At 44.7% G+C, this 57671-nt stretch carries 60 protein-coding genes (2 of these 60 running past the window's edge); 16 read left to right on the forward strand and 44 right to left on the reverse strand.

Going from position 1 to position 57671, the window contains the following annotated elements; all coding sequences use genetic code 11:
• Both ACZ5Q7_RS13615 and ACZ5Q7_RS13620 read left to right on the forward strand, forming a co-directional pair.
• Positions 1-991, forward strand: the 3' portion of a protein-coding gene (locus tag ACZ5Q7_RS13615; protein ID WP_343750470.1) for a glucose-6-phosphate isomerase. It extends 392 nt beyond the left edge of the window; only the last 991 of its 1383 coding nucleotides appear in the window; the start codon falls outside the window, past its left edge; its stop codon occupies positions 989-991.
• A 191-nt stretch (positions 992-1182) separates the two neighbouring features.
• Positions 1183-2355 carry a MalY/PatB family protein gene (locus tag ACZ5Q7_RS13620; protein WP_343750472.1) on the forward strand — a complete coding sequence of 391 codons (1173 nt, stop codon included), beginning with the start codon at positions 1183-1185 and terminating at the stop codon, positions 2353-2355.
• 104 nt (positions 2356-2459) lie between these two features.
• Here the strand turns inward: ACZ5Q7_RS13620 and ACZ5Q7_RS13625 are convergent, their stop codons facing one another.
• Complete coding sequence (locus tag ACZ5Q7_RS13625) at positions 2460-3029, reverse strand: superoxide dismutase family protein (protein WP_343750474.1); 570 nt, start codon at positions 3027-3029, stop codon at positions 2460-2462.
• 86 nt (positions 3030-3115) lie between these two features.
• Positions 3116-3301, reverse strand: a complete 186-nt coding sequence (locus tag ACZ5Q7_RS13630) for a hypothetical protein (protein WP_343750476.1) — start codon at positions 3299-3301, stop codon at positions 3116-3118.
• 121 nt (positions 3302-3422) lie between these two features.
• Here ACZ5Q7_RS13630 and kapB point away from each other — a divergent pair, with 121 nt between their 5' ends.
• On the forward strand, positions 3423-3815 hold the full coding sequence (gene kapB / locus ACZ5Q7_RS13635) for a kinase-associated lipoprotein KapB (RefSeq protein ID WP_343750477.1): 393 nt from the start codon (positions 3423-3425) through the stop codon (positions 3813-3815).
• 46 nt (positions 3816-3861) lie between these two features.
• Here kapB and ACZ5Q7_RS13640 read toward each other — a convergent pair whose 3' ends face one another.
• The gene (locus tag ACZ5Q7_RS13640; protein ID WP_343750478.1) at positions 3862-4125 is read right to left on the reverse strand and encodes a phosphocarrier protein HPr; all 264 of its coding nucleotides are present in this window, start codon (positions 4123-4125) and stop codon (positions 3862-3864) included.
• 193 nt (positions 4126-4318) lie between these two features.
• On the opposite strand from ACZ5Q7_RS13640, the gene deoD reads away from it, so the two are divergent.
• Positions 4319-5029: a purine-nucleoside phosphorylase gene (gene deoD, locus ACZ5Q7_RS13645; RefSeq protein ID WP_343750480.1), complete on the forward strand. Its 711-nt coding sequence runs from the start codon at positions 4319-4321 to the stop codon at positions 5027-5029.
• A 175-nt stretch (positions 5030-5204) separates the two neighbouring features.
• Positions 5205-5678 (forward strand): divergent PAP2 family protein, encoded by a 474-nt coding sequence (locus tag ACZ5Q7_RS13650; protein WP_343750481.1) that lies wholly within the window; start codon positions 5205-5207, stop codon positions 5676-5678.
• 487 nt (positions 5679-6165) lie between these two features.
• On the opposite strand, the gene ACZ5Q7_RS13655 is transcribed toward ACZ5Q7_RS13650, so the two are convergent.
• A complete protein-coding gene (locus ACZ5Q7_RS13655; protein WP_343750482.1) occupies positions 6166-6864 on the reverse strand; it encodes a 3D domain-containing protein in 699 nt (232 codons plus the stop codon).
• Positions 6865-6924: 60 nt separating this feature from the next.
• On the reverse strand, positions 6925-7236 hold the full coding sequence (locus ACZ5Q7_RS13660) for a YuiB family protein (RefSeq protein WP_343750483.1): 312 nt from the start codon (positions 7234-7236) through the stop codon (positions 6925-6927).
• A gap of 199 nt (positions 7237-7435) precedes the next feature.
• Between ACZ5Q7_RS13660 and ACZ5Q7_RS13665 the strand changes: the two genes are divergently transcribed.
• Complete coding sequence (locus tag ACZ5Q7_RS13665) at positions 7436-8419, forward strand: NAD(P)/FAD-dependent oxidoreductase (RefSeq protein WP_343750485.1); 984 nt, start codon at positions 7436-7438, stop codon at positions 8417-8419.
• A 324-nt stretch (positions 8420-8743) separates the two neighbouring features.
• Here the strand turns inward: ACZ5Q7_RS13665 and ACZ5Q7_RS13670 are convergent, their stop codons facing one another.
• From ACZ5Q7_RS13670 to ACZ5Q7_RS13680, 3 genes are all read right to left on the reverse strand, one after another.
• Entirely contained in the window at positions 8744-9100 is a 357-nt protein-coding gene (locus ACZ5Q7_RS13670; protein WP_343750486.1) for a HesB/IscA family protein, read from the reverse strand.
• Positions 9101-9174: 74 nt separating this feature from the next.
• Positions 9175-10014 (reverse strand): diaminopimelate epimerase, encoded by an 840-nt coding sequence (gene dapF / locus ACZ5Q7_RS13675; RefSeq protein ID WP_343750521.1) that lies wholly within the window; start codon positions 10012-10014, stop codon positions 9175-9177.
• Between the two features lie 36 nt (positions 10015-10050).
• Positions 10051-10377, reverse strand: a complete 327-nt coding sequence (locus ACZ5Q7_RS13680) for a YuzD family protein (RefSeq protein ID WP_343750488.1) — start codon at positions 10375-10377, stop codon at positions 10051-10053.
• A gap of 152 nt (positions 10378-10529) precedes the next feature.
• On the opposite strand from ACZ5Q7_RS13680, the gene ACZ5Q7_RS13685 reads away from it, so the two are divergent.
• Complete coding sequence (locus ACZ5Q7_RS13685) at positions 10530-10754, forward strand: NifU family protein (protein WP_343750489.1); 225 nt, start codon at positions 10530-10532, stop codon at positions 10752-10754.
• Positions 10755-10812: 58 nt separating this feature from the next.
• On the opposite strand, the gene ACZ5Q7_RS13690 is transcribed toward ACZ5Q7_RS13685, so the two are convergent.
• Together ACZ5Q7_RS13690 and ACZ5Q7_RS13695 are read right to left on the reverse strand one after the other, a co-directional pair.
• Entirely contained in the window at positions 10813-11775 is a 963-nt protein-coding gene (locus tag ACZ5Q7_RS13690) for a 2-hydroxyacid dehydrogenase (protein WP_343750491.1), read from the reverse strand.
• Positions 11776-11799: 24 nt separating this feature from the next.
• Entirely contained in the window at positions 11800-12777 is a 978-nt protein-coding gene (locus ACZ5Q7_RS13695; protein ID WP_343750492.1) for a protein kinase family protein, read from the reverse strand.
• An 83-nt stretch (positions 12778-12860) separates the two neighbouring features.
• On the opposite strand from ACZ5Q7_RS13695, the gene ACZ5Q7_RS13700 reads away from it, so the two are divergent.
• Positions 12861-13373: a phosphatidylglycerophosphatase A family protein gene (locus ACZ5Q7_RS13700; protein WP_343750494.1), complete on the forward strand. Its 513-nt coding sequence runs from the start codon at positions 12861-12863 to the stop codon at positions 13371-13373.
• 63 nt (positions 13374-13436) lie between these two features.
• Here the strand turns inward: ACZ5Q7_RS13700 and ACZ5Q7_RS13705 are convergent, their stop codons facing one another.
• The gene (locus ACZ5Q7_RS13705; protein ID WP_343750496.1) at positions 13437-14207 is read right to left on the reverse strand and encodes a TIGR01457 family HAD-type hydrolase; all 771 of its coding nucleotides are present in this window, start codon (positions 14205-14207) and stop codon (positions 13437-13439) included.
• Positions 14208-14260: 53 nt separating this feature from the next.
• Positions 14261-14704, reverse strand: coding sequence for a DUF86 domain-containing protein (locus ACZ5Q7_RS13710; protein WP_343750498.1), 444 nt, complete (start codon positions 14702-14704; stop codon positions 14261-14263).
• A gap of 155 nt (positions 14705-14859) precedes the next feature.
• Here ACZ5Q7_RS13710 and ACZ5Q7_RS13715 point away from each other — a divergent pair, with 155 nt between their 5' ends.
• Positions 14860-15111 (forward strand): hypothetical protein, encoded by a 252-nt coding sequence (locus tag ACZ5Q7_RS13715; RefSeq protein ID WP_343750500.1) that lies wholly within the window; start codon positions 14860-14862, stop codon positions 15109-15111.
• A gap of 47 nt (positions 15112-15158) precedes the next feature.
• Here the strand turns inward: ACZ5Q7_RS13715 and ACZ5Q7_RS13720 are convergent, their stop codons facing one another.
• The gene (locus ACZ5Q7_RS13720) at positions 15159-15434 is read right to left on the reverse strand and encodes a YutD family protein (RefSeq protein ID WP_343750503.1); all 276 of its coding nucleotides are present in this window, start codon (positions 15432-15434) and stop codon (positions 15159-15161) included.
• Between the two features lie 143 nt (positions 15435-15577).
• On the opposite strand from ACZ5Q7_RS13720, the gene ACZ5Q7_RS13725 reads away from it, so the two are divergent.
• Both ACZ5Q7_RS13725 and ACZ5Q7_RS13730 read left to right on the forward strand, forming a co-directional pair.
• The gene (locus ACZ5Q7_RS13725) at positions 15578-16132 is read left to right on the forward strand and encodes a YhcN/YlaJ family sporulation lipoprotein (RefSeq protein WP_343750504.1); all 555 of its coding nucleotides are present in this window, start codon (positions 15578-15580) and stop codon (positions 16130-16132) included.
• Between the two features lie 91 nt (positions 16133-16223).
• Positions 16224-17153 (forward strand): M23 family metallopeptidase, encoded by a 930-nt coding sequence (locus ACZ5Q7_RS13730; protein WP_425542322.1) that lies wholly within the window; start codon positions 16224-16226, stop codon positions 17151-17153.
• Positions 17154-17197: 44 nt separating this feature from the next.
• Here ACZ5Q7_RS13730 and ACZ5Q7_RS13735 read toward each other — a convergent pair whose 3' ends face one another.
• The 9 genes from ACZ5Q7_RS13735 to ACZ5Q7_RS13775 form a co-directional block, all read right to left on the reverse strand.
• Positions 17198-17302 carry a methionine/alanine import family NSS transporter small subunit gene (locus ACZ5Q7_RS13735; protein WP_343750505.1) on the reverse strand — a complete coding sequence of 35 codons (105 nt, stop codon included), beginning with the start codon at positions 17300-17302 and terminating at the stop codon, positions 17198-17200.
• Positions 17303-18832, reverse strand: a complete 1530-nt coding sequence (locus ACZ5Q7_RS13740) for a sodium-dependent transporter (RefSeq protein ID WP_343750506.1) — start codon at positions 18830-18832, stop codon at positions 17303-17305. It abuts the gene before it with no gap.
• Positions 18833-19001: 169 nt separating this feature from the next.
• Positions 19002-19811, reverse strand: coding sequence for a sporulation protein YunB (gene yunB, locus ACZ5Q7_RS13745; RefSeq protein WP_343750507.1), 810 nt, complete (start codon positions 19809-19811; stop codon positions 19002-19004).
• 93 nt (positions 19812-19904) lie between these two features.
• Positions 19905-20207: a YunC family protein gene (locus ACZ5Q7_RS13750; RefSeq protein WP_343750508.1), complete on the reverse strand. Its 303-nt coding sequence runs from the start codon at positions 20205-20207 to the stop codon at positions 19905-19907.
• Positions 20208-20268: 61 nt separating this feature from the next.
• Positions 20269-21669 carry a bifunctional metallophosphatase/5'-nucleotidase gene (locus tag ACZ5Q7_RS13755; protein ID WP_343750509.1) on the reverse strand — a complete coding sequence of 467 codons (1401 nt, stop codon included), beginning with the start codon at positions 21667-21669 and terminating at the stop codon, positions 20269-20271.
• 11 nt (positions 21670-21680) lie between these two features.
• Positions 21681-22454 (reverse strand): sulfite exporter TauE/SafE family protein, encoded by a 774-nt coding sequence (locus ACZ5Q7_RS13760; RefSeq protein ID WP_343750510.1) that lies wholly within the window; start codon positions 22452-22454, stop codon positions 21681-21683.
• A gap of 280 nt (positions 22455-22734) precedes the next feature.
• The gene (metA, locus tag ACZ5Q7_RS13765) at positions 22735-23643 is read right to left on the reverse strand and encodes a homoserine O-acetyltransferase MetA (protein ID WP_343750511.1); all 909 of its coding nucleotides are present in this window, start codon (positions 23641-23643) and stop codon (positions 22735-22737) included.
• A 366-nt stretch (positions 23644-24009) separates the two neighbouring features.
• The gene (gene lipA, locus ACZ5Q7_RS13770; protein WP_343750512.1) at positions 24010-24945 is read right to left on the reverse strand and encodes a lipoyl synthase; all 936 of its coding nucleotides are present in this window, start codon (positions 24943-24945) and stop codon (positions 24010-24012) included.
• Entirely contained in the window at positions 24938-25729 is a 792-nt protein-coding gene (locus ACZ5Q7_RS13775; protein ID WP_343750523.1) for a lipoate--protein ligase family protein, read from the reverse strand. Before ACZ5Q7_RS13775 ends, lipA begins: the two co-directional genes overlap by 8 nt.
• A gap of 346 nt (positions 25730-26075) precedes the next feature.
• Between ACZ5Q7_RS13775 and ACZ5Q7_RS13780 the strand changes: the two genes are divergently transcribed.
• Positions 26076-26309 (forward strand): SPOR domain-containing protein, encoded by a 234-nt coding sequence (locus ACZ5Q7_RS13780; RefSeq protein ID WP_343750513.1) that lies wholly within the window; start codon positions 26076-26078, stop codon positions 26307-26309.
• A gap of 210 nt (positions 26310-26519) precedes the next feature.
• Here ACZ5Q7_RS13780 and ACZ5Q7_RS13785 read toward each other — a convergent pair whose 3' ends face one another.
• From ACZ5Q7_RS13785 to ACZ5Q7_RS13795, 3 genes are all read right to left on the reverse strand, one after another.
• Positions 26520-26984, reverse strand: a complete 465-nt coding sequence (locus tag ACZ5Q7_RS13785; protein WP_343750514.1) for a CBO0543 family protein — start codon at positions 26982-26984, stop codon at positions 26520-26522.
• Positions 26985-27100: 116 nt separating this feature from the next.
• Positions 27101-27541: a hypothetical protein gene (locus ACZ5Q7_RS13790; RefSeq protein ID WP_343750515.1), complete on the reverse strand. Its 441-nt coding sequence runs from the start codon at positions 27539-27541 to the stop codon at positions 27101-27103.
• An 18-nt stretch (positions 27542-27559) separates the two neighbouring features.
• Positions 27560-28564 (reverse strand): DUF3231 family protein, encoded by a 1005-nt coding sequence (locus tag ACZ5Q7_RS13795; RefSeq protein WP_343750516.1) that lies wholly within the window; start codon positions 28562-28564, stop codon positions 27560-27562.
• Positions 28565-29027: 463 nt separating this feature from the next.
• Here ACZ5Q7_RS13795 and ltrA (ACZ5Q7_RS13800) point away from each other — a divergent pair, with 463 nt between their 5' ends.
• Positions 29028-30482, forward strand: coding sequence for a group II intron reverse transcriptase/maturase (ltrA, locus tag ACZ5Q7_RS13800; protein WP_464432912.1), 1455 nt, complete (start codon positions 29028-29030; stop codon positions 30480-30482).
• Between the two features lie 241 nt (positions 30483-30723).
• Positions 30724-31740 carry a DUF3231 family protein gene (locus ACZ5Q7_RS13805; RefSeq protein ID WP_343751474.1) on the forward strand — a complete coding sequence of 339 codons (1017 nt, stop codon included), beginning with the start codon at positions 30724-30726 and terminating at the stop codon, positions 31738-31740.
• Between the two features lie 156 nt (positions 31741-31896).
• On the opposite strand, the gene ltrA (ACZ5Q7_RS13810) is transcribed toward ACZ5Q7_RS13805, so the two are convergent.
• Together ltrA (ACZ5Q7_RS13810) and nagZ are read right to left on the reverse strand one after the other, a co-directional pair.
• Positions 31897-33351, reverse strand: a complete 1455-nt coding sequence (ltrA, locus tag ACZ5Q7_RS13810) for a group II intron reverse transcriptase/maturase (RefSeq protein WP_464432767.1) — start codon at positions 33349-33351, stop codon at positions 31897-31899.
• Positions 33352-33764: 413 nt separating this feature from the next.
• Positions 33765-35477, reverse strand: coding sequence for a beta-N-acetylhexosaminidase (gene nagZ, locus ACZ5Q7_RS13815; protein ID WP_343754312.1), 1713 nt, complete (start codon positions 35475-35477; stop codon positions 33765-33767).
• Between the two features lie 920 nt (positions 35478-36397).
• On the opposite strand from nagZ, the gene ACZ5Q7_RS13820 reads away from it, so the two are divergent.
• Positions 36398-37054, forward strand: coding sequence for a TVP38/TMEM64 family protein (locus ACZ5Q7_RS13820; protein WP_343754310.1), 657 nt, complete (start codon positions 36398-36400; stop codon positions 37052-37054).
• A 58-nt stretch (positions 37055-37112) separates the two neighbouring features.
• On the opposite strand, the gene sufB is transcribed toward ACZ5Q7_RS13820, so the two are convergent.
• The 14 genes from sufB to gcvH form a co-directional block, all read right to left on the reverse strand.
• Entirely contained in the window at positions 37113-38510 is a 1398-nt protein-coding gene (gene sufB, locus ACZ5Q7_RS13825) for a Fe-S cluster assembly protein SufB (protein WP_343754308.1), read from the reverse strand.
• A gap of 108 nt (positions 38511-38618) precedes the next feature.
• Entirely contained in the window at positions 38619-39053 is a 435-nt protein-coding gene (gene sufU, locus ACZ5Q7_RS13830) for a Fe-S cluster assembly sulfur transfer protein SufU (RefSeq protein WP_343754306.1), read from the reverse strand.
• Entirely contained in the window at positions 39043-40263 is a 1221-nt protein-coding gene (locus tag ACZ5Q7_RS13835) for a cysteine desulfurase (RefSeq protein WP_343754304.1), read from the reverse strand. The genes sufU and ACZ5Q7_RS13835 overlap by 11 nt, the downstream gene beginning before the upstream one ends.
• Entirely contained in the window at positions 40263-41573 is a 1311-nt protein-coding gene (gene sufD, locus ACZ5Q7_RS13840) for a Fe-S cluster assembly protein SufD (protein WP_343754302.1), read from the reverse strand. Before sufD ends, ACZ5Q7_RS13835 begins: the two co-directional genes overlap by 1 nt.
• An 18-nt stretch (positions 41574-41591) precedes the next feature.
• Positions 41592-42377: a Fe-S cluster assembly ATPase SufC gene (sufC, locus tag ACZ5Q7_RS13845; RefSeq protein WP_343754300.1), complete on the reverse strand. Its 786-nt coding sequence runs from the start codon at positions 42375-42377 to the stop codon at positions 41592-41594.
• A gap of 266 nt (positions 42378-42643) precedes the next feature.
• Positions 42644-44044, reverse strand: a complete 1401-nt coding sequence (gene argH / locus ACZ5Q7_RS13850) for an argininosuccinate lyase (RefSeq protein ID WP_343754318.1) — start codon at positions 44042-44044, stop codon at positions 42644-42646.
• Positions 44041-45303 carry an argininosuccinate synthase gene (locus tag ACZ5Q7_RS13855; protein WP_343754298.1) on the reverse strand — a complete coding sequence of 421 codons (1263 nt, stop codon included), beginning with the start codon at positions 45301-45303 and terminating at the stop codon, positions 44041-44043. The genes argH and ACZ5Q7_RS13855 overlap by 4 nt, the downstream gene beginning before the upstream one ends.
• Before the next feature lie 47 nt (positions 45304-45350).
• Positions 45351-46310, reverse strand: coding sequence for an ornithine carbamoyltransferase (gene argF, locus ACZ5Q7_RS13860; protein ID WP_343754296.1), 960 nt, complete (start codon positions 46308-46310; stop codon positions 45351-45353).
• Positions 46311-49553, reverse strand: a complete 3243-nt coding sequence (gene carB, locus ACZ5Q7_RS13865; RefSeq protein WP_343754294.1) for a carbamoyl-phosphate synthase (glutamine-hydrolyzing) large subunit — start codon at positions 49551-49553, stop codon at positions 46311-46313. It abuts the gene before it with no gap.
• 336 nt (positions 49554-49889) lie between these two features.
• A complete protein-coding gene (locus ACZ5Q7_RS13870; protein ID WP_343754292.1) occupies positions 49890-50822 on the reverse strand; it encodes a fumarylacetoacetate hydrolase family protein in 933 nt (310 codons plus the stop codon).
• 133 nt (positions 50823-50955) lie between these two features.
• Positions 50956-51096, reverse strand: coding sequence for a hypothetical protein (locus ACZ5Q7_RS13875; protein ID WP_464432916.1), 141 nt, complete (start codon positions 51094-51096; stop codon positions 50956-50958).
• Positions 51097-51441: 345 nt separating this feature from the next.
• Positions 51442-51750 (reverse strand): thioredoxin family protein, encoded by a 309-nt coding sequence (locus tag ACZ5Q7_RS13880; RefSeq protein ID WP_343754316.1) that lies wholly within the window; start codon positions 51748-51750, stop codon positions 51442-51444.
• Positions 51751-51769: 19 nt separating this feature from the next.
• Positions 51770-52126, reverse strand: coding sequence for a toprim domain-containing protein (locus ACZ5Q7_RS13885; RefSeq protein ID WP_343754288.1), 357 nt, complete (start codon positions 52124-52126; stop codon positions 51770-51772).
• Between the two features lie 141 nt (positions 52127-52267).
• Positions 52268-52651, reverse strand: a complete 384-nt coding sequence (gene gcvH / locus ACZ5Q7_RS13890; protein ID WP_343754286.1) for a glycine cleavage system protein GcvH — start codon at positions 52649-52651, stop codon at positions 52268-52270.
• 117 nt (positions 52652-52768) lie between these two features.
• Here gcvH and ACZ5Q7_RS13895 point away from each other — a divergent pair, with 117 nt between their 5' ends.
• Entirely contained in the window at positions 52769-53044 is a 276-nt protein-coding gene (locus ACZ5Q7_RS13895) for a hypothetical protein (protein ID WP_464432918.1), read from the forward strand.
• 1 nt (position 53045) lies between these two features.
• Here the strand turns inward: ACZ5Q7_RS13895 and ACZ5Q7_RS13900 are convergent, their stop codons facing one another.
• From ACZ5Q7_RS13900 to ACZ5Q7_RS13910, 3 genes are all read right to left on the reverse strand, one after another.
• The gene (locus ACZ5Q7_RS13900) at positions 53046-54830 is read right to left on the reverse strand and encodes an acyl-CoA dehydrogenase family protein (protein ID WP_343754282.1); all 1785 of its coding nucleotides are present in this window, start codon (positions 54828-54830) and stop codon (positions 53046-53048) included.
• 118 nt (positions 54831-54948) lie between these two features.
• Complete coding sequence (locus ACZ5Q7_RS13905; RefSeq protein WP_343754280.1) at positions 54949-56124, reverse strand: acetyl-CoA C-acetyltransferase; 1176 nt, start codon at positions 56122-56124, stop codon at positions 54949-54951.
• Positions 56125-56145: 21 nt separating this feature from the next.
• On the reverse strand, positions 56146-57671 hold the 3' portion of the coding sequence (locus tag ACZ5Q7_RS13910; protein ID WP_343754314.1) for a 3-hydroxyacyl-CoA dehydrogenase/enoyl-CoA hydratase family protein. Its footprint extends 874 nt past the window's final position; 1526 of the gene's 2400 nt are visible here — the last part of the coding sequence; its start codon lies off the right edge, out of view; its stop codon occupies positions 56146-56148.

Genomic DNA, 57671 nt, shown 5'->3' on the forward strand with positions numbered 1-57671 from the left:
TCTTGAAAACAAAGACGTTTCCATTAATGTTATTTCCAAAAGCGGAACGACACCGGAACCAGCCATTGCATTTCGTATTTTCCGGCGTTTGTTGGAGGATAAATATGGCAAAGACGAAGCCCGGAAGCGGATTTACGTCACAACCAATGCTGAAAATGGCGCCCTCAAAACCGTTGCAGAAACAGAAGGATACGACACATTCGTCATCCCTAATGATGTCGGTGGCCGATATTCGGTATTGACGGCTGTCGGACTTTTGCCGGTCGCTGTGAGCGGCATTGCCATTGATGACATCATCAACGGTGCCCAATCCGCCATGCATGACTTGAACGAACCGGACCCCAACAACAATCCAGCTTATCAGTATGCATCAGCACGAAACATTTTATACAACAAAGGCAAGACAACCGAATTACTGATTACCTATGAACCGCATCTGCACATGTTCAGTGAATGGTGGAAACAGCTTTTCGGCGAAAGCGAAGGAAAGAATCAAACAGGCATTTTCCCTGCCCCCGCCCACTTCACAACGGATCTGCATTCAATGGGACAATATATTCAGGACGGACGGCGTGACCTGTTCGAGACCATTTTACATGTCAATCGTCCGAAAAAAACCATGACACTAGGAAAAGACGCGGAAAACGCCGACGGACTTAATTACTTAGCGGGAAAAACGTTGCATGACATCAATGACAAAGCCTATCAAGGAACGGTGCTGGCCCATACAGACGGCGGTGTACCGAATCTGGTCATTGACGTGCCGGCACTTGATGCCTATACATTCGGATACCTGGTCTATTTTTTTGAAAAAGCGTGTGCCATGAGTGGTTACCTGCTCGGCGTTAACCCATTCGATCAACCAGGAGTGGAAGCCTATAAACGCAACATGTTGGCTCTGCTAGGAAAACCAGAGTTAGACGATGAACGGGAACACCTTGAAACCCGATTAAACGCAGTGAATCCACATAATAATGGTTTTTACGTTTAAAATTTTGTAATATGGGAATCCTTATATTGTAAGACTTTCTCGTATTCCCCCTTGTTAAGCAAAGCGTCAGCCGCGCTTTGCTATTTTTTTGTATCCACTGACAAGGCTAAGCAGTTTCATGTTTCCCTGTTTTTCAGTATAATTGGAACGATAAATCAATGAGCTATTTTTTGGAGCAGGAGGTTTGCACGATGAATCATTTTGAAAACGTACATGACCGCACCAATACGCGATCCGTCAAATGGGATATGCGACAGTCTGTATTTGGCGCAGACGATGTTGTACCAATGTGGGTCGCTGATATGGATTTCCAGGCGCCCCAGGCCGTTAATGACGCATTAATAAAACGCGCCGAACATGGCATTTACGGTTATACGGTGATTGACCAAGACGTGCGAGATGCCATTATCAACTGGATTTCCAAGCGATATAACTGGACGATCGACGGCGAATGGCTGTCGTTCAGCCCCGGGGTCGTTGCCAGCTTACATATGGCCATCCAGGCATTGACGGATCCAGGTGACAACATTCTTATTCAGACACCCGTATACACCCCTTTTTACAATGTCATTGAAGCTCATGACAGAACCATTGTAAAGAATCCGCTTAAACGGCAGAACAACCATTACGGCATTGATTTTGCCGACATGGAAGAAAAACTGAAATCAGGTGTGAAGGCATTCCTTCTTTGCTCCCCACACAACCCAGTTGGACGTGTATGGACCGAAGAGGAATTAAGAGAAATGGCCCGGCTCTGCCTGAAATATGACGTATTGATTCTTTCTGATGAAATACACGCAGACCTTATTTATCCAGGTGAAACCCATATACCGATGGCTACACTTTCCGATGACACAGCATCTCAGACAATCACTTTCATGTCGCCGTCCAAGACATTCAATCTGGCTGGGCTCCAGGCATCGTATATCATTACTTCCGATAAGGAAAAGCGGGATATGCTGGATCAGCAGCTGGAAAAAGATGGCCATCATATGATGAACACAATGGGAAATACAGCGTTGGAAGCCGCTTATCGGCACGGAGAACAATGGTTGGATGATCTCCGCAACGTGCTCGACAATCATAGAGCCTATGTCATTCGCCGACTTGAAGGGGAAACCGATAAACTGCACGTAACCCGATCAGAGGGAACGTATCTATTATGGATTGACTGCACGGCACTCGGGCTGGACCGCGATGAATTAAAAACATTCATGAACCAAACAGCCGGCGTGGGACTTAATCCCGGTGCAAATTACGGCGAAGAAGGCGACATGTTCATGCGCATGAACATTGCTTGCCCGCACGAAACCCTTCAGAAAGGCGTCGACCGTATTCTGAAAGCTGTTCACAATCTTGACTGACCTCATTATTGGAGGTGATCCACATAAACCGGATCACCTCGTGTGGTTCAGTATTGGCTGGAACAACCGTTTTCACGGGAATACGACAACAGTCCCGTAACACCTTATTTTTCCTGTTCTTTATTAAAATCGGTTGGATCTGTCGGTGTTTCAGACGTTTTCTTTTCCTTATCGGCTATCAATCCGCATATAGTGCGTTTACCGGAATCACCACTAGGCTGACTGATGCCATCATCCTTGCCTTCCGTAATCACAAGCGATGTGCCTTCCCCTTTCAGCAACGATTTTTTACCATCCAAAAGGGTTGCTTCTGGAAGCATTAATTCCGCATCAACAAGGCCGCCTTCATCGGCTTCCAGATTGGGAAGATCCCCCAAATGCGAACCGTCCGGATGCATCGGACCATGTTGCTTGCCGGTAGGGTTAAAGTGACTGCCTGCTGATTTAAAGTCGGGGGCTTTGCATTTCGGGTATTCATGAACATGAATACCGTGATATCCCGGCTCCAACCCTTCCAGTTTCAATTTAACATTCACGCCGGCATCGACCTCGTTCAATGTGGCCGTACCAACCATATCTCCCGAATCATTATACAATTCAACAGTCCGTGTTGTTTCAGTATTTGCTTGACAAGCCGTCAGAAACATCAGCATGATCATTACGAATACTCTCATCCGTAGTACTCCTTTACTATGGCGTTATTTTCAGTATCCGCAATCAGACAAAAATTAAACGGATTCCTAATTAAAAAGAAATCCGTTCATTCGTTGTCGTTTTTCGTTTTCAGTTGCTGTCGGTACTGTTCTTCGGTTCGTTTGGCTTCTTTTCGGGACACTTTGATGAAGAAATACAGCGCCAGTACAGCGCCGATCATAAAGATAATGAGTACGATAACGGCTGGGATATATTCTGACTTATCTTCCGGAAAATATAAAAATTCCATCATGATGTATCACGTCCTTTGCATCCATTATAGCACCAACGAATCCGTATTTAAATCCGGGGCTGTCGATTGCTGATTCTTCTCCCATCTGGCACAATGGGGTGATAAAGGAGGAATCAATGATATGACATTTCAACCTGGCGATATCGTACATGTGAAATATAATTCAGGCAAATACATAGGTGAAATTGTTGAGGATCGGGGTGAACGATATCTGGTGAAAGTGCATGCCGTCGACAAACATCCAATGCAAGGTGATCTGCATAACCCCGGAGAAACGGAAGGGGTTTTGTTTCAGGAACGTAAAGCCCTCGCCCATTATGAAAAAATTAACGTTGTCAAGTCAGCCGTTGAGCCCTTCGATGACGCTGTTCCAGATTATCGCACGTCGTTGGAAAATGCCATCGACGCCATGAAACAAAAGCTTTCCAAACACGATTCGAATTTCAATCAGGCGTCCCTTAAGCAACTGACATCTCTGGAAGAAAATGATTATACCAAACGCTATTACCAATAAGACAAGGGAGCCGGAAAGGGATCAACTACCGGCTCCCAGATTCTTGTTAGTCACCCAAATGTTCGTTCATGACTTCCGTGACACTATCCATGGCTTCTTCCTCATCATTCCCTGATGCCGTTATGCTGATGTTTGCCCCTTTTGGAATGCCCAGGGACATTACCCCCATAATGGACTTCAGATTGACACTTTTGCCATTATATGAAAGTTGGATATCCGATTGAAACTGCCCCGCTTTATTCACAAGTAACGTTGCCGGACGGGCATGTACGCCTGTATTTGCTGTAATGGTAAACGTTTTTTCCTGCATGATGTTCATCCTTCCGAAAAATAATTCCTCACCTGCATATCCACAATGAAAATGGAATACAAGCTTATTATATACAAAAATAACCGCTTTTGAAACAGAAACAAAACAAAACCTATGTCATTTTCATGAAATTTGTTTTTATGGATTCGTTATGATAATGTGACGTTGATAATACTATGGAGGGATGCCGTCTATGAGTGTACATATTGGTGCCAACAAAGGGGATATCGCAGACAAAATATTGCTTCCCGGTGACCCGCTGCGAGCAGAATTCATTGCAAACACATTTTTAAGTGATGTAACACAGTACAATAACGTACGTGGCATGTATGGCTATACCGGAACCTATAAAGGGGAACGTCTGTCTGTTCAAGGTACAGGCATGGGGGTCCCATCGATTTCCATATATGTTCATGAACTCATTCAGCAATACGACGTACAGACCTTAATCCGTGTTGGCACGTGCGGAGCTATCCAGCCGGATGTCAATGTTCGGGACGTTATCCTCGCCCAAGGAGCCTCAACCGATTCGCAAATGAACCGCATGACGTTCAACGGCATTGACTATGCACCACTGGCCGACTTCAACCTGCTCAGAAAAGCCTATGATGTCGGCAGTGGAAAAGGTTTAAATATGCGTGTCGGGAACGTGTTTACCAGTGATGCCTTTTATCGTGATGACGAAAAAGACGTGAACGATCTCCTCGCGTCCTATAACGTCCTTGCTGTCGAGATGGAAACAGCCGCATTGTATACACTGGCTGCTAAATTCAACCGCAACGCACTGACTGTATTGACGGTTTCCGATCACATTTTAACCGGCGAAGAAACCACGTCTGACGAGCGGCAAACATCGTTCCACGATATGATGGATTTAGCACTTGAAGCGGCCATTAATCAATGATAAGCTGACGCTCCCCAAAACGTAGAGGGCTGTTTTTTTTCGCCTTTTGCAAACAGCGTAAAGCCGAAAGCACGCGAATCAACCAATTCATATGGTAACAGATACATGATAGACATTGGACAACGATGACGATATCATTTTACACCACGTTGCCACGGAGAGGATGTCGCTTGTCATGAACCTTTTTGCCAATTTTCCATTATGCGCTGCATTAGCAGCCATTGTTGTTGCACAAGTAAGCAAAATCCCGCTGCATCTGATTGCAGCACGAGAACTGAAACCGGGACTGGCATTCTCGACGGGAGGCATGCCCAGCAGCCATTCCGCCGCTGTCGCTGCACTGACTACGGCAACCGGCATCCTGCAAGGTATTGATTCCGTTATGTTCGCCATCGCGACTGTTTTCAGCGTCATCATCATGTTTGATGCCTCCGGTGTGCGCCGACAAGCGGGTGAGCAGGCCATTGTGATTAACCAGCTGGTCAACGATTTTCAGTCCTTTGTTGAAGGTGCCAAAGATTGGAATCAAAAAGAGGCATTTCAAAAACGAAAACAATTAAAAGAATTGCTCGGTCACCAGCCGATTGAAGTATTTTTCGGCGGTCTGACCGGGGTATTGATTGCTATTTTACTATATCAATGGTATTAGCATTGACCGCACCCTGTTCATTCAACCATGATCACATACTAAAAAGCCAGGCTGGGACAAAAGACGTTTAGTCAAATAAAAATCCGAACTATAATTCACAAACAATCTGAATCAGTTCGGATTTTTCGTTTATTAAAGAGTTTTGCCTCAATGAGCGGAGGAAAAATACGTAGACTCCTGGGGGAGCAAAGGCCTTAGATGAGACCCCGGAGTGCGGTAGCACAAAGCAAAGCTTCCATGAGTAGACTTCGACCTGCGAGGAGCGTAGGCTTCGATGAATAAGCTTGCAACGCGACGAGCACGAGGAGGCTCATCAGCCGCCCCCGGCAAAGAAGACACTGTGAAAGCGACCAAAGGAAGCTTGAACAGATGTCGCGCTTGTGCCTGGCAAGGTGAAAGCGAAGTATTTTTCCGCAGCGATGGTTAAAACGTATCCCAATATTGTACTAGTATCTAACGTTTTAGTTTTGTCCCAGCCTCGTGTTGATCAATTTTCGTTTATTTGGTTCCGAAAAACTTGCAATGCTTCGTTGTCATTATTATTCAATTGGTTCAACGTTTCCCTGGTCAGTTTGCCATTCCCTCTTTTAATGACATACACATCCACTTCCTTCTTACCCCATTTGGAATAAACGTCTTCCACTGTTTCATAGTATAAATCAATCTTGTTGCCGTTAATGGCCCCGCCTTTATCGGCTACAACGCCATAGCCATAGTCCGGTATAAACATAATGGTCCCAATGGGATACACATCCAGATCTGCCGCGATTGTGGAATATAAATCCCGTTTGACCGGCACACCTGAATACGTGATCCCGTATTGAGGATGTTCCGGTGTTTTGCCCGTTGATTCAACCCCGGCGGTATAACCGGTCGCCGTCACCGTTGCGCTTGGATATTGTTCAAGATTGATATATTCTTTCAATGTTTTCGGACCTTCAATCTGCTCACTTGATATATATCGTTTTTGTTGTTTCTTCGTTTTTAACGATTTCTTTTCCAATCCGATGCGACTGTATCCCGATCCACTGTTTGTTGTCGTCTCAAACGATGCCTCATAATCCTTGGCCACCCAGGCCTGTACATCCGTTACCGTTAGATTCGATACAGACGACAAGGTCATAACAAGAGCTCCTAAGAATAATAGAAACATCGCTGATTTTTTTATCCATGTTTGTTTTTGCATGATAACACCTCTCTCGGTGTCATCATGTCCAGCCTGCCAATTTTTTATACATTTTCCAGCTTAAAACATTTGATAGCCGCTTTTACGCAAAAAGCGAATGACAAAACCGGAAACAATGGTACCAACAAATCCGGCTCCCAAAATCGTGATATCCGCAAAAGTGATCTCCGTAAATCGCGCGGCTGCCTTCGTGAATGCGTAACCTGGCTCTGTAAAATACCTTGCTGTCGATATATCATCCACAATCATAATAACAATAAATGGATAAATGATCGCCATCAGCCATGTTTGGCGCACCAACATGTTCAAAATAAACGCCAATCCAAAAAAGATAACAAAAAAGAGTAAAATCGACATAATAAACTGTATCAATACTTTGTCTCCCTTCGCCGATCCATACAGGGTTCATTTTATAACATATCAGTTAAAATGCAAAGCAACCTCCATTGGCCTTGGTAAATCGTATCTTCCCATGCCATCAGGCGGGGATATGCTCATCATACACATAGATGTCGAATGTATGTTAGGATAGTATGTGTTTCAATATGACGATGAATGGGGGGGGACATCCTTGTCGGAAGAAGTATATGATGTAACCATACTTGGCGCTGGTCCAGCCGGATTATTCACCGCGTTCTACGGTGGCATGCGCCAGGCCAGTGTCAAAATTATAGAGAGTTTGCCACATACTGGCGGGCAGTTGACAGCCCTGTATCCAGAGAAATATATATATGACGTTGCCGGTTTTCCCAATGTACGGGCACAGGATTTGGTCAACAACCTTGAAGAACAGGCCGGGATGTTCGATGCAACCATTGTGTTGAACCAAGCTGTTGAACAGGTTGAACGTCTTACGGATGATACATTTAAACTCACGTCCAATACAGACGTCCATTATACGAAATCCATCATCATCACAGCAGGCAATGGCGCCTTCCAGCCACGGCGTTTAAATTTGGAAGGCTGCGAACAATTTGAAGGGATTAACCTGCATTATCACGTACAGGACATGGATGCCTACAAAGATAAACACGTTATGCTGTTGGGCGGCGGTGACTCCGCCGTGGACTGGGCACTCATGCTCGAGCCGATCGCCAGCAAAGTAACACTCGTTCACCGCCGGGATAAATTCCGGGCCCATGAACGGAGTGTGGAACAGCTGATGAATTCCAATGTTGAGATTCTAACGCCTTATGTTCCCATTTCCGTCAATGGAGCGGACCGTATTGAAAACGTGACCCTCCAGGAACATAAAGGGGATGCAACGATGGATGTCGAGGTTGATGCCATGCTTTGTAATTATGGGTTTATCTCGTCCCTCGGCCCTATTAAAGATTGGGGGCTGGAAATTGAGAAAAACAGCATCGTCGTCAACACGAAAATGGAAACGAATATACCGGGGATTTATGCCGCCGGGGACATCACAACATACCCTGGCAAAGTCAATCTGATTGCCACCGGATTCGGCGAAGGTCCAACAGCCATTAACAACGCCAAACAATACATCGACCCAAACGCACGCATCCAGCCAAGACACTCAACCGATATGTTTTAAAAACAGCATTTGAAACAAGAAATGGCGGTTTCTCCACACGAAAAAAGCCTGGGACAGAAGATGTTTAGTCAAAGAAAAATCCGAACCATGATTCGAAAATGATCTGAATCAGTTCGGATTTTTTGTTTAGCGCAGGAAAAACACGGAGACTCCTGCGGGATGAAAAGCCTAGATGAGACCCCGCAGTGCGATAAGCACGAGGAGACTCAGCAGCGCCCGCGGAAAGCGTAGTGTTTTTCCGGAGCGGCGACTACGTCTTAAATATATCGTTCGTATTTAGAAGGGATTTGTTCAGTCTTGTCCTCCCAATCCCTTTTTTCGTTATCAGCATTTCTCCGGTGCGCCTTCGCGTTTTTTCGTTTTAAAGGAGGAACCACAGCCGCATGATACGATCGCATTCGGGTTATCGATACTGAACCCGCCGCCCATCATGTTTTGTTTAAAATCGATGGTCGTTCCTTCTATAATAGGGGCATCCTGGTTATGAATTACGACCGGAATACCGTTAACGTCTTCCACCATATCCAACTCTTCATTAATATCATACTCAAAGCCAAGTGAATACGACAAACCACTGCATCCGCCGCCTCTGATGCCAAAACGCAGCCGAACGCCTTCTGATTCATCCTGCATCATTTCCTTCACTTGATCACGTGCTTCGTCTGTAATGGAAATAACCATTGCCAATCCTCCTCTTTTGATAAATGACGTACGTGCTACTTTCCAGTATACAAAACGATACCTCTATTCATCAACTATGTGATATGAAAATGATAATCACCCGATGCGATCGTTTCCGCACCACCAGTCATTAACACGTCGCCATGGTCCTGCCATTGTATATATAAATCGCCACCATCCAAGTGTACCGTCACATCTTCTCCACGTTCAGCCCGCTCGTTCAGAACGGCAGCCACAACAGCGGCGCAGGCACCTGTCCCACACGCCTGCGTCATACCTGATCCGCGTTCCCATACCCGGAAATTCAGCTCGTTACGGGAAATCATTTCAATAAATTCCGCATTCACATCTTCTGGAAAAAGTTGATGCGTTTCAATCCGGGGACCCAACGTCTCAACCGGGGCCGAACGGATATCTTCAACAAAAAATACGGCGTGCGGATTGCCCATTGATACCGCGGTCAGTGACAGCGACTGGTCATCAATGACAACGGGCTCAGCCACAACACTCGAGCGATCGTCCCCGTCCATAGGAATGTCGGAGCGCCGAAGTATCGGCATCCCCATGTTGATCGTCACGTACGGCACCATACCCGCATCCGTATAAACGTCGGCATCCACTATATTTGTTTTCGTCTCTATCCGAAAAGACGTTTCGCTGACAATCCCGTTTTCATAGGCATATTTGGCCACACAGCGCAGCCCATTTCCGCAGTTTTTGCCCTCAGACCCATCTTTATTAAAAATACGCATCCCTACATCCGCATGCTTGCTCGGTTGAATCAAAATCAACCCATCGGACCCAATCCCGGTATGAACATCCGACACTGTTCTAGCCAAGTACGGCAGCCAATCGTCGTTGATGTTACATGCGAATCGATCGATATAAATGTAATTATTTCCAAGACCATGCATTTTTGTAAACGGTATTTTCACGTTTGATCAACTCCATCACGACTGCAGAACAGCCCCATTTTTGTCCAATTCCCGGTAAACAGGTTTCAGTTTCGGAATGCCTTCAGCAACCACTTGACCATTCACCAGCACAACCGGGTAAAACCATTCCTCCTCCACGATACGTCTGGAGAAATCTTTATGCGCTTCCACATTCGGGGGATGATCGATATCCACATATTCATAATCAATGTTGTCATCGACATATTTCCGGCCAATAGCCGCCTGCAGCCATTCGTACGTGTCCCGTGACCCGGGTGCGCCAACACAGCTGGCACACAATTGTTCGGCACCATAAACCGTTATTTGAATATGTTCAGCCAATGCCGAAGCCCCCCTTTATTATTAGTTACTTTCATTTTACAAAAAGCATTATGAAAGATAAAATAAAATAAACATCGAATAGCATTTAAAATAACATATAGATTTTTTCAGTTATTCATTTTATACTAAAAATAGAAAGGAGAAGATGGGTAATGCAAGAACAAGTTCAGGAAGTGTTAAACAAATTACGTCCATTTTTGCTTCGGGACGGTGGCGATGTGGAACTGATTGATGTTGATGATGACGGCATTGTACTTCTTCGTTTGATGGGAGCCTGCGGTAATTGCCCAAGCTCCACCATTACATTAAAAGCAGGTATCGAACGCGCGCTTATGGCGGAAGTCCCCGGAATAACCGAAATCGAACAAGTATTTTAAATATTGGTTAACTGTATAGTCATAAAAAGGCAGACATCAGCTGAGTCTGCCTTTTCTATTACCGTACAGGTGTCAGTGGCTGTTTTCCATTCAGGACTGCGGTCAGGTTATCCAAACAGAGACGAAGCATGTCGGAGCGCGTCTCCTCGCTTGCTGATCCAATATGCGGAAGACAAACCGTATTCTCCAGCCCCACAAGCGGGTGATCCGGTGCAATCGGTTCCTGTTCATAGACATCCAATCCAGCTGCCCGAATGTGTTTGTTCAGCAAAGCATCATACAACGCGTCTTCATCAACGGTGGCCCCGCGTGAAGCATTGACAAAAATCGCACTTTCCTTCATTTGCCGGAACACGTCTTCATTAAATAAGTGTTTTGTTTCATTCGTGAGCGGAACGAGTGACACGACAAAATCAGCTTCTTGCAGCATTTGATCGAACGCCGTGTACACCGCCCCGACATCCCGCTCCGCTGTTTGGTTTCGGGTGCGATTATGATACAGAACGGTCATATTAAACCCTTTTGCGCGTCTGGCCACAGCTTCACCAATTCGCCCCATACCAACGATTCCCATGGTCTTGTTGTTGATATCGGAGCCGGCAAGCAAGTATGGGGACCAGTGTTTCCACTGACCTTCGCGAATATAATCAGAGGCTTCCACCATTCGTCTCGCCGTCGCCATTAAAAGACCGAATGTTAAATCCGCCGTGGTTTCTGTTAGCACATCCGGCGTATTCGTCACGATAATCCCTTGATCGTGCGCCGCCTGCACATCAATATTGTCATAGCCGACCGCCATATTGGCGACTATTTTCAAATGACCAGCCGTTTGCAGACATTCGCGGTCGATTTTTTCCGTCAATAGACTCAGCACACCATCGGCCGCAGACGCTTCCTCCAGCAACACGTCGCGCGGCACTGGGGTTGTTTCGCTTTCCCACATACGAAAGTCAGCATCATCCTTGTATGGCTGCAGCAGCTCGTCCGGAATCTTTCTAGTAATATAAATGACTGGCTTCATATCTAATCACTCCATTAATCATGCTTATAACCAGTGTAACACAGGAATCGCCCATTCTTTACGCGAAACCCCTGCATGGTCAAAAAATGTCCGTAATCGCCGTTCATAAATAGGTTGGCGTCTGATCAAATCCTGTATAGCCGGATCGCTGTATTCACTGGTAGTATTGGTCAAGCCGCGTTCTATGACGTCAAAAAAATGAACGGGAAACAAAAGCCTGGCGTATAAAAGCCGCCAAGAAAATACGGACAACGGTCTTACCTGTTGATAATCATCCAAAAACGTACGTATATGGTGCATGGGATCTTCCGTTTGCAGCAATTGACGGCGAATGTATTCGGCTAAATCGCGGGCCGGATGATCGTAAACCAATTCTGTCATCCATACATAGTGCCTGTTAAATGACCCATACCATCTCCGAAATGCGATCGTTCCCTGATCGACGTCATGAAATCGGGTCTCATGTTCACTTTCTTCCATGTACTGTATCGCATTTTCACTGATACCGGACACATAGGGGATGATATCCATCACATCGCGATAGTAAGCACTCGGATGATCCCTGGCTTTTTCATTGATTTGTTCTTCAAAGGCCGTCAGCTTATGAATCCATAAATCTTTCCATTGACCATAACTGGAAATAAGCTGCGGCTCGTAGTCATACGTTGACCCCAACGCATGAAACATTGCAAGCCTTGTTCCGTCCGACTGATCACCACGTATGTTACCAGATGGTTTTTCAGCTCTGAGCACCATGTAACCATGATTATCCTGCGCTGTCATCCATCCTCCCTGGTTGTTCGGCACGGGAATCGTCATGTAATGCCAATCGTTTTCATATAAATAAGACGCCAGTGCAGACTGCTCCATATGTATCATTTCCCTCTGATTGCCGGAAATGATAAAATAAACGTAATTATCGTCCATCAAACCTTCCGATCCATCCACGACTATTTTTTCATATGCGTGAATATCATAATGCATAGCAAGAAAGTCCTTCACCGTGATTGCTCCTTTCCCCGTTTTAATTCAGTCTATGTGATCGTACTCGATTTTAATAATTATTCAAAGAAAAGGTGATAAATATGGATAGCAATACAAATCGAACCAAACTGGAAATAAAAGCTAGAGAATGGATGTCCGAACGTGGTGTAACAATCAGGGATATTGCAGAACTTGTTCATTATTTGCAATCCAAATACCATGACGATCTCAGTATGGATGTTTGTGAATTTAACGTGGATCAAGTTTTCTCCAAACGAGAGGTACAAAATGCGATCCTCACCGGCATTCAATTGGACCGGTTGGCTGAACGGAACGAACTCGACAAACCGCTTCAGAAAACCATTGAAGGCGATGAAAGCCTCTATGGGATTGATGAAGTTATTGCTTTTTCGATCGTTAACGTGTATGGGTCGATCGGATTTACCAATTACGGCTTTATCGACAAACAAAAGCCGGGAATTCTTGCCTATTTAAACGATAAATCAACCGGTGAATGCCACACGTTTCTTGACGATATTGTCGGTGCCATTGCAGCGGCTGCGTCAAGCCGGCTGGCTCATGCCACCGCTGACGACGAATTGCTTGATGAATGATCATCAAGCAATTCCGTCCCATTTATGCAGAAAATAAGGACCCTCTTTGATGGGATCCGTCGTCTATATATGTGGCAGCCATTCATTTAATTGATTCACATAATATGTCGGTTTTTCGGGCAAGGAGGGGTAGCGTTCATATGGGGTCACACCGGTGAACACCATCAGCGTATCCATCCCAGCATGTATACCGGCCAGAATGTCGGTATCATAATTGTCCCCCACCAGCAAGGTTGATGCTTTGTCCGTACCAAGCTGCTTTAACGCTTGATCCATAATAAGGGACTCCGGTTTGCCAATGAAAATGGGATCCTTCCCGGTACTGACGGATATAACCGATGTCAGTGCCCCGTTCCCTGGTTCAAGCCCGCGTTCAGTCGGAATGGTAACATCCCCGTTTGTCGAAAGAAACAGAGCTCCGTTTTGCACTTCCAAACACGCCCTGGACAACTTCTCATACGTGAGGTCACGGTCCATCCCAATGACGACAACATCACAATGATCACCGGCAATGCGGTGACCTTCCTTTTTCAATGCATCAAACAGCCCGTCCTCGCCAATGGCATAACAGCGAGCGCCGGGTTTCTGTTGGTTTATAAATATTGCTGCTGCTATGCTCGTTGTCAACACGTTCTCTGGACGGCATCGAATCCCCATATGCTCCAATTTAGCCGCAATCTGTTCCTGCGTTCTGGACGAATTGTTTGTTAAAAACAGATATGGAATATGTTTGGCTGCCAGTTTGTCAACGAATGCGCGGGCAAATGGAAGCGGCTCATCTCCCCGATACATCGTCCCATCAAGGTCAATGACGTATGCCTGATACGGTGTCATACCATCCCCCCACCTCTTTCATCATCAGGGTGCGTACCGTCAACAACGACTGCCTATGTCTCATCATTGGAAAACGCATTGGCCACACCTGTCTCATCCTTTAAATAGTTTCTAACATGGTCACTGAATTGTATCAGCATCGCCCAATGCTGATGCAACGTGTTCTCCAGCAAGGCATGATCGATCGCCAAATAATCTTTTACCACCATTTTCCTGAGTCGAATGATGGCTTTATAGCCGGTTTCATCAACATCCGGAAGCACCTTTTCATCGATAAGAATGTCAATAATATCCTCAAAACCACCTGGATCCCGCATAATAAACCCATCAATCATCATATTGCCGACATCCAACATCGATTCAATAATAACTTCGGTGGCCCGTTCGAGAAACAACTTGTCTTTCAATGTATCCGCCTCGTGATGATGAACGTTATTAAGTATGTGTTCCATATAGGTCAATGTCTCTTCTATTTTCGTCTGATCAACGAAATACATGGCGATACCTCCAACTGTATACTGTTGTCTATATCGTAGCACAAAAAACCACGCAGGCAGAAATGAAACAACACGATTCATGGTTATGGAATATATTAACGGCCATTTATATGAGAACACTGCACACGATAAGACATACGAAGGAGGGTGAATCGATGGCGAAAAAAGACAAACGTCAGTACAGCGACTTTTCCAATGTGCGGAATCAACAAAATAAGCTTATTCCTGAAGAGTTTCCGGAGGGCCCGTTTGGCTCAGAAATAAATGATGACGAACCTGTTGAAAGTAAGTCTACACCATGGGAAGACGGTCAAAAACGGGATAGCGCGTTTGTATATCCGGATAGAGAACAACACGATGATCTGCCAAGGCAAACACCCGGCGCCCATCCTCTTCACGATGAATGAATCACCGGACAGGGCAGTAGTCTCATGAAGACCGCTGCCTTTTTACGTTATTCATCGACCTTTTTCAGTAAAAAATAGGCACAGCCGAAATTGCAGTATTCGTATAAATAATCATCCATTGTGCTTATTTTTGTGTCAAAGCCCGCTTTGGGATTCTGATCGTCGTAAAATCCTTTCAGTCGGAGCTGTTCATATCCCCAGTCACCGACAATGAAATCATATTTGGACAAAATGTCAGAAAACCGCTCTTTCACCGCTTCTTCCTGAAAACCGTTTTTTTCATCCTCCACGACTTCGTAATATTTCCCTTGTACTTCAATCATCATGATCACTCCAATGGTATTATGGCAATGGTATCACATTGCCGGAGTATTCAACCACTATTTTCACATCATGAACCGTATGATTTTTATCAAAAGCCACAAACTAAACACAAATCACTATGTTTATCAATAGGAGGACCGACATGATTAAAAAATGGCTTATCGCTTTATCACTTATCGTTCTCGTCGTACTGACCGGTTGCAATGGTAACGACAATGCAGCTGACGAACGGGAACAAATCGTTGACGAATTGAACCCGGAAAACGATCACACACCGGACAACCCGAGTGGCGATGATAAACTTGGCTATGTCCGATACAGTAAAGAACAAGTGGACAATGAGCATGAAAAAAATCACACCATCACCATTGACCGTACCAAGTTAGCGAATATGATTGCTCGTATCATTTTACGCAGCGACGGTTTTGACGAAGTAGCAGCCCTTGTCACGGATCAAGAAGCGCTCATAGCTTATGCTAAAAACGACGATTTCGGTACGGATGACGCTGCTGACATAGCAAAAAAATCAGCCGATTCTATATTGCCGGGTTATATGGATGTATACGTATCCGATAATGACGTCATTATGCAGGATATCCAAAGTCTGCACAATTCCAGCACCCGGAGTGACGATTATGATAATACGATTGATCAGATTATTGAACGGATGCAAGCGTCACCGCAAGGACGTGAATAAGCACGAATAACGGCGACCTATTCATGGAAGGAGGCGAATCGTCATTCTGAAAAAATGCATCAGTCTGCTCACCGTTGTCTGTCTGTTTAGCATTCATCCAGTCACAGCTGTTCAGTCCAAAGAGAAAGACGAGGATCAATCCATCCACGACAAACGGATGGCTCTGTACCGAAAAACCGAAGCCATGACCCAGATCCCCTGGTACTATATAGCGGCTATTGATCAATATGAGCGAAACAGCAACGACGACAGTTCCGACGATGATCTCGTTTCCATTTCCATACCTAATGAACAGTGGTTCGGACTGGGGAATAGCTCCATGATTACAGACAGCCGCATTATTTCTTTTTTTAACGGCGAAGGAAAAGACGGAAACGGAGATGGAAAGGCCGATCCGGATCAGCCGGAAGATGTTTTATATACGATGGCAAACATATTGTTGACGTACGGCCAAACAAAAGATGACTTGAAAATAGCCTTATGGCATTACTATCAACGGGACTTAACCGTGCAAACCATTGTCAACACAGCAAACGTATTCCAAAAACTTAACCGTATCAAACTGACAAAAAGGGATTTTCCTTTGGATACCAACTACAATTACACGATTAACAACAATTTTGGAGATCGCCGTGGTTTCGGTGGTGTGCGGATTCATGAAGGATCGGATATTTTTGCCGATTACGGAACACCGGTAAAATCGACCACCTATGGCGTGGTGGAACTGAAAGGATGGAATTTATACGGCGGTTGGCGGATTGGTATACGGGATATCAATAACATTTACCATTACTACGCCCACTTGAGTTCGTATAATAATGATCTGGACGTCGGGGATGTCGTTCAACCGGGGGACGTACTTGGCAAAGTAGGATCAACGGGCTACGGGCCGCCTGGCACATCCGGAAAGTTCCCACCCCATTTGCACTATGGCATGTATCAGGATAATGGAACAAAAGAATGGACCTTTAATCCTCATCCTTATTTAAAAAGATGGGAACGGATGACACAGAGCGATTAATAAACGGAGCTTCACCTAACTTCAGGTGAAGCTCTTCGTTCAAGTCAACGTTTATTGGCTTTTTTGACGGCGTTCGTTATGCTGGCGGCTAAACCGCCCCATATAATGAGCATTGAGATAACCATAAATATTATAGCGCTTCCCGTCATTTATCTCGCCCCCTCCGAATAGTCGTCATCACGATCGCTGGACCGTCTCCATTTAATCAACGCAAGTATAATACCAACCATAATGGCACCGCCTGCAATGAACCAACCGTTGTACGTAACAAAGAAGTCCGGATAATTTTCGTAGTTCCCTGTTTCGGTATCAAACTCTTTCAGGAGGTTTGTTTTGAATAAATCAAACATTGTATAACCCAAGACAATCGGTGTAATGACACTCAGGCTGAATGTCCACCAAACGCCCAGTTTAATATCGGATATAGCATCCGCATGCTTCCGGAAATCGCCAAGTTTACGGAGTATCCAGGCCATGAGCACAACTTCCACGAGGCCGATAAAGGCAACGCCGAACTGGTTGATAAAATAATCGGCCGCATCAAGGAAGTTCAGACCTCCGCGCGTGGCAAACACCAACGAGACAAGCGCCGCAAGACCTCCGCCAAACAAGACAGCTTTTCCGCGGGACAGGTTGAACTTATCCACCAGACCGGCAATATATGTCTCAATAATCGATATGAGCGATGACATGCCGGCCAACACCAACGAAGCAAAGAATAAAAATCCGAATAATTCATTCAGAGCCGGGAATTGGTTGATAATTTGCGGGAACACCATAAATGCCAGACCGACACCGCCGGTTACAACCTCATTAACGGGCAACCCTTGCTCCACGGCCATGAAGCCTAATACGGAGAAAACACCGATGCCGCACAGCAATTCAAAACTGGAGTTTCCAAATCCAACAATAAACGCATTATTGGTTAAATCGGACTTTTTCGGCAAATAACTGGAATACGTAATCATAATAGCAAATGCAATCGACATACTGAAGAAAATTTGCCCATATGCCGCTACCCATACTTGGCCATCCAAAATAGCGCTCAAATCCGGGGTAAAAAATGCGTTCAATCCTTCCAGTGCACCCGGGAGCGTTATAGCCCGAATAACAATAATTAAAAACACAACGACCAGCGTCGGGATAAATATACGATTGGCGATTTCAATGCCTTTTCGGACACCTCTGTAAAGAACGCCTAAAACAACCAGCCAAACGATAATCAAAGGTATGAGCACACCGGGTACAAAACCACCAAACTCACCGGCAGCTACCGTTTGTAAGTAATCTTCCGTCATAAAAGCCTCTGTATCCGGTCCCCAACTCAAATTTAAGGAGAAAATGGAGTAAGATATTGCCCAGGCAATAATAACGGAATAATACGTCGAAATAACGAATGCGATAATGACGCCCCACCAGCCGACCCACTCAGCGTTTTTATTGATTCTGCTGTACGTCAGTGGTGACGACCCGCGGTACTTGTGCCCCATGGTAAATTCCATGATTAAAATGGGGATACCCGCCGTCAGCAATGCAACAAGATATGGAATCATAAAGGCGCCGCCACCATTTTCGTAAGCTGTCGCCGGAAAACGCCAAATATTGCCCAATCCGACCGCAGAGCCAATAGCGGCAAGAATAAAGCCCGCTCTGGTTCCCCATTGTGAACGATTAGCCATCGTTAAAACCTCCCCTTTCCACTCCTTTCACACCACGCGAATGTGAAAGAAATCATAATAAATGTTTGTTTTTTTCAGAAATTATGATCGTATTATAACGATGTTTTCATTCGATGTCAAAGATTTCCGTTCACTCAGCCTTTTAGGCAGTCATTGATATCGGACATCATCATTGTGTTTGGTTACCTTGGTTACCCCCTTTAATCTCATTTTTCGGAACTGATATAGATGGATTTCCCCCACTACCACTACCACTACCATAAAAATTCGGAATATCCCCCATCAGTGCTCCGCTGTCAACAAAAATTTCCGTACTGACGGTTTTCGTATCCGTTGTAAACGGGATAATGATCTGTACTTCAGCCTCCACCTCAACATACAGTGACACCCACGCACCATTAATACCCAACGGTTCGTCTTCCCGTACAATATTGGTTTTCACGTTTCCAACAAATTCAAAATTAACGGGTATCGTCGGTCCAAGGTTTGCCAGGATGGAGTTACCGGTAGCTTGCCCAATCGGAATCTCTACAACGGTGGGATCTTTTTGCGGCAAGTTTTCCGTCGTATCCTCAAATTCTTTCGGTTCAAACAACGAATTTTCGTAATCCGGCGGCTCTCCAGTGTTCATATATCGGAAATATTCTTCCACACGGTCCGTCGCCACCCGGTTAATTTCACTGACGATAGCGGAATTCCAGCCAAATCGTGTCACTTTGCCCTCATTATCATATGTAATATCCAACAAATCATCGTAATTGTAGTTTTCAGCAAAGCGGACGGCTGTGTTAATGCCTCTTGTAGCAAATTCAGTCGTTTTCGATTGGGCCACTTCCATTAATGTCGGTTTGAGCCCTTTGTCAATGATGACGATACTCAACCCAACCATTAGTACAAATAATATCACTGTTATGATCAACATGTTTTTGACGGAAGGTGGTCCCCCGCCCATTCTCTTTTTACCGAATCGCTTTCGCAACGTGAAATCCCCCTTAAAAGCAGCTTATGCTTGTTTTAAGGGGGTTAGAATCAGTTATTGGATCATATGTTGTCTATGCTGTCCGACGTCCGCCTATACCAGTTTCATTAAAGCATCTTTGCCGGTCATGCCGGGTTCCCAGCCATACATACCTGATGCATCTGTCACTTTTTCCAGCGGGGCATGAAGCAATTGATCAATGGTTTTGACACCTCTGGCCCGGCCGGCGATCACTTGTCTGTCTGCTAGCGCGCCGTTAAAAAGATCCACATCCAATGCACCACACATAATGTAACCGACATCATTGGAGATAACCAATAAGTTTGTTTTTGGTAATGACGCTGTTAAAGCCGTGAAATATTTACCTTCAATTTCCATTTGGCTGACCGTTACCATCTATGCGCCTCCCTTCAAACGATACAATACGTTATGCAGGAGAAGCGCCTGATGTAACCTGTTACGGCTTGGAAACGTATTTTTTTAACGTGTGACTGAGCAAATCTCTCATCATTTCAGGCAAAAAGTAGTGCTTTACTTCTGATTTGGCCACTTCCGGAAGGAGCCGGCCAAATGTGAATGTATCAGCCGTTGCGATGGTATAGGTTTTATCCGGATCGAGCTTTTTACCATGGTGCCGGACGGACTGGACATATTCATTGCCATCTTTCCGGACGACGGTATCCACGTCCAGCCCTGCAAAGATCATTTTTCCAATGATTTCACCGCGAAATCCGAATCCTTTCAGCTTCATTTCCGTTAAATCCTTGGTAAGAGAGACACGAATAACCTCCAATAATTCGTCTCCTTGCAACTGAATCGTACATGGATTGATCGAGTGCGGACAAATACGGTGGATATCTTTTTTGGTGACAGCACCAGCCGGAAAATGATCCAATAACATGCCCGCATTCAGCATCGCAGCATCCGCACGGGTCCACTGCTGCAAAACAGCGGTTAATCGCTGCATCAGCAATGTACGCTGAAACCATTTTACTTCCAGAGGTTCTTCCAAATGGACAACCGGCTCATCCAGCAATCGATCAGCCTCGTCGGATAGTGACTGCAGCGTTTCCATTGTCTCCATATCTTTGGGAAGGTGGCTTATATCGGTTGTATATGCTTCTTGGCCTACAAGGCTTTGCGATGCATGATCCCATGTCAAAATGACCTCTCCGGCGAATGCACCATGTTTGCCGGCAGCCGTTAGCATGGTATGATTAATCATTTCCCCGGTCCGGAGCAAATGATGGGTATGCCCACCAATAATAACGTCAATATCATCCATGCGGCGGGCGATTTCCTGATCCTCACTCAAACCGAGGTGGGATAACAAAATAATAATATCCGTGTGTTTCTTTAAATGGTGCACTTGTTTCTTAAGTGTCGGCAACGGATCGGATACACGCCAATCCAATAATTCGTAAAAGGTACGAAAAGGCGCTGTCAGACCAACAATACCAACACGGACACCACCGAATGACTGCGTATAAGCGACTGATTGCAGCCAATCCGGATCAGAATCGGTCATGCTGTGCAAATTTGCACAAACCACCTCAAATACCGCATCATTATATAATTCATGAAGATCCTCATGAGCCATAGTAATGCCTTCATTGTTCCCGAGCGTTGCAAAATCGAAGCCTGCATCATTCATTAAACGCACATTAGCTTTTCCGAGGAATGCTTCCGCTATGGGGTCGACACGATCAACGTGATCCCCTATATCCACAAGCCAACACGACGCCCCTTTCACCAACATGCGGCTCTTTTGGTCTTTAACAAAACCTGCAACCTGTGGCCAATTGTCAAAATTGCTATGTAAATCATTCGTATAATAAAAATAAAGCTTTTCCTGCATGTCATTACTCCTTACATCATACCTTCAATAATCAGTCTGATTCCTACCACAATAAGAAGCAGCCGGAGTATCCACTCCAATATGTTGCTATTGATAAGCTGATTCACTTTGGCTCCTGTTGTACCACCGATCCAGGCACCGAGAACGAATAATAAAACATACGCCCAAGCAACATGACCCAATACAATATGCGTGATGGCGCTGATGATGCTGATAAATAAAATAATAAACATGGATGTCGCTGCAGCGGTATGAATGGACAAACCGAACAGAAATATCATAGCCGGTACAATTATCGAACCGCCGCCAATTCCAAACAGTCCGGATATTATTCCCACAATCAAGGAAATGAAAAACACAGACACAATCGGATTATTGGTCCGTAAAGGCTCCGCATTCGTTTGTTGCTTTTTTTTAATCAAAAACACAAACGATAAAGCGATCATCAAAAACCCAAAATACAGCGAAAAATAATCCGCATTCACAAATTGATTCAGCCACGCCCCCAGCACACTTCCCGGAATGCTTCCAGTCAGAAACAGCAAGCCGATTTTTACATGAATCCGATCGTTTTTATAATAAGACAGTGTCGAGGAAAACGCCGTGAACACCATGGAAATCAGTGAGAGCCCGACAATGACTTGCGGGGTGGCCCATGAAAACATATCCGAGTATTGATGCAGAAATAATAAACTCGGAATTAATATAACGCCACCGCCCATGCCCACAAGGCTTCCAATAAAGGCGGCGGCAAATGCTATTATCGTACTAATGACATAAATCAACTGTATCCCTTCCATCATCACCATTTATATACCTATATGGTAGCACTGTTTTTTCCGGAAATCATCGCAAACGATTGCTCATAGCTCAAAACACCGATACATTTATCCTCCGTCCGCCGCTTGTTCCAGCTATCACAACGGTGTTAGGCAATGTGGCATTTTGGCCGGGCAAGCTTTGGAAGAAACAAGACAACACGAAGGACCAAGCATCTTCCTGAATCTCATCGTTTGCTTAATATTAAAAATGACCTATTCATTATGACAGAATAGGTCATTTTACTTATCCCCAGACAAACGGTGTCTGTTGATACACAAAATAGTTCAGCCAATTGGAAAACAACAAATGCGAATGCGAACGCCACGTATTCAATGGCCGCTCGTTGACATCGTTGTTTGGAAAATAATTTTGTGGCATATCAATCTTGAGGCCTTTTTCCAAGTCCCGTTCATATTCATCGGCCAGCGTTGTGGCGTCATATTCCAGGTGCCCGGTCACCATGATATGTTTGGCATCGTTTGACATTGTGATAAATGTTTCGTTAGCAAAGGTGGTCGCCAATAGGGATAGCTCCGGATGGTTCGCAATTTTATCAGTCGGGACATCGGTGTAACGCGAATGCGGCCCGTTAAAGACTTCATCAAAACCCCGCAGCAGTTTGTTTTTCGGATCCATTAAGCGGTGCTGGAAAATGCCGAACACCTTGTTTGACAATGGAAATTTATCAATCCCGTAATGGTAATACAATGCCGCCTGTGCTCCCCAACAGACATGGAGAGACGAGGTGACATGGTCGTTTGACCACTCCATAATGTCGGTCAATTCCTCCCAGTAATTCACGTCCTCAAACTGAAGATGTTCAATAGGGGCTCCTGTAATAATCATCCCGTCAAAACGACGATGTTTTACGTCTGCAAATGTTTTATAAAAATTGTCTAAATGATACTCACTTGTCGTTTTCGGCTTATGAGTAGCCATACGTAAAAACGTAATATTGATCTGCAACGGGGTGTTTCCAAGCAGACGCAAAATTTGCAGTTCTGTTTTTTCTTTCTCCGGCATCAAATTAATGATCAATATATTCAACGGGCGAATATCCTGTGTTACAGCACGCCCCTCGTCCATCACAAATATCTTTTCTTCTCTCAGCGCCTCTTGCGCCGGCAAATCTTTCGGTACATTAATCGGCAACTTGCTCCCCCCCCCCTTATCCAAGTCAATTGGATTATATGTCTATATTAATACAACTTGATCACATCTGAAAAGGCTGGGAAAGCTAAAAAATGTTTTTCCAAATGAAACTGAAATAGGATATACAAGTGCATTCGCAAACACATCCTCCAGACCATTATACAACGCTGCTATTTAAATTTATGAGGAAAAAGATTTGGACAGAGATTTTAGTTAAAGAAAAATCCGAACGACAATTCGTTAATAACCTGAATTGGTTCGGATATTTCATTTAATGATATTTCCTGAAGTGGTAACTGCTTCTTAAATATATGGTTCGTATGCGGAAAAGATTGGATTTAGTTATGTTCCAGTGTCTTTTTCGTACTAAAAAACTTTTTCTTGTTCCTGTTCTTCAATGCCTTTCATATATTTGATGCGATTCTGTTTGGAAGCAGCGTTCACCTGCTCATCGGCATGATAGGATGATCTTACCAATGGACCGGATTCACAATGGCGAAACCCTTTTTCCAGTGCTATTTGCTTTAACTCTTCAAATTCATCCGGGTGATAGTACCGTTCGATATTCAAGTGATTTTTCGATGGCTGCATATATTGGCCGATCGTCATGATATCCACATTGTGGGCGAGCAGATCATCCATCGCCTCAACGATCTCGTCCTTTGTTTCACCCAATCCCACCATGATGCTCGATTTGGTCGGTGTATTTGGGGCGATTTCTTTGACACGCTCCAGCAGCTTCAGTGAGCGTTCATATGTAGCAACCGAACGCACCTTCCTCGTCAGTCTGCGAACAGTCTCAATGTTATGGTTAAATATATCCGGCTCACTGTTCATTAACGTATAAAGGCTTTCATAATCACCTTTCATGTCCGATGGCAATATTTCAATCGTGCACCCCGGATTTTTACGGCGGATAGCCCGGACAGTTTCAGCAAAAACGGCCGCGCCACCATCATTTAAATCATCACGTGCAACAGCCGTGATAACCGCATGCTTCAACCCCATAATTTCCACGGATTCAGCCACGCGCTCCGGTTCACCCCAATCCAGCTCACTTGGCCGTCCGGTTGCTACGGCACAAAACCGGCATCCGCGTGTGCATACATTGCCTAAAATCATGAATGTCGCTGTTTGACGCTCACTCCAGCATTCATGAATATTTGGACAGCGAGCTTCTTCGCATACTGTATTCAGCTGCTTTTCCCGCATTAATTTTTTGAGGCCGTTATAGGACTTGTTCGTTTTCAGGTCTGTTTTTAACCATTCCGGCTTCCGTATATGTTGATAGTTTCTAACCATGTTTTACAGACTCCTTTCGCAATCGATGATAGTTCCAATCTGTTGTACGATATTTTGTTTCAGCCAAATGATACACATCGTCCCACTGTTGGCTTGACAGTTCAAACGGGTGCAGCGTTACATCCAGACCCGTTTCAAACCCGGTATAAAAAGCTTCTTTCATCATGTCGTATGTGTGCGTTTTATTCGTCAATTGATCAATAGTGATCGCCTTCTTCTGAAACGATTCACGCGCCCTTTGCTTTATGTCTTCATTGGAGAAACGAAATAAATCGTAAAGCATATCGGTATTCATATCCATGGGGATCGATCCATGCTGAAGCAGAACACCTTGATGTCTCGTTTGCGCATTCCCGGATAATTTTTTGCCATCAGCCATCATTTCATAAAAAGCAGCCTTTTCAAAACAGACCGCAGAACGATCTCTTGCTGCATGTTTATCCGGCATCGCATAATCCACCGTAATACCCAGATTCTTAAATCCTTCAACAAGCCCTTTTGACAAAACATAATAGGCATCGCTGACAGACGCAGGAATACCAGGATGATCCTCCGATACAACCACGCTGTAAGTTAACTCATTATCATGCAAAACCGCACTGCCGCCAGTTAAACGTCGGACAAACTGACACTGATATGTACGAATCGCATCAAAATCAATCGTTTTATGAATCTTTTGGAACTGCCCCACCGAAAGCGTCGGTCTGGACCAGCCGTAAAAGCGCAATGTTGGTGGGATCTCCCCTTCCCTATGCCAATTCAAAAGTGCCTCATCTAATGCCATATTCACTGCTGCATCAAGATGGCCGGTATCCAAAAAATACCATTCTTCATGCACGTTACCACCTCCTCACCATCATATGTGCGTATTCATGTCAGTATTATTGACACCGATTCCACAATTAAACGATAACAAGTATGATTAACTTGTTAGCACTGTCTTATGGAAATGTTATTATTGTTGCAAATTCAACTTATCAGGTCTGAGACTGTATGTAAAGCTATATAAAGCGCTCTTGTCAAAAGATTCTATTAGATTATTTAATCAATTTACAAAAAGCCATGGTCATCAACCATTCCCCTGCTTAACAGCTGAATATACTATCTATAAACAAACCAGGAGGATTTTTATGGGGACGTATAAAATAGTTGCTGGCACAACTGATAAGAAGGGAAATGCCCAGCATCAGTATAATGTCATAACGAAGAACAACATGGACGCAGACATTCAAGTCTATCAAACGGATACAGGAGAACTCTATTGTGTAGAGGTCGGTCCATATTCCGAGAGAAAACAATTGCTTCAAAATCTGGATAAAATTAAGGGGCTTGGAATAACAAACGCTTTTATTACGAACGCATAGTGGGATCACCGTGTTCGCAACAAACCAAATCCCGTCAAAGGGGGGCAGCAGCGAAGAGAAATAATCCTCTATGACGATGTTTTACAAAAATCAGGTCAATCAGGACTATCGATTGTTTTGCGAATGGTGCCGGGAAGAATTTAATATCGACATTTAGAGAAAACGTCGGGATCACCCCTTTTCATCGCGGTTCCCGACTTATTAAAGACATTACTCGCACTGATTTTCAATGGTACAGATCCACTTATAATAACGTAAAACCGTTACAAGTAAGAAGGGGTTGACCAGTGCGGAATACCACAAATGCCACCACCCGTGATTAAAATACCCCCATGGTTCAGGCAATAACGTAATGGCTTCGTAAAACGTAATAACCACTACCCAACATAGAATATAAAGAATGCGTTTATAGAAAGACCGTTCAAACGGATACCAATTCAAAAATATCATATTCACAGGTGGAATTAATACGGTTAATGCAGGAATGGATGTCCAATCAATGGCTTTAGAAAAGTACCAATAGCCGTGATATTTTCCATCAATGAATAAATCAACAAGCAGCTGAAGTGCCATTGTGAATATCCATATATGCACGATTTGATTTTTAGTCAGCCGTTTATTGGTTGTAAAAGCAACCAAGTTAAAAAGAAGAATGGCAATCATGAGTCCGATCATTAACGCAGCACACCCTTTTTCACTAAATGGCCAATAATGCCATTAAAGGAGCTGTTCTTTAGAAGAACGAAAAAAACAATCAAAAAGGTGAGACCTGGAATGATAATTTCACCTTTTTATGTTACGTATAGCATGATTTTTTTCACAATGAATCCAATCAACACCCCGGGAATCACAAACAATATCGGCAGCCAAACAGGGCCGAACAGCATACCAAACAGGGTTAATGTTTTAGAGTAAATCAGACCAACCGTTACAAAATAAGCCGAAAAAACAAACGGTAAAAATGCAAAGCGTGATCGTCCCTCATCCGCATCTTTAAAAGCATCCCACATGGCAAAAAAGTACAGACAGGGATAAAACATTAACCATCCATAATTGGTTTGCGCTATGGCTGTTTGAATGTCTCCTTGGAAACTGTAAAGGATAGCCTCATTAAAATTGGCCTGGACATTGATCATAAATTCAAGAGCAATGAGTAGGATACCTTTGATATATTTTCCGTTTAAAAGCTGGCCGAATCCGGGGAGTGCGATGGACCAAAACAATTTTTCCATGCCATCCAACGCCCCTCCCTACTTCTTTTTCGCTAATTCTTGACGATCGGCGGCCTCGGGCGGTTGTTCCATCCAACCGTTTTGAATCATCAATTTAGCACCATCGTTAGCGTATTTGGCAATTTCCGCCATTAAACGGGCATAATCGATCCCTAAATCCCGACGTGGACTGGTGGACATGGACACGCCGTATTGCCCAATCCCGGAAGCAACCAATGCTGAAACATGGTACATCATAAGCTTATCAGAAAAAGGCGCCGCGGTTGAATCGGTGACCTCCGCGGTTAAAGGGGTCACACCGGAAAGGTAATTTTGATGAAGTAATGAATTAAATATTTCTACGTGCTTGCCCGATATTTCTCGTCCTCTTTCAAAATATTGACGAACATTTTTATTGTTTGCGACTTGACTAAAGCCGGTAATGAGCGCTTGTCCAAGCGCATTTCGTTTGGCATTGTAAATAAGGTCCCCTATTTCAACACCCAGCAATGGTCGAGGGGCACCGAATAACCCTCCGGATAAAAAGCTTGTATCTTTAACAAAACTCACTTGTTCAGGGGTTGGAATTTGGGGCGCGCGAACATACGTCCCCTTTTCTTTAGCAAGGCTTTTAGCCCAATTATGGAGCTTTGTCGTCTCAGTTAAACAATCGGAATAGTATTCAATGATGTCTCCTCGAGACGATAATGATAAAGCTAAGCTGTATGAGCTAAGACCGAATTTACCCATGTTGAGGATGTACGATAAATACAAAACGTCCGAAAAAAGACGCGGGGCTTCCACATTAACGTCATGGTCAGTAAATCCTACCGGAACCGGATAATTTTCCGATTGAAAAATATCCGTAACACGCTGAATATGCTGTTTTGAAATATCTAAAGCATATTCAAGAACGGATCGAATGTCCTGATCTTCAATGTTGGCCAAAAAATACTTAAGCCCACAAATTGCCATCGAATCATTTTGATAGGATGTCCAAAGATTAGAGATTTCCGATGCTGTTAATTTTGGTGGATGTACCATTTTAGCTTGACGACCTCCCATTTAGTTTGTAGGCTATTTTTTGACGTTCTGCAAGAAACTATTCATATGTCTTTATTTAAGTGCCTGGCAGAGCGACCGGGCTTAGGTCGTAACATATAGTGGGTGGGATGCCCGCCGAGTAAGAGTTAGCCACTCGCTCGTAGCAAGTTTTGGATGATGGAAGGTAACTTCCATCATTAAGCGTAAACTGTTAGCTAGTGGGCCGTAAACGACGGTTGAAGGGATTGAGCCCCGAAATACTCAATGAAAGGGCAGATGGTTTTGCCAGTCCAGAATGCAACATCTTGATAAGTGAAATAGGCGAGCTTATTAAGACCTTTCCGGGGTCGGTGACCACGGCACGCTAGACATGGATATGTTACGGCAACCCGGGAGGTCCTATCGGGTCTTCCTGCGGAAGCAGGGAGTATGGCGTACAAGCGATACAAAGTGAGGAAACCAAATGTCTGATAGGAAGTCGGAGGGCTACATAGTACCGTTGAAGCCGGGTAATTCCGGTGGAGGAAAGGTAAGCCCCCTATCATTTCTTATTAGGGACACATTATCTACACACAGAGGTGGAATTATAATGGAAACAAAACTATCGAGAATAGCGGAATTAGCTAGATCTCACCCCAGGATGCAATTCACATCACTGGCGCATTTGTTGGATGAGGAGTCTTTAAAGCAATGCCACTATGAATTACCCGGCAATAAAGCTGCAGGTATTATGGGGGTTACAAAGGAAGACTACGGTGAAGAATTGAATGATAATGTCGAGAACCTCGTTCATAGAATGAAGAAGAAAAGCTATCGCCCCCAACCGGTCAGACGAACCTATATTGATAAAGCTGGTTCAAGGAAGAAACGCCCATTGGAGATACCGGAGCACGAGGATAAAATCGTGCAGCGGGGGTTGGCTAAAATTCTTAACACAATCTATGAAAATGATTTCCTCGACTGCTCCTTTGGCTTTAGACCCAAAAGAAATTGTCATGATGCCTTGAAGATTCTTAATGTCTACATTGAACAGAGGTACACGAACTACATTGTAGATGTAGATATTAAAGGATTCTTTGACAATGTGGATCATGATTGGATGCTGGCATTTCTGGAACATCGAATTAAAGATCCCAGTATACTGAGGCTCGTAGCCAGATTCTTAAAGGCCGGATACATGGAGGAAACCAAGCGATATAAGGAGGAGTTTGGCACACCACAGGGTGGTGTTGTCTCGCCTATTCTGGCAAATGTTTATCTCCATTATGTCCTGGACTTATGGTTTGAGCGTAAAGTACGTAAAGAATGTAAAGGACAAGCGTACCTCGTCCGCTATGCGGACGATTTTGTGTGCTGTTTTCAATATCAGCAGGACGCGTATAAGTTCTTTGAAGGCCTCAAACAGAGATTGGCGAAATTTAACCTTGAAGTTGCAGAGGACAAGACGAACATTATTCCCTTTGGCAGATTTGCGGAAAAGAACAGTAGGCGGAATGGAAATAGGAAACCCCCGACGTTTAATTTTCTGGGTTTCACGCATTACTGCAGCCAAAGTCAGAAAGGCAAGTTCAGAGTTAAACGGAAAACTGACAACAAGAAGATGAGAGCGAAGTTGCGTCAAACTAAGAAATGGCTAAAAGAAAACAGAACCGAAGGTGCCGAATTTATCATGGATAGAATTCGAAAGTCACTTATAGGATACTATAATTATTATTGTATTACAGACAATTCGCCAACGGTTGATTTGTTTCGTGACAATATAAGAACGTTACTCTTTAAATGGCTCAATCGAAGAAGCCAGAAGAAGTCTTTTACATGGGAGAAATTCGTTTTATTTCTAAAGAAATTTCCACTTCCAAGACCAACTGTGAAAGTGAATATATACCAACTTAGAGATCATATTAGTTACATTCTGTGAAGATGATAGGTGGAGCCGTGTGCGGGAAAACCGCTCGCATGGTTCTGAGAGGGGAGTGATACACAATCAGCCGTTAGGCTGAGAGGTTCACTCCTACTTGACCCGACACAATTCTGAATTGTTTTGGTGCCAGGCACTTAACCCAATCGTTTCTTTATACCTGTCATTCATTATAAAATCCATATTAATGTTAATAATAAACTTACCTTAACATCCTTAGGGAGGTTGCATAATGAATGAAGTGAATGAAAAAAATATCCCCCTAACATCCGCAGAAATTGGTTCTCTTTGGACTGGGTATATGAATGACAGCATGTCGAAATGTATTTTTGGGTTTATGCTAAAGCACATACAAGATGAAGATATAAAACCCGTTGTGCAATATGCCTATGATATTTCATATAACCATTTGGACACATTAACAGCGATTTTTGAAAAAGAACAATTCGCTATTCCAAACGGGTTTACCGAACAAGATGTAAATATGAACGCACCGTGGCTTTTTTCAGACATATTTTGTTTGGTGTATGTGAATCATATTGCGAAGGCGGGAATGTTAATATACAGCGGTTTGGTTTCGATGAGTTACCGGGAAGATGTATGTAACTACTTTGTACAGGCGTTAAATGAAACCAGTAACCTTTATAAACAATCACTCGAAACGGGTCTTTCAAAGGGTATCACTGCCAGACACCCGTATATTGATATACCCAAAGAAACGGACTATATTGACAGTAAAAATTATTTAAGTGGCATAAACCCTTTCAGTGATAAACGTCCATTAAATGCTGTTGAGATTTCTCATTTGTATCAGAACGTCCTAACCAATTCAATAGGTATGCACTTATGCATTGCATTTGCTCAAACATCACCATCAAAAGATGTACAGAATTTCATGCTTCGTGGAAAAGACGTCTCAAAAAAACATTTGAAGATTTTTGCAGATACACTTATAAAAGATAATATTGAATCTGCACAGACGAATGTATATTTAAGTGACTCCACAACTCAAACTTTTTCGGATAAATTAGTGATGTTTCACATGGATTTGCTCATATCCGCGGGAATAGGGAATTATTCTACTGCAGCATCTGCAAGCCAACGAAGTGACTTAATGATTAATTACCAACGATTATCATTTGAAGTTTCTCGGCTTGCCAAAAGAGGAGCAGATATCATGATTAAACACAATTGGCTGGAACAACCACCCGGAGTAAAAGATTCCAAAAAATTAGCGAAGAATAAACAAAAAGGATGAATTCTTAAAAGGATTATAAATGCCTGGCACCGGAAAAATTCTGAATTGTTTCGGGTCAAGTAGGAGTGAACCTCTCAGCCTAACGGCTGATTGTGTATCACTCCCCTCTCAGAACCATGCGAGCGGTTTTCCCGCACACGGCTCCACCTATCATCTTCACAGAATGTAACTAATATGATCTCTAAGTTGGTATATATTCACTTTCACAGTTGGTCTTGGAAGTGGAAATTTCTTTAGAAATAAAACGAATTTCTCCCATGTAAAAGACTTCTTCTGGCTTCTTCGATTGAGCCATTTAAAGAGTAACGTTCTTATATTGTCACGAAACAAATCAACCGTTGGCGAATTGTCTGTAATACAATAATAATTATAGTATCCTATAAGTGACTTTCGAATTCTATCCATGATAAATTCGGCACCTTCGGTTCTGTTTTCTTTTAGCCATTTCTTAGTTTGACGCAACTTCGCTCTCATCTTCTTGTTGTCAGTTTTCCGTTTAACTCTGAACTTGCCTTTCTGACTTTGGCTGCAGTAATGCGTGAAACCCAGAAAATTAAACGTCGGGGGTTTCCTATTTCCATTCCGCCTACTGTTCTTTTCCGCAAATCTGCCAAAGGGAATAATGTTCGTCTTGTCCTCTGCAACTTCAAGGTTAAATTTCGCCAATCTCTGTTTGAGGCCTTCAAAGAACTTATACGCGTCCTGCTGATATTGAAAACAGCACACAAAATCGTCCGCATAGCGGACGAGGTACGCTTGTCCTTTACATTCTTTACGTACTTTACGCTCAAACCATAAGTCCAGGACATAATGGAGATAAACATTTGCCAGAATAGGCGAGACAACACCACCCTGTGGTGTGCCAAACTCCTCCTTATATCGCTTGGTTTCCTCCATGTATCCGGCCTTTAAGAATCTGGCTACGAGCCTCAGTATACTGGGATCTTTAATTCGATGTTCCAGAAATGCCAGCATCCAATCATGATCCACATTGTCAAAGAATCCTTTAATATCTACATCTACAATGTAGTTCGTGTACCTCTGTTCAATGTAGACATTAAGAATCTTCAAGGCATCATGACAATTTCTTTTGGGTCTAAAGCCAAAGGAGCAGTCGAGGAAATCATTTTCATAGATTGTGTTAAGAATTTTAGCCAACCCCCGCTGCACGATTTTATCCTCGTGCTCCGGTATCCCCAATGGGCGTTTCTTCCTTGAACCAGCTTTATCAATATAGGTTCGTCTGACCGGTTGGGGGCGATAGCTTTTCTTCTTCATTCTATGAACGAGGTTCTCGACATTATCATTCAATTCTTCACCGTAGTCTTCCTTTGTAACCCCCATAATACCTGCAGCTTTATTGCCGGGTAATTCATAGTGGCATTGCTTTAAAGACTCCTCATCCAACAAATGCGCCAGTGATGTGAATTGCATCCTGGGGTGAGATCTAGCTAATTCCGCTATTCTCGATAGTTTTGTTTCCATTATAATTCCACCTCTGTGTGTAGATAATGTGTCCCTAATAAGAAATGATAGGGGGCTTACCTTTCCTCCACCGGAATTACCCGGCTTCAACGGTACTATGTAGCCCTCCGACTTCCTATCAGACATTTGGTTTCCTCACTTTGTATCGCTTGTACGCCATACTCCCTGCTTCCGCAGGAAGACCCGATAGGACCTCCCGGGTTGCCGTAACATATCCATGTCTAGCGTGCCGTGGTCACCGACCCCGGAAAGGTCTTAATAAGCTCGCCTATTTCACTTATCAAGATGTTGCATTCTGGACTGGCAAAACCATCTGCCCTTTCATTGAGTATTTCGGGGCTCAATCCCTTCAACCGTCGTTTACGGCCCACTAGCTAACAGTTTACGCTTAATGATGGAAGTTACCTTCCATCATCCAAAACTTGCTACGAGCGAGTGGCTAACTCTTACTCGGCGGGCATCCCACCCACTATATGTTACGACCTAAGCCCGGTCGCTCTGCCAGGCACTTAACCCTCGAGAACTGCCCTCCGATACTTTTATGATACCTTTTTCAAAATGGCTTGCACCTTTTTATTAATCGGTTGGAAATTGGGTACCGGCTTTTTTTCATCCGACAGCTGATATTTTTCTTTCAAATCAGTGATGCGTTCCACACTTTGGTCGATTCTGTCCTCGCTTATTTCTCCATTTTCAACAGCCGATTTCAATTTATCAAAAACGGTGGCAATCAAATCCGGGTTATGTCCAACAAGCAATAAATCTGCACCTGCTTTCACCGATTGGACTGCCGCTTGTGCGACATGATAATGATCTGTTATTGCCTCCATCGTCAAGTCATCAGTCATGACCACGCCATCAAAATTATAATCCTCTCGCAAGATGCCTGTTATCACTTCTTCTGACATGGATGCCGGATCATTTGGGTCGATTTTTGGCAGCAGGATATGGGCAACCATGCTGACGTCCGCACCTTCCGAGATGGCTCTTTTGAAAGGTATCAGTTCTAATTCGGACAGCTCCTCGTAGCTTTTATCAACCTTTGGGAGCTGCAAATGAGAATCTTTGCCCGTATCCCCGTGCCCAGGAAAATGCTTTATAGCCGAAATAATCCCTTCACTCTGAATGCCTTTCATTGTCTGGATGCCCAGCCTTGCGACAATATCGGGGTTGTCGCCAAATGAACGATCGCCGATAACAGGATTATCTGGATTGCTGTTAACGTCGAGGACAGGCGCAAAGTCCAAATTGAAACCGAATGCCTTCATCTGCTCACCGAGAATGGTACCGACATTGAACGATACATCCTTGTTGTTCAGTTCTCCAATCGAACGGCTCGACGGCAGGCTTTTCACGCCATCAGGCATTCGTGTCACACGGCCACCTTCTTCATCAACGCCCAACAATAATGGGTAAGGATTATCAGTATTCGCAGCTTTCATCTCGTTTAGAAAGTTGACGGTTTGCGTCTGACTGTTGATGTTATTGCCATATAAAATGATTCCGCCAACATGGTGCTTTTGGATGATGTTTTTTGTTTCAGTGGTCATTTTGGTTCCATCGACCCCGCTGATTATCATTTGTCCGATTTTTTCATCAAGACTCATACCATCACTGCCTGTATTACTGGGTTTATCCCCTTTCTCATCAGTTACACCATTCCCACCCATTTCTTTTGATAATGAAATATGATCTACATTAGGGTTATCTGAATCATCGGAAGGCTTTGGCAACACCCATTTCAAGACATAATTGCTGGAAAGTTCGTAAACCAGAATGATTTGATTGTAGTCATCATCCTGATAGTAATGCGTGTCATCAGGTTTTTTATATGATTTAATTGTGTCAAAATCGAACGACGTGAATGGATCTTGCGATGAACGCATATCAGACACAATACCGTCTGTAACACCGACATCAATGTCATGTGACGGATAGTTCAAAAAACGACCAACATCCGTATCCGTGGTCTTTTCCGGTTCCCCCAGAGTTTCTTGCATTGCATCGGTGGTCGTTTCACCGACAACGATATTGCTTTCGGGGATTTTTCCTTGTTTGGCTAAGTTGAATATGTTGGCCAAAGCTGCTTCCGGCTCCTGGATCTCTTTATTTTCATGAACCAATGATGGATTCTTAGGTTGTTGGTCTGCTTGTTTATCATTTGTATTATCACCCAATGAACGGATGAAAAAGAAGGCTGCCCCAAGAGCGATGATAGCAATGATGATTATAATGGTGATGCGCTTGATCATAGTAATCCCTCCACGAATAGTCATTCCATATTCGATTGGAGTGTTATTTTCCAATTATATCTCCACTCAAACCTTTTAAAAAACCATAGAACTTAATCAAATATAGTAATACGAATGGCAATAACAAAATTGCTAAACCAAAAGCCAAAATCATCGGAGACGTCCAAACGTTCTTCTTGTTTAGTAAAATAACAGTTAAAAGCGGAACTCTCATATATCCAGCACCACAATGAATGGGAAACATAGAAGTCCGCAACCTGTTATTTCACAAAAGAACAGTATCAAAATAATATTCCACTGAAAAAGCCTTAATAAATACCATTAATTCATGGGACGTAGAAACACAACCGGCACTTACGCGAGTACTTCTAAATAATGTTGAATGGTCAAAACAGTGTTTAAAAAGCGCCCGATAGTTATATAACCAAAATCATAAACGTTTACTTTTCCATGATTCTTTTAGAAACAATATTAAAAACACGATACCTACCAAGTTTAAAACAACACTTATACCAAGAAAAAAAACCCACCAATTTGTTCGGGTTGGAACCACGTAAGACATCACTAGAGATATAACACCCAGAATACCAAAGATATACCCCATATAATCTTTTCTCATATGAACAGTTCCTTCTTTAGTAAATGTATAGCTTTATTTTAACATTGTCATAATTTATCCTACAAACTGTTACGATTCTGACTGACGCCTTCTTATTTAAAGAAAGCGTTTTTCGTATTGCGGAAAAATGGCATTTTTTATTTTCTCCTGAATTATTCATTAAAACTTAGTAAAAAAGGGCAATTGTTTGTCGCCCAAGCGGTTTGGTGCCTTATTAAACTTCCTGCTTCTGGTGGTGGCCAGCGAGACAGAACTTTTTGCCCTGAATAATTTCTATGATATTCTTATCATGCAAGGATGAATGAGATTTTGCCAAAGAATAGAAGCTGGTGTTGGCATGCGTCGTCTAAAGAAAACGCTCATAACATATCAAAAACTGATTGTTAAAATAACAACCATTATTGGAATTCTTCTGTTGATTGGATTTGCCTGGTTCATTATTGAAAGTGGATTTTTCAATAATCCAGACCGTGTGCAGAGCTGGATTGAGGGATTTGGCGGTATCGCACCGTTGGCTTTTTTGGGATTAACATTTTTCCAGGTTGTTATCCCGGTTATGCCTGGCAATGTTTCGACTGTAGTTGGTGTCATGTTATTCGGTATTGAATTGGGGTCCTTACTGAATATAGTCGGTATTTTTCTCGGTTCGCTGGCCAATTTTTTATTAGCAAGGCGGTTTGGACGCGGCTTCGCTAGTTATTTTGTTAAACAGGAAACATATGATAAATATATCGGCTGGGTCAACAAGGGAAAGCGATTTGAACGGTTTTTCTGGATTTCGCTGGTCTTTCCCGGCTTCCCGGATGATTTCATCTGCCTCATTGCCGGGCTTACCAAACTTTCATTGAAAAAATTCATCGTTTACTTTTTGGTTTGCAAGCCGATTACGTTATTTATTTACACACTATTTCCGCTTTACGGCATGCATTACCTTTATGATGTGTTTCAGTCGTTGTAAGTTCCTGAATCAAAAAAACCTTGATGCAAAAAGGCTTGCATCAAGGTTTTTTAAGCATTTAACCGATCGAACCTTCCATTTCCATTTTGATGAGCCGGTTCATTTCCACGGCATATTCCATTGGAAGTTCTTTAGTGAATGGTTCAATGAAACCCATGACAATCATCTCTGTCGCTTCTTCTTCACCAAGTCCTCTGCTCATCAAATAGAAGAGTTGTTCTTCGGAGACTTTGGAAACTTTGGCTTCGTGTTCCAAGAAAATATTATCGTTATTGATCTCGTTGTATGGAATCGTGTCCGACGTTGATTCGTTATCCATAATTAACGTATCGCATTCAATGTTCGAACGGGCTCCCGTTGCCTTGCGTCCAAATTCAACAATGCCGCGGTACGTCACTTTGCCGCCTTGTTTGGAGATGGACTTGGAAACAATACTGGATGACGTGTTCGGCGCCAAGTGGTGCATTTTGGCACCTGCATCCTGATGCTGGTTGTTCCCGGCAAGCGCGATTGACAGTGTATGACCGCGGGCACCTTCGCCTTTAAGCCAGACGGATGGGTATTTCATCGTCAGTTTTGAACCAAGGTTGCCGTCAATCCATTCCATCGTAGCATTGGCATCCGCCGTCGCACGTTTCGTCACCAAATTGTACACGTTATTGGCCCAGTTTTGAATGGTTGTATAACGGCAATAAGCATCTTTATGGACAAAGATTTCAACGATGGCGCTGTGCAGCGAATTGGTTGTATAAACCGGTGCTGTACAGCCTTCCACATAGTGAACCGAAGACCCTTCATCCGCAATAATCAATGTCCGTTCGAATTGTCCCATGTTTTCCGAATTAATCCGGAAATAGGCCTGCAGCGGTGTTTTCGCTTCAACCCCTTTCGGAACGTAGATGAATGATCCCCCCGACCAAACAGCCGAATTCAGTGCTGCAAATTTGTTATCGGATGGTGGAATAACTTTACCAAAATATTTTTTGAACAGTTCTTCATTTTCATGAAGAGCTGTATCCGTGTCCTTAAAGATGATCCCAAGGTTTTCCAGATCCTCTTGCAGATTGTGATACACCACTTCCGATTCATACTGTGCAGATACACCGGCAAGATATTTCTGCTCAGCCTCTGGTATTCCCAATTTATCAAACGTCTGTTTGATTTCATCCGGTACCTCATCCCATGTTTGTCCTTGGCGTTCGGAAGGTTTAACATAGTACACAATTTCGTCAAAATCCAGTTCAGAGAGGTCTCCGCCCCACTGCGGCATTGGTTTCTGATAAAATTTCTCCAACGCTTTCAGGCGATAGTCAAGCATCCATTGTGGCTCTTCTTTCATGTTTGAAATTTCCTCAACAACTTCACGTGTCAACCCGCGACCAGATCGAAATACCGAAACGTCTTTATCATGAAAACCGTATTCGTACCCTTCCATTTCTGGCACTTGTTTTGCCATGAGAAATACCTCCTTTAAAGTGTACAGATCTTCCGGCGTTGTTTCACAGACATTGATGCGACCGTGAGACAGTTCCGGACAAGGACCTGTTTGTAAAGCCTTGGCTTCCTATTCCTCCTGAGCACCTTTTTCCATTGCCTTCCAAGCAAGGGTGGCACATTTGATCCTGGCCGGAAATTGAGAAACACCCTGCAATGCTTCCAAGTCTTCCATTTCGTATTCTTCTGTATCCACATCTTCGCCAAGCATCATTTGTGAAAAAGCTTTCGACATTTCCAATGCGTCATCAAGCTTTTTCCCTTGAATGGCCTGGGTCATCATGGATGCAGATGATAAGCTGATCGAACAGCCTTCTCCGGAAAATTTCGCATCCTGTATAACATCCCCATCGAGCTGAAGCTGCAACTGAATCCGGTCTCCACAAGTGGGGTTATTCATATCAACGGTCAGCGCATCGCCTTCTACAGAACCCTTATTTCTAGGGTTTTTGTAATGGTCCATTATAACTTGTCTGTATAGTGTGTCAAGGTTGTTAAAAGACATCCCCAAAAAACTCCTTCGTATTCACAAGACTATCGGCCAGCCGGTCAATGTCTTCCGTCGTATTATACAAATAAAAACTGGCTCGGGCGGTTGCAGTGACATCAAGCCATTTCATGAGCGGTTGTGCGCAATGATGACCGGCCCGTACCGCAACGCCTTCTGCATCCAAAACCGTCGCTGTATCGTGTGGGTGGACATCATCCAGGTTAAATGTGACGAGTGCCGCTCGTTCTTCCGGTCCATAAATGGTTATTCCATCCATAGTGCGCAGTTTTTCTGTGGCATAATTGGCTAATTGTTGTTCATGTTCCAATATATTATCCAATCCGATATCGTTAAGGAAATCAATAGCAGCGCCTAAACCAATGGCTCCGGCAATGATTGGCGTGCCTCCTTCAAATTTCCAGGGCAGCTCTTTCCATGTAGCATCATACAGATCCACAAAGTCGATCATTTCACCACCGAATTCGACCGGTTCCATCGATTCCAACAAATCTTTTTTTCCATACAATACCCCGACACCCGTCGGCGCGCACATCTTATGGCCGGAGAAAGCATAAAAGTCGCAGTCCAAATCGCTCACATCAACGTTCATGTGCGGGGCTCCCTGTGCTCCATCCACAACGATCACAGCGTTATGGTCATGGGCAATAGCCGCGATTTCTTTTATAGGGTTAATGGTACCAAGGACGTTGGAAACGTGTGTAATAGCGACGATTTTTGTGTTTTCCGTTACTGTTGTGCGGACGTCATCAAGGGATATGGACCCATCATCCTGCAATGGAATGTATTTCAATGTTGCCCCGGACGCTTTTACCGCTTGCTGCCAGGGGATCAGATTGCTGTGATGTTCCATTTGTGTCACAACAACCTCGTCGCCTTCCTGTAAATTGGGACGTGCATAGCCATAGGCAATAGTATTCATCGACGTCGTCGTTCCACGTGTGAAAATAACTTCAGCTGTGCTGCGGGCATTCAGAAAGGCGCGTACTTTTTCCCGGGCACCTTCATATTGTTCGGTAGCCCGCGTGCCTAACGTGTGCACCCCACGATGCACATTGGAATTGGCCTGTTTATAATAATCGTTGACTGCATCCAGTACTTGCTGCGGTTTTTGGGATGTTGCCGCTGAATCCAAATATACTAAAGGATGCCCATTGATCTCTTCATTTAAAATCGGAAACTCTTGCCGAATGGCTTGAACATCCATTAATATACCTTCCTTTCGATGAGCTGCGTCAGCTGATTCTTAACCGATTCAATCGGCAACTGCTTAACAACCGGAGCGAGAAATCCGTGAATGATTAACCGTTCGGCTTCTGCTCTGCTGATTCCCCGGCTCATTAAATAGTACAACTGCAGTGGATCAACACGGCCAACGGATGCTGCATGGCCCGCCTCTACGTCATCTTCATCAATCAGAAGAATCGGATTGGCATCGCCACGGGCTTTCTCACTCAGCATTAATACGCGTGATTCCTGTTCAGCTTTTGATTTTGTTGCCCCGTGTTCAATTTTTCCGATGCCGTTGAAAATGGATGTTGATCGATCTCTCATGACACCGTGCTGCAATATATGTCCTTCCGATTCCTTGCCAAAATGAACAATTTCTGCTGTGAAGTTCTGTGACTGCTTGCCGCGTCCAACCGAAACAGTCTTGGCATTGGAAACGGCATTTTCACCGATTAAATGTGTCACATTTTCCGAAATCGTGTTGCCGTCATTCATTTGGCCCAATGCCCACTCTATACGGGCATCTCTATATGCCACACCTCGACGGTTAACGTAGGTGGTTGTGCCTGCCGAAAAGTTATCAACGCCGCCAAAGGAGATTTGTGCATTGTCATGAGCAATTACTTCGGTCACAATGTTGGCCACTGTTTCCGTTTCGTCATTATGAGAAGCATAATTTTCCACGTATGTCATGGAACTGTTCTCTTCGGCCACAACGAGAACATGGTTGAACATGGCCGTCTCCGGGTCTTCCTGCCAAAAAATAACCTGCAGCGGCTCCTCGATCTGAACATTCTTAGGAACGTAGACAAACACTCCGCCGTTCATCAGGGCTGCATGCAGTGCAGTGAACCGATGCTCATCAAATGAAACAGCATCCTGCATATAGTAACGCTTGACCAATTCTCCGTGATCGCGCAATGCGCTGAAAATATCGGTGAAAATGACACCTTTATCTTTTAATTCCTGTTTTAAAGATGCATAAGCGACCATGTGGTTCCGTTGAACAAGCACATTTTCCGGTACATTATCCAAGTCCAGGACATCTTGTATGTCAGCCGGCACGTTATGCAATGATGTTATTTTGTCAGCGTCAACTGCATCGTGCTTGAAATGACTGAAGTTCCACTTGTCGATTCTCGTCTTGTCAGGTTTGGGCGGTTCCAGAGCATCAGCTTGCTTTAAAGCTTGAAGGCGTAACTCCCGCATCCAATCAGGTTCGTTGTTTGCCTGTGAAAACTGGTTAATATATTCATTATCGTATGGCACCTTTGTGTCGACCGTCATAAGACCCCTCCTAGCTTTTTAGACTTCCTGTCCTGTTGTTTCCTCTTCAATTCCTTGCTCTTCTTTAATCCAGTCATAGCCTTCTGATTCAAGACGTTTTGCCAGGTCTGGGCCTCCGGTTTTAACAATGCGGCCCTGCATCATAACGTGAACTTTATCCGGTGTAATGTAGTTGAGCAAACGCTGATAGTGTGTGATGATCAGGCAACCGAATTGATCATCGCGCAGCTTGTTAATCCCTTTGGAAACAACTTTAAGTGCGTCGATGTCCAGTCCGGAGTCAATTTCATCAAGAATAGCCATTTCCGGTTTGAGAAGCATCAGCTGAAGTATTTCATTTCGTTTTTTCTCACCGCCGGAGAAGCCTTCATTCAAGTAGCGCTGTGCCATATTTTTATCGATATCAAGATAATCCAAGGCTTGATCCATTTCTTTGATAAACTTCATCAAGGATATTTCATCGCCTTCTTCACGGCGCGAGTTGATGGATGAACGCAGAAAGTCAGATGTTGTGACACCACTGATTTCACTCGGATACTGCATCCCGAGAAACAGACCTGCACGTGCCCGCTCATCAACTTCCATTGCCAGAACGTCTTTACCATCCAAATAAACATTGCCTTCGGTGATTTCAAAGCTCGGATGACCCATGATTGCAGAAGCAAGTGTGGATTTACCCGTACCGTTCGGCCCCATTATCGCATGAAATTCGCCGCCTTTTATCGTAAGGTCTACACCTTTTAAAATCTTGTTTCCTTCAATTTCAACATGAAGATTTTCTATTTCCAAGGTTGATCCAGACATATCTATACCTCCATTGTTATATGGTTCTTATTGCTTCAAATGGATAACCATCCATTATCAATTTATTCTCATTACAATTTTAAATCATTTCAAATGTAATATCAACTATCAGCGACCGTACCGGCGGGAAATCCTTAATAACCGATCATAGACACTTTTTGTATGATTTACAAGTAGAATGGGTTCATATCCATTCAATCATAGAATGCACGAAAATAAAAGAAAGAACCCTCAATTAAGTATAAATACAGTGAGGGTTCTTTCTCTTATTTGTAATGTTGACACCAGGCTCGATTTTCATTTATGAATGCATGAGCTTTTCTCAATTGTTCCCGGACACTTTCATCGGCGGTTCCGCCTGCCGAACGACGGGCATTGACGACGGTTTTGGGATCCAGCACATCAAATATATCCGCATCAATCAAATGGGAAAACGTCTGAAATTCATCAAGTGTCAAATCCAGCAAATATTTTTGGTGATGAATGCAGTGCAACACAATGCTTCCGACGGTTTCATGCGATTGTCTGAACGGCATACCCTTTTCCGTTAAATAATCCGCCAAATCAGTCGCGTTGGAATAGTCTTGCCGAACAGCCTGGTACATGGAATCCTTTTTGACATGCATGGTTTTGGTCATATCCGCAAACAAAGCAAGGGCTCCCTGCAATGTTTCAGCTGCATCGAACATACCTTCCTTATCTTCCTGCATATCTTTGTTATATGCAAGCGGCAATCCTTTCAGCATTGTCAGCATCCCTTGGAGATGGCCATAAATACGCCCTGTTTTGCCACGAACGAGTTCCGGAACGTCCGGATTTTTCTTTTGCGGCATCATGCTGCTTCCAGTGCAAAATGCGTCATCCAATTCAATAAAATCAAATTCGGCACTGGACCATTGCACCAGCTCTTCGGACATTCTGGACAAATGCATGGCAATCAGTGACGCATCTGCTAAAAATTCCACAACAAAGTCACGATCGCTGACAGCATCAAGGCTGTTCTCACAAATACCATCAAATTCCAGTTCCTTAGCCGTGTATTCCCGATCAATCGGGAAAGTCGTCCCGGCCAATGCTCCCGCTCCAAGCGGCATTTGATTGATCCGTTTAAAGCTGTCCTGAAGCCGTTCGCTATCCCGCTGGAACATGAACACATAAGCAAGCAAGTGGTGGGCAAACAACACAGGCTGTGCCCGCTGCAAGTGCGTATATCCGGGGAGAACGGTATCCGGATTGGCCTCGGCCTGTTTGATGAGCGACGCTTGCACATCACTGAGCAACTGCGTTATTTCGAGAACGGTGTCACGCAAGTATAAACGCATATCCAATGCCACCTGATCGTTCCTGCTCCGGCCAGTATGCAGTTTCCCGCCGACAGGACCAACCTGGTCGATCAGCAGTTTCTCAATATTCATATGAATATCTTCATGTTCCTGATGCAATTCGGCTTCCCCGTTTTCGATGGCAGTCGCAACTGACCGCAGCCCATCAGCAATCGTTGCCGCATCCTCTTCCGAAATAATATGACACGCCTGCAGCATGTTGACATGAGCCAGGCTTCCCTGGATATCGTATTGCGCCAATTTTTGATCAAACGATATGGATGCCGTGTATTCCTCCATCAATTGGTTCGTCGGTTTCGTGAATCGTCCGCCCCACAGTTTCATTGATTCAATGTTTCCTTTGTTGACATCGTTGTTTTCTGTTCTGTTTCCGTTTTGCCATCGGTATGCTGTTCGTTGACCGAGGAATGAACTTTTGTCGGCAAGCCCCATAATTGAATAAATCCAGTAGCCGCTTCGTGATCAAAGGCATCGTCTTCTTTATACGTTGCCAAATCAAAATCATAAAGGGATTGTTCGGATTTGCGGCCAATCGGGTGCGCATGCCCTTTGAACAATTTCATCCGTACCGTTCCAGATACATACTTCTGCGTTTTTTTAATGAACGATTTCAGTGCATCCGTCAATGGTGAGTACCACAGACCATCATAGACCATCTGCGCAAACTTTTGCTCGATGGAAGGCTTGAAATGAGCGGTTTCCCGCGTCAGTGTCAATGATTCCATCTCTTGATGAGCTTGCAGAAGAACGGTGGCTGCTGGCGCTTCGTAAATTTCTCTTGACTTAATGCCGACGAGGCGATTTTCCACATGGTCGATCCGCCCGACACCGTGCTTTCCAGCCAGCTCATTTAATTGCAAAATCAAATCTGCAAGTGAGCATTCCGTTCCATTGAGCGATACCGGCTTTCCTTGACTGAAGCCTATTTCCACCGTTTCCGGTTCGTCCGGAGCGTCAACCGGGTTATTCGTCAAATCATAGGCGTCTTCCGGCGGTTCGGCCCACGGATCTTCCAGTATGCCACATTCATTGCTGCGTCCCCACAAATTTTCATCAATACTGTACGGACTATCCACTTTAATGGGAATGGGGATGTGATTGTCTTTAGCAAAGGCAATCTGTTCTTCTCTGGACATGGACCATTCTCTTACCGGAGCTACTACTTCAAGGTTCGGATCAAGGCCGGTGAACGCCACATCAAAACGGACTTGATCATTCCCCTTTCCGGTACAACCGTGCGCCACAGCGGACGCGCCTTCTTTCTTGGCGATATCGACAAGAATTTTGGAAATAAGTGGCCTTGATAATGCTGAAATCAACGGATACTTTCCTTCATACAGAAGGTTGGCCTGCAACGCCGGCAACACGTACTCATCGGCAAACAATGATTTGGCATCGACGACATACGATTTCACAGCACCGACCTGCAACGCTTTTTCCTTAACCGGCTCCAGATCTTTGCCTTCTCCCACGTCCAGAGCCACAGCAATCACATCATAATTATATTGATCCCGGAGCCAATTGACCGCTACTGACGTATCAAGCCCTCCGGAGTATGCAAGTACGATTTTTTCTTTTTCCATCTCAATTCCCCTCTCATTTTATTAAAATACCATGTTTGGTTAATAGATTATCCCATTAATGCAGTCATCAATGCTTTTTGCGCATGCAGTCTGTTTTCTGCCTGCTGAAAAATAACCGATTGGCTGCCATCCATCACGTCGTCTGTGACCTCTTTGCCCCTGTTCGCCGGCAAACAATGCATGAAACTGGCGTCGTTTCTGGCTGCATTGATTAATTCTCTGTTTACCTGGTAGCCAGCAAATGCGTGCTCACGGTCGTTGCTTTTTTCTTGGCCCATACTTTTCCATACGTCCGTATAAATGACATCCGCCTGTTTGACAGCGTGTTGAGGATCCGACGTCATCTCCACATGGCCACCTGTTTTATCCGCAACGGCAGAAGCTTGCTGTATAGCGTCTGAATCGGGTTTATAGCCTTCCGGTGAGGCCATGCTGATGGTCATGCCGGTCATCGCTGCCCCAGCCAGCAATGAGTACGCCATATTGTTGCCATCACCGATGTAGGCCAGTTTCACCCCGTTCCATCCGCTTTTCACTTCTCGAATGGTCTGCAAATCCGCCAACACCTGACACGGATGATGACGGTCCGACAACCCGTTAATAACCGGAATATGAGCATGAGTGGCAAACGATTCAATCATTTCATGGTCATATGTCCGTAGCATTATACCATTAAGGTAACCAGAGAGCACGTTTGCCGTGTCAGCAACGCTTTCACCCCGGCCAAGATGCAGATCATTGGTATTTAAAAACATACCCATGCCACCCAGCTGAAAAATACCTATCTCGAAAGATAAACGGGTTCGTGTTGACGGTTTTTCAAATAACATGCCGAGGGTTTTGCCTTCCAATGGACGGTTGGCTTTTCCCGCTTTGTGCTGTGTTTTCATATCATCAGCTGCATCCACTAAATAAACCAGTTCCGCCGGGGTTAAGTCATAAAGCGACAATACATGCCTTCCTTGCAGCTGTTTATATATACTACCCTGTTCTATTTCGGAACCCATTCACACCACCTGCTCTTTCGTTTTATTCCAATCCTGTATCGTACTGGTATAATCATTTATCGGCTGTGGTCCGTCCATCGTTCGAAGCGATGCCCCCATATGTGCCTGCAACGTTTTTATCGAGGTGAAACACGCAACGCCGGATGCCAAAACTTGGGACCGCAATGTTGCGTGATCATCTGGTACAAACGTTTTTTGCGTATCACAGATGAATGCAAAAGCCCCTTGCTCACAACGTGCTTGTGCTTCCTGGACGCTGACAACCTCGTCGACATGCAATCCCTGTTCTTCCATTTTTGCAGCTGTTGTCCTGTCCGTTGCTATATGAACCGCAAGCGATGACAAAAGACTCACAGATTCCTCGGACAACTCCCCGGATGAATCCAGCGTCACATATGCAGACGTGCCGGCTTCTGGTTGCAACAGACTGCCTTCTGCCCAGCCGCACGCTTTCCGCATCGCTTGTTTAACGGTGGAGCCCATTCCAATTGCTTCACCGGTGGATTGCATTTCCGGTCCAAGATAGGGGTCAACACCGGATAATTTGGATGATGAGAAAACAGGCGATTTCACAGCATAGTAAGGCGCTTCCTTATGCAAACCTAGTGCCCATGGCTGTTCATTAAGGGGATTTCCCATCTGAATAGTTGTTGCCAGATCAACAAGCGGAATTCCTGTCACCTTGCTGGCTATCGGGACTGTCCGCGATGCACGCGGATTCACCTCAAGCACATATATTTCCTGTTCATCCTCACTCAGAACAAATTGAATATTGACCATTCCCTGGAAATTAAGTTCCGATGAGATGGACTTGGTGTACGTTTCCATGAGTTCTTTATGCCGATGCGTTACATGCGGCGCAGGAAAAACCGTCATACTGTCGCCCGAATGAATCCCTGCCGGTTCAATATGTTGAAAAATACCCGGGATGAGCACATCGGATCCATCGCAGACAGCGTCGACTTCAAATTCACGTCCATGGATAAATCGATCAATAAGCAGTGGGAAAATACGTGCATCCGGTGTGTCTTGTTTGAGTTCACTCAGATAACTGTCCATTTCCGATTCATTTTGCAATATCGCCATCCCTTTACCACCGATCACATAGGATGGGCGCACAAGAACCGGATAACCGATCGATCGTGCGGTGGCTGCCGCATCAGCACCGTTAGTAACCGTATCCCCCGGAATGTGCGGTATATCCAAGCGCCTCAGCAACTGATAAAATTCATCCCGGTCCTCCGAAGCGGTGATGGATGCCAATGATGTTCCATACACCTGAATGCCTTTTGCACGCAGACCATCAGCTAGATTAATGGCTGTTTGTCCGCCGAACTGAAGCATAACCCCGTCAGCTTGTTCCTTTTCAACCACATTCTGTGTGTCTTCCACCGTTAATGGTTCAATATAGAGACGGTCCGCCATATTCCAGTCCGTGCTGACCGTTTCCGGGTTGTTATTGATGACAATGGCTCTGGCGCCCAAATTCTGCAATGCTTTCACAGCATGAACGGAGCAGTAGTCAAACTCGATTCCCTGCCCTATACGAATGGGACCGGCTCCCACAACGACGATGTTCTTTCCTTTTAATGGGGCTGCTTCATCGGTGCCATCCCAGCTGCTGTAGAAAAACGCCTTATCGGATGATACGTCTTTTCCATTTCCATTGACACCGGCTTGTTTATAGACCGGTCCATGACTTGGTGCCTCCAGCGAGTCACCTTCATCCGACGTCGTTTTTCCGCATAGCGAGGCGAGATAATCATCGGAAAAGCCGAGCAACTTCGCCTCTTTCCATGTATCATCACTGATCGTGTACCAGTCGGAAGCTGCCACTTCTTGTTCCACAGCAATCAAATAAGCCATTTTTTGAAGAAAGTACTGGTGAATACCGGTTCGATCATGGACACGATTGATATCATATCCGCGCCGAAATGCTTCGAACACAGCAAAAAGACGTTGGTCGGTTGCATGGCTCAGCTGCTTTTCAATGGTTTCGTCCGTCCAACCGGTCAACCATGGGAAATGGCTCGTTCCGATATCCAGCGAACGAATGGCTTTCGTCAATGCGGCCGAGAAGCTGTCTGCTAGCGCCAGCACCTCGCCTGTTGCTTTCATTTGCGTCCCAAGTGTGCGGTCGGCTTTAGTAAATTTATCAAACGGCCAGCGCGGCATTTTAACAGCTGTATAATCAATGACCGGTTCCTGGCTGGCAGGAAGCGTCGTATTGCCTGGATTCGTCAGTTCATCCAGATGATATCCCAATGCAAGCTTGGCGGATATTTGTGCTATCGGGTATCCGGTTGCCTTGGAAGCTAGCGCACTGGAACGGCTCACCCTCGGATTCACTTCTATAATGACATAATCGTTACCGGACGGGTGAATGGCAAACTGAATATTGCACGCTCCCACAACGCCCAATTCGCGGATGACTTTGTTGGACGCATCACGCAGCATCCGGTGTTCGTCCGCACTAAGCGTCTGGGCCGGAGCGGAAACAATGCTGTCGCCGGTATGTATGCCGCATGGGTCAATGTTTTCCATATCACAGACGACCATACACGTGTCATCGGCATCCCGGATCAATTCGTACTCGATTTCTTTCCAGCCCTTCACACTTTGTTCGACCAATACTTGACTGACAGGGCTTATATTAAGTCCGTGACGTACAATCGAGTGGAGATCCTGTGCATTTTCAGCAACACCTCCACCGGAACCGCCAAGGGTATAGGCCGGTCTGACGATAATCGGAAAGCCCGCCTTTTCTGAAAAGCGAACAGCTTCATCAACGGACGTCACGGACACGCTTTCCGCCACCGGTTCGTTGATGGATGTCATCAGTGATTTGAAAATATCTCGGTCTTCTCCCTTTTGAATGGTTTCCAGCGATGTGCCCAACAATCGTACATCGTAATCATTCAAAATACCGGCTTCTGATAAAGAAACGGCAAGATTAAGCCCGGTCTGCCCGGCAAACGCAGGCAACAAGGCATCTGGTTTTTCCTTTTTAATAATACCGGTCACGGACGCCTCGGTCAGCGGCTCCAAGTAAACATGGTCAGCCGTTGTTTCATCGGTCATAATCGTAGCCGGATTATTATTAACCAGGACCACCTCAACACCTTCTTCTTTCAGGGCGAGGCATGCCTGTGTTCCGGAATAATCAAATTCAGCTGCCTGACCGATGATGACTGGTCCGGATCCAATGACTAAAACTTTATGGATATCATTCTGTTTCGGCATGCTGTGCCACTCCTTTCCACCTCTTCTATACGAAACGCTTCCGTTAATCGTTTATAATCGAATCATTTTTTTGAATGATATGTTTTCATCTGTTATTGAATTATTATGCAACAATATGAATAATAATTCAATAGGAAAAATGAATTTTTTTATATTTTCTATAATAGAAAGAAAATGACGCGTGGTAAGGGCCCTTACCGGGGAATGTGTGTTGGATGAATACGGAGTTGACATTGGTCTTCGCATACCCTATTCCCACATTTGTCTGTAGGATTGTTTGTTCATGCATGATAAAAAAGCACAGGGATATACGCGTTCCCTATGCATGGACCAGTATTATTTATCTGTCACCTTGTTTTCCAATGTGCCGATGTTCTCGATGTCCATCGTCACGATATCGCCATCGTTTAAAAACTTCGGTGGATCCATTCCCATACCGACCCCTTTGGGCGTGCCGGTCATAATTAAATCGCCGGGGTTCAGCGTGATAAGTTCTGAAATAAATTCCATCAGATATGGCACATCAAAAATGAGCTTATCCGTGGAAGACGACTGGCGTACGTCTTTGTTTACCGATGAACGTACCATTATGTTTCCTGGATCACCCAATTCATCGGATGTCACCACCCATGGACCGACTGGCGTGCTGCGATCGATGGTTTTTCCCTGCAGCCACTCCGGTGTCCGCATTTGCAGGTCACGGGCAGATATATCATTGCCAATGGTGTAGCCGGCAATGTAGTCACGTGCGTTCGCCCGCTTCACGTGAGACGCCTCTTTACCGACAACCGCGGTCAGCTCCACTTCATAGTCCAATTGATTTGTTTCGGATGACTTCTCAATCGCATCTTCTGGACCAATCAGGCTGTTGGCAAATTTAGCAAACAAGACGGGATAGTCCGGTAGATCACTTTTCATTTCCGCTGCATGATCGGCGTAATTTTTGCCGATGCAAATGATTTTGGATGGTTCGGGAACCGGCGTCAGCAATCGGACATCGTCACGGTCGAAACAGATATCCTGCACTGGAATGGTTTCAGCATAAGCCGCTGCCTCCTGTGCTTGACGGATGATATCATCGCCTCCCTTGTAAAAGCGGGACGGATCCGATGGGAAAAAGGACTCTGCAGCAGCCGCCCATTCATTTTCGTGTCTGGAACGCCGCCAGTAGCACCACGCCTGCTGCAGATCGACAACCTGCTCACCTAGCATAAAGCCGACTCTTGGTGGCCCGACGCTTCTTTTCGGTTGATAACTCAGTAATTTCACAGGATGTTCCTCCAATCGATGAACGTTTCTACGACCCTTCTCCTACTATTCGTCTTTTACATGCCATAATCCTGCTCAATACAAAAAATACCGGCACCTCAATTCAAGAGATGCCGGCGGTTTGTTTTGTTTATCATGTACGAATGTGATTTCCAATATCAGCTACAAGCTCTTTGCTTTGCTGGTATTCCCGTTGCCGTCTTTTTTCAACGGCTATGCGGTTTTCCAGTTTCCGTTCGTATTCAGCATACCCCATTTGATGCGATTGCTGCATTGCCTTCTCCATCTCCGGAGTGTAGGTCATCTTTATGCCACTATTAATAGTGAACCATCCTTTCTGTTAATTACATGGTTAAGGATATCACATCGCTCACGCAACCGCAAAAGGAATATAGCTTCTTAAAACCGGAATAATTTTTATTCACAGGAGTGAGCAACGACTAGCTTTTTCAGAGCAAAAAATACCACTCATTTGCTGTTACATACGCCGGATTCCCCAAAATTCGAAAAAGAGCCGATGCATACAAATCCGTCATCAATACCCGTGTGCGCAACGTTTAGTCGCTATTTTGAACGTTTCCATTAAACCACTTGCTTACGCGCACCACCGGACGTGTTTTTAATCGCTAACGCTGAACAAATCCGGTTTATATTGCATTAAATAGCTGTAAATGTTCGGAATGGAATGAAATGCGTACACTTTTTCTTTCACTTTGTTATCCTGTTTAAACAGAAGACATGGGACACTTTCAACCTTATAACCTTGCATAAACTCGGGATGCAAGGATGCATTCATTTCATAAAAAATATGTTCCTGATGAACCGATTCAATTTTTTCAAGCATGGATCGTGCCAATGCACACGTACCGCAAAGTGGTGTATAAATGTATAAAATATAGTGGTCGTTTTGAAAATCGTTGTCTGACATTTGTTGCAATGGAATCACCCTAAGTTAAAAATATAGGATCAACGGCCATATCGGCGCTGACAAGGGCCTCAGCCAGCAACCGCACAGGCGTTGCGGCTACTTCACGGAATTCACTGTCCACATGGATATGGGTAGCGTGCGGGAGTTCACAAGCCAGCTGCCGGCGGATATGATTACCTGAATCATCCTCATCAACCAAGACATAAACGTCCCGATTGTCCAAATCATGCTCGTCCAGAAGGTCATCCATCTTTTCGACACCCAATGTCCCATGCGTGCAAACAATGTCCGTATTCGTGTCAGTCAGCACCTTTTTTATCTGCAGTTTATCTGTTAATCCTTCCACTATAATAACTTTTTCACGGATATGTGTCATTCGCATTGCACTCCTTAAGAGACCGTTTCTTATTTGTATGCCCCATCCAGCTTATCCTATGATTAGAGGGTTATAGTGGAGGGTGAAATAAAAAAACTGACTTGCGTTTATTATGAGCAAGCCAGCATTATTATGGTCAGTTCAGTCTTCTGTAACTGCTTTTTCGTATTGTTCAGCAGATAATAAATTATCAAGATCTGCTTCATCAGCAGGCTCCACAACAATCATCCAAGCCTTTTCATAAGGGGATTCATTAACGAACTCAGGACTGTCTTCCAGCTCGTCGTTAATGTCCACCACTTTACCCGTTATCGGTGCATAAAGTTCCGAAACGGTTTTAACCGATTCAACACTGCCAAACGGTTCATCAGCTTGAATATCTTCACCTTTTTCCGGCAGCTCAACAAAGACGACGTCGCCAAGCTCATCTTGCGCAAAACTGGTTATTCCAATCCGCACATTTCCATTTTCTTTTTTAATCCATTCATGCTCTTTTGTGTATAACAAGTCCTTCGGCAGATCCATGCGTATCCCTCCATCATTAAACATTTCACTGTTTACATATAGCATACTAGGTTCATCTTTATTTTTCCAGTATCTTCGTCACATTTATCAACCGGATTTGGAATTTATCAACCGAATTTGGAATTTATCAACCGAATTTGGAATTTATCAACCGAATTTGGAATTTATCAACCGGATTTGGGATTTATCAACCGGATTTGGGATTTATCAACCGGATTTGGGATTTATCAACCGGATTTGGGATTTATCAACCGGATTTGGGATTTATCAACCGGATTTGGGATTTATCAACCGGATTTGGGATTTATCAACCGGATTTGGGATTTATCAACCGGATTTGGGATTTATCAACCGGAAAGCCAGGCTAAAGTCGCCTGGCCTTTCCTCTCATAAGCTATACAACGTATGTCTCTTCATTTATAATTCTAGTAGCTATTTGGCGTTTTTTAGCAATCACATCAATGGGTGTATGACGCGTGAGTTTTCGCAATGATGACAGCATCATGCGCAGCGTGTCGCCTGATTCTGTCGCAATCAACGTTTCTTTTGCGTCAGCTTCCATCCGATTAAACGTTTCCTGAACGTATACTTGGGTATACAGAAGCTTTTGGCCATGTTGATCAGTTCCGTCATTTTGCATAGCTTTTTCCGTACGCAGTATAGCCGATTCCATGTTATATACATGATTAACCATATCGGCCAGATTGACGAGAATCTCTTGCTCCTGTTCCAACTGCTCCCCGTATGTCTGTGCGGCGAGACCTGCTCCGAGCAGAACCATTTTTTTTGCGTTATTCAGCAAATATTTTTCCTGTTCCAGCGGGGCGTCTCCGGGTTCTTCCGGCACCAGCATCATGAGCTCCTCCTGCAACTGCTGCGCTTTATCGAGCAGGGGCAACTCCCCTTTCGTTGCTTTTTTCATTAATGAGCCGGGAACGAGCAGCCGATTGATTTCATTGGTCCCTTCAAATATCCGATTAATACGCGAATCACGATACATGCGAGCCACGTTATATTCTTCCATGAAACCATAACCGCCATGCAGCTGAACAGCTTCATCAACAACATAGTCCAAACATTCCGTTGCGGAAAATTTATTCATCGAACACTCAATCTGGTATTCCGCAATGGCGTTTGCCACTTCCCGACCGTCGTTCAGCTGCTCCTTCGTTAACGACCCCAACCGTTGATCAAACACCCCTGCTGTCCGGTAAACAGCGCTTTCATTCGCGTAAATGGTTGTTGCCATCGTGGCCAATTTTTCTTTTGTCAACGAAAATTCGGAAATGGGTGTATCAAACTGTCTCCGCGCATTTACATATTTCGTCGCCACCTCCAACGCGTGTTTGGAACTGCCGACGCCACCAACGGCAAGCTTATAGCGACCCACATTTAAAATGTTGAAAGCAATTTTATGCCCGCGTCCGTTTTCCCCAAGCAGATTGTCGACCGGAACGTTCACGTCGTCCAACATTAACGTACGTGTCGACGAGCTTTTAATCCCCATTTTCTTCTCCTCGGGACCGGTTGACACACCAGGGAAATTACGCTCAACAATAAATGCCGAAAAGTGCTCACCGTCAATTTTGGCATAGACAATGAATATATCTGCGAACGCTGAATTGGAAATCCACTGTTTTTCCCCGTTCAACACGTAATGAGTTCCAGCATCGTTCAATACAGCCGTCGTCTTGGCATTTAGCGCATCCGATCCGGCACTGGGCTCAGTCAGTGCATACGCCGCCAGCAACTCCCCTGTTGCCAGTTTTGGTAAATAACGCTGTTTTTGATCAGTATTGCCGAAAAATACGATAGGTAACGATCCGATCCCAACATGAGCGCCGTGGGTAACCGAAAAACCGCCAGCACGTGCAAATGTTTCCGTTATTAAGGCGGAGCTGATTTGATCAAGGTTCAAGCCGCCATATTCCTCCGGGACATCCGCTCCGAGCAAACCAAGCTCACCGGCTTTTTTCAGTAAATCAACGGAATATTCAAATTCATGATTTTCAAGATGGTCCAACGTCGGTAACACGTCGCCATCAATAAAATCGTCCGTTGTTTTGGCAATCATTCGGTGCTCTTCTGTGAAATCTTCCGGTGTCGTTATATCATCTGCTTGCGCATCAGTAACCAAAAACTCGCCGCCTTTAACCATCGTTTCTTGTGTGTCACTCATCTGCATCGTTCCTTTCACCCTAAAATAAATAGTGCAACCGGACAGGAAAATGGAACCGTTTTCCCAGTAAGCATCGGTCAACTCTGTGCACAACCAGTGAATGAAATGATACGTCGCCTCATATTAATTCGAAAACACCAGCAGCTCCCATGCCACCGCCAATACACATGGTAACAACGCCATATTGAACATGGCGGCGCTTCATTTCATGAATGAGTGTCAGCGTCAGTTTGGTGCCGGTCATGCCCAAGGGGTGACCGAGCGCAATGGCACCTCCATTCACATTAACGATATCCGGATCCAGATCCAATGCCTGAATCACCCGGACCGACTGGGATGCAAATGCTTCGTTTAATTCAATTAATCCGATATCAGCCAATTCCAGACCGGCCATCGTCAACGCTTTCGGCACTGCCTCTACCGGACCGACGCCCATAATTTCCGGTTCAACACCAGCCACAGCAAATGAATGAAATTTAGCGAGCGGTTGCAACCCTTCAGCTGCAGCTTTATCACGGTTCATGACGAGTACCGTCCCGGCAGCATCGCTCATTTGTGACGAATTACCTGCTGTGACAGTTCCGTTGGCGGCAAAAGCTGGCTTCAAATCGGCCAGGACCTCTTTTGTTGTATCCGGGCGCACCCCTTCATCCATTTCAAACATGGATGTTGTTTCTTCCACGTTATGGGTCGCACCAATGTCACGTTTGGTCACTTCAACAGGCACTATTTCGTCCTTAAATGTTTCATCCTGCAAAGCCTGCGCCGCGCGTTGATGGCTGCGAACAGCAAATGCGTCCTGTTCCTCCCGCGATATGCCGAATCGTTTGGCTACTTCTTCTGCCGTATGGCCCATTTGCATATAGTAACCCGGGGCATCCTGGACAAGTGTCGGATTGGGTCTCATGACATGGCCGCCCATCGGAATCAGACTCATCGATTCAGCACCGCCGGCCACTATGGTATCGTCGGCACCAAGCATGATCCGTTCTGCAGCGTAAGCGATGCTTTGCAGGCCGGATGAACAAAAGCGGTTGATTGTCATGCCGGGAACATCCTTGGACAGCCCGGCAAGCCCGGCGATATTGCGTGCCATGTTCATCCCCTGCTCCGCTTCCGGCATCGCGCAGCCAATAATCACATCATCAATGATGCCATCATAATCGCCTGCCCGTTTCAGCGTTTCTTTGATGGTGAGAGCGGCGAGGTCATCAGGCCTTGTATGGGCCAATGCTCCTTTATTTGCTTTCCCTGCAGGGGTTCGTGCACCTGCAACAATGACTGCTTCCTTCACAATTTCTCACCCCTCCTGAAGTTAATTGCGCAACGGCTTTCCTTTCAGAAGCATATGCTGCATCCGCTGTTGGGTCAGTGGTTCGCCAATCAAACTTAAAAATGCTTCCCGCTCCAAATCAAGGATGACTTGTTCATCGACCAGCGTTCCTTCCCGGATCCGTCCGCCGGAGAGAACATAGGCGAGTTTTTCCGCGATTTTCAAATCATGATCCGACGCATAACCGCCGAAACTCATGGATTTGGCACCCATCAGCATCGCGGCATAACCTGCATCACCAACAACAGGCACTTTTTCACGTTTGGGTGGCTGATAACCGGTCTTTGCAAGCGCCAGCACTTTTTGCTTCGCATCATAAAGCAAATGATCCGGATTCACGCTAATCTCATCATGACTGGACAAAAAGCTATTTTCGCGGGCTTCCTCAGCCGATGTGGACACGTTCGCCAGAGCAACTTTTTCAAATACGTCATTGGCAACCCTGGTCCGGTCAACATGGACACCTTCCGGGAGATGGCGGAGTTCTTTCAAATAAAGTTCCTTCGTTCCGCCACCGCCCGGAACCAGACCGACGCCAAATTCAACCAGTCCCATATACGTCTCGGATGACGCCTGAATGGACGCTGCAGGTAGACAAATTTCTGCACCGCCACCGACCGTCATATTGAATGGCGCTGTGACAACCGGCTTATTGGCGTATTTAATATTCATCGTCATGTTCTGGAATTGTCGGATAACCATATCCAATTCCACGAAATCGTCATCCTGAGCTGCCATCAGCATCATACCGAGATGCGCGCCTGCACAGAAATTTTTCCCTTCATTGCCAATCACAAGGCCTTCATAGTTTCTATCGGTTTCCTCAAGGGCATCATTCACCATTTGTATGATATCCAGACCGATGGCGTTGCCTTGAGAATGAAACTCCAGACCGGCGACCCCATCGCCTAAATCTAGTAAACTGGCGCCGGCATTCTGTTTAATCACACCTTTTTCATGTTTTAAACGCTGCAGATGAATGGCTTTCGGGTTGACATATTGCTTTTGGTAATCACCATTATTATAGTCATATACGTTTCCATTTTCCGACTGATAAAATGATTCATAGCCATTTTCCAGCATCTTGAGTACCCAATCAGGCACCGTCTCTCCTTCATGCTTCATTCGCTCAACAGATTCACGTACACCGATGGCATCCCACGTTTCAAATGGACCGATATCCCAGCCGAATCCCCATTTCATCGCCCGGTCAATCGCAACAATGTCATCGGCAATGACACCGGTCAACTCCGCTGAGTAGAGCAGTGTCGGTTTCAAAATAGCCCATACCAAATCACCGGCCCGGTCTTCTTTCGCCGTTACAAGCGTTTTCAATTTTCGGTTTGGTCCTTTTTCCTGTTCCGCCCTATCTGTGGCATTTGTTTTCAGTTTTTTGCGTTCCTCGTATGCCATCGTTTCAGGGTTCAATTCATAAATGACGCTTTCACCCTGTTCTTTTTTCTTAAGAAAGAAGCCTTGACCGCTTTTGGCGCCCATCCAACCTTTAT

Source organism: Lentibacillus halophilus, assembly GCF_055395055.1.

Excerpts from the sequence above, each read along its gene's own strand:
- argF (WP_343754296.1), bottom strand. The coding sequence starts at position 46,310 with ATGGGTTCCGAAATAGAACAGGGTAGTATATATAAACAGCTGCAAGGA.
- ACZ5Q7_RS13900 (WP_343754282.1), bottom strand. The coding sequence starts at position 54,830 with ATGAGTGACACACAAGAAACGATGGTTAAAGGCGGCGAGTTTTTGGTT.
- ACZ5Q7_RS13775 (WP_343750523.1), bottom strand. The coding sequence starts at position 25,729 with ATGGCATTAGATGAGGCACTTTTGAATTGGCATAGGGAAGGGGAGATC.
- sufB (WP_343754308.1), bottom strand. The coding sequence starts at position 38,510 with ATGGCAAAACAAGTGCCAGAAATGGAAGGGTACGAATACGGTTTTCAT.
- ACZ5Q7_RS13630 (WP_343750476.1), bottom strand. The coding sequence starts at position 3,301 with ATGATGGAATTTTTATATTTTCCGGAAGATAAGTCAGAATATATCCCA.
- ACZ5Q7_RS13655 (WP_343750482.1), bottom strand. The coding sequence starts at position 6,864 with ATGCAAAAACAAACATGGATAAAAAAATCAGCGATGTTTCTATTATTC.
- dapF (WP_343750521.1), bottom strand. The coding sequence starts at position 10,014 with ATGCATGGTCTTGGAAATAATTACATTTATATCGATCGATTCGCATGT.
- ACZ5Q7_RS13785 (WP_343750514.1), bottom strand. The coding sequence starts at position 26,984 with ATGATCGGACTCATGATTGCCATTCTTCTTTTTAACTTGGTTGCTTTT.
- ACZ5Q7_RS13740 (WP_343750506.1), bottom strand. The coding sequence starts at position 18,832 with ATGGCTAATCGTTCACAATGGGGAACCAGAGCGGGCTTTATTCTTGCC.
- ACZ5Q7_RS13685 (WP_343750489.1), top strand. The coding sequence starts at position 10,530 with ATGCAAGAACAAGTTCAGGAAGTGTTAAACAAATTACGTCCATTTTTG.
- deoD (WP_343750480.1), top strand. The coding sequence starts at position 4,319 with ATGAGTGTACATATTGGTGCCAACAAAGGGGATATCGCAGACAAAATA.
- ACZ5Q7_RS13670 (WP_343750486.1), bottom strand. The coding sequence starts at position 9,100 with ATGGTTATTTCCATTACAGACGAAGCACGTGATCAAGTGAAGGAAATG.
- gcvH (WP_343754286.1), bottom strand. The coding sequence starts at position 52,651 with ATGGATCTGCCGAAGGACTTGTTATACACAAAAGAGCATGAATGGATT.
- ACZ5Q7_RS13700 (WP_343750494.1), top strand. The coding sequence starts at position 12,861 with ATGGATAGCAATACAAATCGAACCAAACTGGAAATAAAAGCTAGAGAA.
- kapB (WP_343750477.1), top strand. The coding sequence starts at position 3,423 with ATGACATTTCAACCTGGCGATATCGTACATGTGAAATATAATTCAGGC.
- ACZ5Q7_RS13795 (WP_343750516.1), bottom strand. The coding sequence starts at position 28,564 with ATGGTACATCCACCAAAATTAACAGCATCGGAAATCTCTAATCTTTGG.
- ACZ5Q7_RS13640 (WP_343750478.1), bottom strand. The coding sequence starts at position 4,125 with ATGCAGGAAAAAACGTTTACCATTACAGCAAATACAGGCGTACATGCC.
- ACZ5Q7_RS13620 (WP_343750472.1), top strand. The coding sequence starts at position 1,183 with ATGAATCATTTTGAAAACGTACATGACCGCACCAATACGCGATCCGTC.
- lipA (WP_343750512.1), bottom strand. The coding sequence starts at position 24,945 with ATGGTTAGAAACTATCAACATATACGGAAGCCGGAATGGTTAAAAACA.
- ACZ5Q7_RS13725 (WP_343750504.1), top strand. The coding sequence starts at position 15,578 with ATGATTAAAAAATGGCTTATCGCTTTATCACTTATCGTTCTCGTCGTA.
- ACZ5Q7_RS13790 (WP_343750515.1), bottom strand. The coding sequence starts at position 27,541 with ATGGAAAAATTGTTTTGGTCCATCGCACTCCCCGGATTCGGCCAGCTT.
- ACZ5Q7_RS13855 (WP_343754298.1), bottom strand. The coding sequence starts at position 45,303 with ATGGAAAAAGAAAAAATCGTACTTGCATACTCCGGAGGGCTTGATACG.
- ACZ5Q7_RS13820 (WP_343754310.1), top strand. The coding sequence starts at position 36,398 with ATGAGATTTTGCCAAAGAATAGAAGCTGGTGTTGGCATGCGTCGTCTA.
- nagZ (WP_343754312.1), bottom strand. The coding sequence starts at position 35,477 with ATGATCAAGCGCATCACCATTATAATCATCATTGCTATCATCGCTCTT.
- ACZ5Q7_RS13735 (WP_343750505.1), bottom strand. The coding sequence starts at position 17,302 with ATGACGGGAAGCGCTATAATATTTATGGTTATCTCAATGCTCATTATA.
- ACZ5Q7_RS13780 (WP_343750513.1), top strand. The coding sequence starts at position 26,076 with ATGGGGACGTATAAAATAGTTGCTGGCACAACTGATAAGAAGGGAAAT.
- ACZ5Q7_RS13880 (WP_343754316.1), bottom strand. The coding sequence starts at position 51,750 with ATGTCAGACAACGATTTTCAAAACGACCACTATATTTTATACATTTAT.
- ACZ5Q7_RS13705 (WP_343750496.1), bottom strand. The coding sequence starts at position 14,207 with ATGACACCGTATCAGGCATACGTCATTGACCTTGATGGGACGATGTAT.
- ltrA (WP_464432912.1), top strand. The coding sequence starts at position 29,028 with ATGTCTGATAGGAAGTCGGAGGGCTACATAGTACCGTTGAAGCCGGGT.
- ACZ5Q7_RS13690 (WP_343750491.1), bottom strand. The coding sequence starts at position 11,775 with ATGAAGCCAGTCATTTATATTACTAGAAAGATTCCGGACGAGCTGCTG.
- ACZ5Q7_RS13625 (WP_343750474.1), bottom strand. The coding sequence starts at position 3,029 with ATGAGAGTATTCGTAATGATCATGCTGATGTTTCTGACGGCTTGTCAA.
- ACZ5Q7_RS13720 (WP_343750503.1), bottom strand. The coding sequence starts at position 15,434 with ATGATTGAAGTACAAGGGAAATATTACGAAGTCGTGGAGGATGAAAAA.
- ACZ5Q7_RS13875 (WP_464432916.1), bottom strand. The coding sequence starts at position 51,096 with ATGCAGCAATCGCATCAAATGGGGTATGCTGAATACGAACGGAAACTG.
- sufD (WP_343754302.1), bottom strand. The coding sequence starts at position 41,573 with ATGACGGTCGACACAAAGGTGCCATACGATAATGAATATATTAACCAG.
- sufC (WP_343754300.1), bottom strand. The coding sequence starts at position 42,377 with ATGTCTGGATCAACCTTGGAAATAGAAAATCTTCATGTTGAAATTGAA.
- ACZ5Q7_RS13750 (WP_343750508.1), bottom strand. The coding sequence starts at position 20,207 with ATGGTAACGGTCAGCCAAATGGAAATTGAAGGTAAATATTTCACGGCT.
- ltrA (WP_464432767.1), bottom strand. The coding sequence starts at position 33,351 with ATGTCTGATAGGAAGTCGGAGGGCTACATAGTACCGTTGAAGCCGGGT.
- ACZ5Q7_RS13885 (WP_343754288.1), bottom strand. The coding sequence starts at position 52,126 with ATGACACATATCCGTGAAAAAGTTATTATAGTGGAAGGATTAACAGAT.
- ACZ5Q7_RS13755 (WP_343750509.1), bottom strand. The coding sequence starts at position 21,669 with ATGCAGGAAAAGCTTTATTTTTATTATACGAATGATTTACATAGCAAT.
- carB (WP_343754294.1), bottom strand. The coding sequence starts at position 49,553 with ATGCCGAAACAGAATGATATCCATAAAGTTTTAGTCATTGGATCCGGA.
- ACZ5Q7_RS13710 (WP_343750498.1), bottom strand. The coding sequence starts at position 14,704 with ATGTATTTCGTTGATCAGACGAAAATAGAAGAGACATTGACCTATATG.
- argH (WP_343754318.1), bottom strand. The coding sequence starts at position 44,044 with ATGAAACTGTGGGGCGGACGATTCACGAAACCGACGAACCAATTGATG.
- ACZ5Q7_RS13715 (WP_343750500.1), top strand. The coding sequence starts at position 14,860 with ATGGCGAAAAAAGACAAACGTCAGTACAGCGACTTTTCCAATGTGCGG.
- sufU (WP_343754306.1), bottom strand. The coding sequence starts at position 39,053 with ATGTCTTTTAACAACCTTGACACACTATACAGACAAGTTATAATGGAC.
- ACZ5Q7_RS13835 (WP_343754304.1), bottom strand. The coding sequence starts at position 40,263 with ATGGATGTTCAAGCCATTCGGCAAGAGTTTCCGATTTTAAATGAAGAG.
- ACZ5Q7_RS13650 (WP_343750481.1), top strand. The coding sequence starts at position 5,205 with ATGAACCTTTTTGCCAATTTTCCATTATGCGCTGCATTAGCAGCCATT.